The organism is Catellatospora sp. NPDC049133, from assembly GCF_040648455.1.
Classification (GTDB): domain Bacteria; phylum Actinomycetota; class Actinomycetes; order Mycobacteriales; family Micromonosporaceae; genus Catellatospora; species Catellatospora aurea.
Genome location: NZ_JBEZDT010000050.1, coordinates 1 through 57,671 on the forward strand (window position 1 = coordinate 1; position 57,671 = coordinate 57,671).

38 protein-coding genes and 1 pseudogene (1 of these 39 running past the window's edge) are annotated in these 57,671 nt (G+C 71.2%); 24 read left to right on the forward strand and 15 right to left on the reverse strand.

All coding sequences use genetic code 11. The features are described from left to right. Window positions 1–90: 90 nt before the first annotated feature. From AB0B35_RS37775 to AB0B35_RS37790, 4 genes are all read left to right on the forward strand, one after another. Window positions 91–2,199, forward strand: coding sequence for a ThuA domain-containing protein (locus AB0B35_RS37775; protein WP_360527129.1), 2,109 nt, complete (start codon window positions 91–93; stop codon window positions 2,197–2,199). A 40-nt stretch (window positions 2,200–2,239) separates the two neighbouring features. After that, window positions 2,240–3,760, forward strand: a complete 1,521-nt coding sequence (locus AB0B35_RS37780) for an arabinofuranosidase catalytic domain-containing protein (protein WP_361055418.1) — start codon at window positions 2,240–2,242, stop codon at window positions 3,758–3,760. Between the two features lie 340 nt (window positions 3,761–4,100). Then, window positions 4,101–6,047, forward strand: a complete 1,947-nt coding sequence (locus AB0B35_RS37785) for a glycosyl hydrolase 53 family protein (RefSeq protein WP_361055421.1) — start codon at window positions 4,101–4,103, stop codon at window positions 6,045–6,047. Between the two features lie 312 nt (window positions 6,048–6,359). Next, window positions 6,360–10,238 (forward strand): ThuA domain-containing protein, encoded by a 3,879-nt coding sequence (locus AB0B35_RS37790; RefSeq protein ID WP_361055424.1) that lies wholly within the window; start codon window positions 6,360–6,362, stop codon window positions 10,236–10,238. A 65-nt stretch (window positions 10,239–10,303) separates the two neighbouring features. On the opposite strand, the gene AB0B35_RS37795 is transcribed toward AB0B35_RS37790, so the two are convergent. After that, complete coding sequence (locus AB0B35_RS37795; protein ID WP_361055427.1) at window positions 10,304–10,966, reverse strand: hypothetical protein; 663 nt, start codon at window positions 10,964–10,966, stop codon at window positions 10,304–10,306. 121 nt (window positions 10,967–11,087) lie between these two features. Beyond that, window positions 11,088–12,752: a copper resistance protein CopC gene (locus AB0B35_RS37800; protein WP_361055430.1), complete on the reverse strand. Its 1,665-nt coding sequence runs from the start codon at window positions 12,750–12,752 to the stop codon at window positions 11,088–11,090. Between the two features lie 155 nt (window positions 12,753–12,907). On the opposite strand from AB0B35_RS37800, the gene AB0B35_RS37805 reads away from it, so the two are divergent. Beyond that, window positions 12,908–13,183 carry a transposase gene (locus AB0B35_RS37805; protein ID WP_361055433.1) on the forward strand — a complete coding sequence of 92 codons (276 nt, stop codon included), beginning with the start codon at window positions 12,908–12,910 and terminating at the stop codon, window positions 13,181–13,183. Window positions 13,184–13,198: 15 nt separating this feature from the next. Further along, window positions 13,199–14,113 (forward strand): annotated as a pseudogene (locus AB0B35_RS37810) (RNA-guided endonuclease TnpB family protein); the annotation flags it as partial. Window positions 14,114–14,126: 13 nt separating this feature from the next. Here AB0B35_RS37810 and AB0B35_RS37815 read toward each other — a convergent pair. Continuing rightward, window positions 14,127–14,894, reverse strand: coding sequence for a YcnI family protein (locus tag AB0B35_RS37815; protein ID WP_361055436.1), 768 nt, complete (start codon window positions 14,892–14,894; stop codon window positions 14,127–14,129). 210 nt (window positions 14,895–15,104) lie between these two features. On the opposite strand from AB0B35_RS37815, the gene AB0B35_RS37820 reads away from it, so the two are divergent. Continuing rightward, window positions 15,105–15,329 carry a tautomerase family protein gene (locus tag AB0B35_RS37820; protein WP_360527108.1) on the forward strand — a complete coding sequence of 75 codons (225 nt, stop codon included), beginning with the start codon at window positions 15,105–15,107 and terminating at the stop codon, window positions 15,327–15,329. A 147-nt stretch (window positions 15,330–15,476) separates the two neighbouring features. Here AB0B35_RS37820 and AB0B35_RS37825 read toward each other — a convergent pair whose 3' ends face one another. After that, window positions 15,477–16,268 (reverse strand): IclR family transcriptional regulator, encoded by a 792-nt coding sequence (locus AB0B35_RS37825; RefSeq protein ID WP_360527101.1) that lies wholly within the window; start codon window positions 16,266–16,268, stop codon window positions 15,477–15,479. Window positions 16,269–16,470: 202 nt separating this feature from the next. Between AB0B35_RS37825 and kduI the strand changes: the two genes are divergently transcribed. The 8 genes from kduI (at window position 16,471) to AB0B35_RS37865 (ending at window position 29,199) form a co-directional block, all read left to right on the forward strand. Then, on the forward strand, window positions 16,471–17,250 hold the full coding sequence (gene kduI / locus AB0B35_RS37830; protein ID WP_361055439.1) for a 5-dehydro-4-deoxy-D-glucuronate isomerase: 780 nt from the start codon (window positions 16,471–16,473) through the stop codon (window positions 17,248–17,250). After that, complete coding sequence (kduD, locus tag AB0B35_RS37835) at window positions 17,247–18,035, forward strand: 2-dehydro-3-deoxy-D-gluconate 5-dehydrogenase KduD (RefSeq protein WP_361055442.1); 789 nt, start codon at window positions 17,247–17,249, stop codon at window positions 18,033–18,035. The genes kduI and kduD overlap by 4 nt, the downstream gene beginning before the upstream one ends. A gap of 169 nt (window positions 18,036–18,204) precedes the next feature. Then, the gene (locus AB0B35_RS37840; protein ID WP_361055444.1) at window positions 18,205–19,257 is read left to right on the forward strand and encodes a sugar ABC transporter substrate-binding protein; all 1,053 of its coding nucleotides are present in this window, start codon (window positions 18,205–18,207) and stop codon (window positions 19,255–19,257) included. Continuing rightward, window positions 19,254–20,252 carry an ABC transporter permease gene (locus AB0B35_RS37845; RefSeq protein ID WP_361055447.1) on the forward strand — a complete coding sequence of 333 codons (999 nt, stop codon included), beginning with the start codon at window positions 19,254–19,256 and terminating at the stop codon, window positions 20,250–20,252. The genes AB0B35_RS37840 and AB0B35_RS37845 overlap by 4 nt, the downstream gene beginning before the upstream one ends. Further along, window positions 20,249–21,802 (forward strand): sugar ABC transporter ATP-binding protein, encoded by a 1,554-nt coding sequence (locus AB0B35_RS37850; protein ID WP_361055450.1) that lies wholly within the window; start codon window positions 20,249–20,251, stop codon window positions 21,800–21,802. Before AB0B35_RS37845 ends, AB0B35_RS37850 begins: the two co-directional genes overlap by 4 nt. Further along, a complete protein-coding gene (locus tag AB0B35_RS37855; RefSeq protein WP_361055454.1) occupies window positions 21,799–22,794 on the forward strand; it encodes an ABC transporter permease in 996 nt (331 codons plus the stop codon). The genes AB0B35_RS37850 and AB0B35_RS37855 overlap by 4 nt, the downstream gene beginning before the upstream one ends. Window positions 22,795–22,847: 53 nt before the next feature. Then, on the forward strand, window positions 22,848–24,341 hold the full coding sequence (locus tag AB0B35_RS37860) for an aldehyde dehydrogenase family protein (RefSeq protein ID WP_361055456.1): 1,494 nt from the start codon (window positions 22,848–22,850) through the stop codon (window positions 24,339–24,341). Window positions 24,342–24,984: 643 nt separating this feature from the next. Next, a complete protein-coding gene (locus AB0B35_RS37865) occupies window positions 24,985–29,199 on the forward strand; it encodes a LamG-like jellyroll fold domain-containing protein (protein ID WP_361055459.1) in 4,215 nt (1,404 codons plus the stop codon). A gap of 115 nt (window positions 29,200–29,314) precedes the next feature. Here AB0B35_RS37865 and AB0B35_RS37870 read toward each other — a convergent pair whose 3' ends face one another. Then, window positions 29,315–31,645, reverse strand: coding sequence for an MMPL family transporter (locus tag AB0B35_RS37870; protein ID WP_361055462.1), 2,331 nt, complete (start codon window positions 31,643–31,645; stop codon window positions 29,315–29,317). Window positions 31,646–31,859: 214 nt separating this feature from the next. Between AB0B35_RS37870 and AB0B35_RS37875 the strand changes: the two genes are divergently transcribed. The 3 genes from AB0B35_RS37875 to sigJ all read left to right on the forward strand — a co-directional run bounded on the left by AB0B35_RS37875 (window position 31,860) and on the right by sigJ (window position 34,343). After that, complete coding sequence (locus AB0B35_RS37875) at window positions 31,860–32,420, forward strand: helix-turn-helix domain-containing protein (RefSeq protein WP_361055465.1); 561 nt, start codon at window positions 31,860–31,862, stop codon at window positions 32,418–32,420. 74 nt (window positions 32,421–32,494) lie between these two features. Further along, window positions 32,495–33,400 carry an NAD(P)-dependent oxidoreductase gene (locus tag AB0B35_RS37880; protein ID WP_361055468.1) on the forward strand — a complete coding sequence of 302 codons (906 nt, stop codon included), beginning with the start codon at window positions 32,495–32,497 and terminating at the stop codon, window positions 33,398–33,400. A 64-nt stretch (window positions 33,401–33,464) separates the two neighbouring features. After that, window positions 33,465–34,343 carry an RNA polymerase sigma factor SigJ gene (sigJ, locus tag AB0B35_RS37885; RefSeq protein ID WP_361055471.1) on the forward strand — a complete coding sequence of 293 codons (879 nt, stop codon included), beginning with the start codon at window positions 33,465–33,467 and terminating at the stop codon, window positions 34,341–34,343. A 76-nt stretch (window positions 34,344–34,419) separates the two neighbouring features. Here sigJ and AB0B35_RS37890 read toward each other — a convergent pair whose 3' ends face one another. Then, window positions 34,420–35,076, reverse strand: a complete 657-nt coding sequence (locus AB0B35_RS37890) for a dihydrofolate reductase family protein (RefSeq protein ID WP_361055474.1) — start codon at window positions 35,074–35,076, stop codon at window positions 34,420–34,422. A 185-nt stretch (window positions 35,077–35,261) separates the two neighbouring features. Then, window positions 35,262–35,921, reverse strand: coding sequence for an MSMEG_1061 family FMN-dependent PPOX-type flavoprotein (locus AB0B35_RS37895; protein WP_361055477.1), 660 nt, complete (start codon window positions 35,919–35,921; stop codon window positions 35,262–35,264). A 135-nt stretch (window positions 35,922–36,056) separates the two neighbouring features. Here AB0B35_RS37895 and AB0B35_RS37900 point away from each other — a divergent pair, with 135 nt between their 5' ends. Next, on the forward strand, window positions 36,057–36,926 hold the full coding sequence (locus AB0B35_RS37900; RefSeq protein ID WP_361055481.1) for a Calx-beta domain-containing protein: 870 nt from the start codon (window positions 36,057–36,059) through the stop codon (window positions 36,924–36,926). Here the strand turns inward: AB0B35_RS37900 and AB0B35_RS37905 are convergent. Continuing rightward, a complete protein-coding gene (locus AB0B35_RS37905) occupies window positions 36,923–39,937 on the reverse strand; it encodes a BTAD domain-containing putative transcriptional regulator (RefSeq protein ID WP_361055484.1) in 3,015 nt (1,004 codons plus the stop codon). The genes AB0B35_RS37900 and AB0B35_RS37905 overlap by 4 nt on opposite strands. 113 nt (window positions 39,938–40,050) lie before the next feature. Between AB0B35_RS37905 and AB0B35_RS37910 the strand changes: the two genes are divergently transcribed. Then, entirely contained in the window at window positions 40,051–41,319 is a 1,269-nt protein-coding gene (locus tag AB0B35_RS37910; RefSeq protein ID WP_361055487.1) for a S1 family peptidase, read from the forward strand. 309 nt (window positions 41,320–41,628) lie between these two features. Then, window positions 41,629–42,237 carry a hypothetical protein gene (locus AB0B35_RS37915; RefSeq protein WP_361055490.1) on the forward strand — a complete coding sequence of 203 codons (609 nt, stop codon included), beginning with the start codon at window positions 41,629–41,631 and terminating at the stop codon, window positions 42,235–42,237. 121 nt (window positions 42,238–42,358) lie between these two features. Here the strand turns inward: AB0B35_RS37915 and ahcY are convergent, their stop codons facing one another. From ahcY to AB0B35_RS37945, 6 genes are all read right to left on the reverse strand, one after another. Next, the gene (ahcY, locus tag AB0B35_RS37920; protein ID WP_361055493.1) at window positions 42,359–43,819 is read right to left on the reverse strand and encodes an adenosylhomocysteinase; all 1,461 of its coding nucleotides are present in this window, start codon (window positions 43,817–43,819) and stop codon (window positions 42,359–42,361) included. A 256-nt stretch (window positions 43,820–44,075) separates the two neighbouring features. Further along, window positions 44,076–45,743 (reverse strand): allophanate hydrolase, encoded by a 1,668-nt coding sequence (gene atzF, locus AB0B35_RS37925; RefSeq protein ID WP_361055496.1) that lies wholly within the window; start codon window positions 45,741–45,743, stop codon window positions 44,076–44,078. Beyond that, window positions 45,740–49,306, reverse strand: a complete 3,567-nt coding sequence (gene uca / locus AB0B35_RS37930) for an urea carboxylase (protein ID WP_361055499.1) — start codon at window positions 49,304–49,306, stop codon at window positions 45,740–45,742. Before uca ends, atzF begins: the two co-directional genes overlap by 4 nt. 27 nt (window positions 49,307–49,333) lie before the next feature. Further along, window positions 49,334–49,975: an urea amidolyase associated protein UAAP2 gene (locus AB0B35_RS37935; protein ID WP_360527036.1), complete on the reverse strand. Its 642-nt coding sequence runs from the start codon at window positions 49,973–49,975 to the stop codon at window positions 49,334–49,336. Next, on the reverse strand, window positions 49,972–50,808 hold the full coding sequence (locus AB0B35_RS37940; protein ID WP_361055502.1) for an urea amidolyase associated protein UAAP1: 837 nt from the start codon (window positions 50,806–50,808) through the stop codon (window positions 49,972–49,974). The genes AB0B35_RS37935 and AB0B35_RS37940 overlap by 4 nt, the downstream gene beginning before the upstream one ends. Next, complete coding sequence (locus AB0B35_RS37945) at window positions 50,805–52,391, reverse strand: amino acid permease (protein ID WP_361055505.1); 1,587 nt, start codon at window positions 52,389–52,391, stop codon at window positions 50,805–50,807. Before AB0B35_RS37945 ends, AB0B35_RS37940 begins: the two co-directional genes overlap by 4 nt. A gap of 187 nt (window positions 52,392–52,578) precedes the next feature. On the opposite strand from AB0B35_RS37945, the gene AB0B35_RS37950 reads away from it, so the two are divergent. Then, window positions 52,579–53,190, forward strand: a complete 612-nt coding sequence (locus tag AB0B35_RS37950) for a helix-turn-helix domain-containing protein (protein WP_361055508.1) — start codon at window positions 52,579–52,581, stop codon at window positions 53,188–53,190. 16 nt (window positions 53,191–53,206) lie between these two features. On the opposite strand, the gene AB0B35_RS37955 is transcribed toward AB0B35_RS37950, so the two are convergent. Next, a complete protein-coding gene (locus tag AB0B35_RS37955) occupies window positions 53,207–53,794 on the reverse strand; it encodes an ATP-binding protein (RefSeq protein ID WP_361055520.1) in 588 nt (195 codons plus the stop codon). 165 nt (window positions 53,795–53,959) lie between these two features. Here AB0B35_RS37955 and AB0B35_RS37960 point away from each other — a divergent pair, with 165 nt between their 5' ends. Both AB0B35_RS37960 and AB0B35_RS37965 read left to right on the forward strand, forming a co-directional pair. Beyond that, window positions 53,960–54,403, forward strand: a complete 444-nt coding sequence (locus AB0B35_RS37960; RefSeq protein WP_361055511.1) for a CBS domain-containing protein — start codon at window positions 53,960–53,962, stop codon at window positions 54,401–54,403. A 49-nt stretch (window positions 54,404–54,452) separates the two neighbouring features. Beyond that, a protein-coding gene (locus tag AB0B35_RS37965) for an FHA domain-containing protein (protein WP_361055514.1) crosses the window boundary here: on the forward strand, window positions 54,453–57,671 show its 5' portion. 504 nt of this gene lie beyond the right edge of the window; the window shows 3,219 of its 3,723 coding nt (coding positions 1–3,219); it begins with the start codon at window positions 54,453–54,455; the stop codon falls past the right edge of the window.

Below are 57,671 nucleotides of genomic sequence, written 5' to 3' on the forward strand. Positions count from 1 at the left end.
GGTTTTCGGCGGTGCGAACGGCGGGCAAGCGGACGAAAAGGGGCGGCCACCGGTGTGTCGCCGGCACCTTCCCTCCCAAGGAGAGCCACCATGCGCAGACTCCTGCGACCCGCCCTCGGCGCGGCCACCGCCGTCCTCGCCGTCCTCGCCACCACTGCCTCGGCCACCCCGGCCGTCGCCGCGGACGCCGCCTATGACGTGCTCGTCTTCTCGAAGACCGCCGGCTTCCGGCACGACTCGATCGCCGCCGGCATCTCGGCGATCCAGTCGCTCGGCTCGGCCAACAACTTCACCGTCACCGCCACCGAGGACGCCTCCGCCTTCACCACCGGCAACCTCGCCCAGTACGAGGCGGTCGTCTTCCTCAACACCACCGGCGACGTGCTCAACGCCAGCCAGCAGACCGCGTTCGAGTCCTACATCGGCTCCGGCGGCGGCTTCGTCGGCGTGCACTCCGCCGCCGACACCGAGTACGGCTGGTCGTTCTACGGCAACCTCGTCGGGGCGTACTTCGCCTCCCACCCGTCGATCCAGCAGGCCAACATCAAGGTCGAGAACCGGGCGCACCCGGCCACCGCGCACCTGTCACCGACGTGGACCCGCACCGAGGAGTGGTACAACTACCAGACCAATGCCCGCTCCACCGCCCGGGTGCTGGCCACCGTCGACGAGTCCTCCTACTCCGGCGGCTCGATGGGCTCGGACCATCCGCACTCCTGGTGCAAGACCTACAGCGGCGGCCGGTCCTTCTACACCGGCGGCGGGCACTCGCAGTCGGCGTACTCCGAGACGGCGTTCCGCAGCCACCTGCTCGGCGGCATCCGCTACGCCGCCGGCCGCGCCAAGGCCGACTGCCGCCCGGAGACCGGCTACACCGCCCTCTACAACGGCTCGACCACCGGCTGGGCGCAGACCGGGCCGGGCAGCTTCAGCAACTCCGACGCCACGCTCACCTCTTCGGGTGGCATGGGCATGTACTCCTACACCACCCGCGAGTACGTCAACTACTCGCTCAAGCTCGACTGGCGGGTGCCGGGCGACGACAACTCCGGTGTCGTCATCGGGTTCCCGGCCGGCAGCACCGCGCAGGGCGCGCTGGACAACGGCTACGAGGTCCAGATCGACGCCACCGACTCCGCCGACCGGACCACCGGCGCGATCTACGCCCTGCAGTCCGCCGACATCACCGCCCGCGACGCGGCGCTCAACCCGCCGGGGGAGTGGAACACCTTCGAGCTGCTCGTCGAAGGGGAGCGGTTGCAGGTCTTCCTGAACGGCTCGAAGATCAACGACTACACGAACACCAACTCGGCCCGCTCGATGGCCGGCTACATCGGCATCCAGAACCACGGCTCGGGCGACGACGTCTCGTTCCGCAACATCCGGATCAAGGACCTGGGCGGTACGACGCCGACCGGCGACATCACCCGCCAGGCCGAGTCGTTCTCCTCCGCGAGCGGTGTCTCGGCGCTGTCCAAGTCGGGCGCCAACGGCGGCCAGGTCCTGGGCAACATCGAGTCCGGCGACTGGGCGGCGTACAACAGCCTCGACCTGACCGGCACCACCTCGTTCCGGGCCCGGGTGGCGTCTGCGGGCTCCGGCGGCACGATCCAGGTCCGGACCGGCTCGACCACCGGGACGGTGCTCGGCTCGGTCACCGTGCCCAACACCGGCAGCTGGACGAACTTCCAGAACGTCACCACGACCCTGTCGGGCGTCCCGTCGAGCACCCAGAACGTGTACCTGACCTTCACCGGATCGAGCGGCTTCCTCTTCGACGTGGACGAGTTCGTCCTGGTCAAGGGCACCGCCTCCACGGGCACCGGTCCCGTCAAGGGCCTGGCGGGCAAGTGCCTGGACGTGCGCGGCGGTTCGTCGGCCGACGGCACGCAGATCCAGTTGTACACGTGCAACGGCGGTGCGCCGCAGACGTGGACGGTGTCGGGTTCGACGCTGCGGGCGCTCGGCAAGTGCCTGGACGTCAGCGGGGGCGGGACCGCCAACGGCACGAAGATCCAGTTGTGGACGTGCACGGGTGGCGCGGCGCAGAACTGGACCTACCAGAGTTCGGACCAGTCGCTGCGCAACCCGCAGTCGGGCAAGTGCCTGGACGTGTCCGGCAACAACTCCGCCGACGGCACCGTCGTGGCCCTGTGGACCTGCAACGGCGGCAACAACCAGAAGTGGACCCTGCCCTGATGCGGCCCCGATCCGTACCCGAGCTGTGTGAGGTGACCCGATGGTTCATGTGAGCAAAGGCCGCTCCCGGTGGGCGGCGGCCGCCACCCTGGCCCTGGCCCTGGTGTCGGCGGGCGTGGTCGTCGCCGTGCAGGCCGAAGTCGCGCAGGCGGCGACGGTCGGCACGCCCACCCGGATCGTCGGCGGCCCGTCCGGCCGGTGTCTGGAGGTGCCCAACTCCAGCACCGGCAACGGCCTGCAGACCCAGCTGTGGGATTGCAACAACTCCGCCGGCCAGGCCTGGACCCTCACCACGTCGGGCCAGCTGACGGTCTACGGCAACAAGTGCCTCGACGCCTCCGGGCGGGGCACGGCCAACGGCACGCAGGTCATCATCTGGGACTGCAACGGCCAGAACAACCAGCAGTGGAACGTCAACACCAACGGCACCATCACCGGCGTGCAGTCGGGCCTGTGCCTGGACGCCAACGCCGCGGCGACCGCCAACGGCACGAAGATCCTGCTCTGGGCCTGCCACGGCGGGGCCAACCAGCAGTGGGCGCAGTCGGTGCTGGGCACCCCGAGCCCGACCCCGACGACCTCGGCACCTCCCCCGGGCGGCGGCCCGTGCGACATCTACGGTGCGGGCGGCACGCCCTGCATCGCGGCGCACAGCACCACCCGGGCCCTGTACCAGGCCTACAGCGGCAACCTGTACCAGGTCAGGCGCGCCTCGGACAGCACCACCCGCAACATCGGCGTGCTGAGCACCGGCGGTGTCGCCAACGCGGCGGCGCAGGACTCGTTCTGCGCCAACACCACCTGCGTCATCACGGTGCTGTTCGACCAGTCCGGGCGCGGTAACGACCTGTGGTATCAGGGCTCCAGCGTGGTCCCCGGGTCACCGCAGAGCCGTCCGGCCGTGGCGACGACCGAGTCGCTGACGGTCGGCGGCAGCAAGGCCTACTCGCTGTACATCAACCCCGGCAACAGCTACTGGCGCGACGGCCACCTGACCGGTGTCCCGACCGGCAGCGCGCCCGAGGGCATGTACATGGTCACCAGCGGCACCCATGTCAACAGCGGCTGCTGCTTCGACTACGGCAACAGCGAGACCACCCGCAAGGCCGACGCGGCCGGCGCCATGGACGCGATCTACTTCGGCACCAGTTGCTGGTTCGGCGGCTGCTCCGGCTCCGGACCCTGGGTGCAGGCCGATCTCGAATGGGGCCTGTTCCCGGGCGGCAGCAGCACCTGGAACCCGAACCAGCGGGCGTTCACCAGCAAGTTCGTCACGGCGACGCTGAAGAACAACGGCGTCTCGCGATTCGCGATCAAGGGCAGCAACGCCCAGTCGGGCAGCCTGTACACGCTGTGGGACGGCGCGCTTCCCAGCGGGTACAGCCCGATGAAGAAGCAGGGCGCCATCGTGCTGGGCAGCGGCGGTGACTGCTGCAAGCCCGACGGCGGAGCCAACGCCAGCGCGGGCACGTTCTACGAGGGCGCGATGGTCGCGGGCTACCCGTCCGACGCCGTCGAGAACGCCGTCCAGGCGAACATCGTCGCGGCGGGCTACCGGTGACCTGACCGGCCGTCAGCCCTGACCGCACCGGTGGTGCCGCCGCGATCCAGCGGCGGCACCACCGGCATGTCCGGCCCCCGATATCGGCAGCCAATGGCTCATCAAGACTGTGAACGTGCACAGGAGTTTCCGAGACGCACGCGTATCACCCGGCGAGAGGTCTGACCGCATCCTGCTGTGCCACAACCGCTCCTCACCTGCACTTATCGTCAAAGTGGACGATGCGGCGACGGCACGGTTGCCCCTTGACAGTCCCAAAGTCGCCGCTACCTTGAACTGGGAGCGTGCACAGAAGTCTTGTCGCGCCCGTGTTTCGAGCAGGTTGACCAGGAGGATTCCTATGCGCGGTAAGCGCACGGTCCGTGCCCTTTTGGCGATCGTCGTGGCCACGGCCGTCACGCTCGCCGGTTCCGTCGTGGGCACCGCGGTGCCGGCGACGGCGGCGGCAGCGGACGTCGCCATCACACCGGTCGAGAGCGACCTCGCCGGCAAGCCCTGGGTGTCAGCTGCGGCCAGCAGCGGATCGGCCAAGGCCGCCCGCGCGATCGACGGGGACCTCACCACCGCATGGGTGGCCGCCCGACAGCGGGCGGGGGAGTGGCTGACCCTCGACCTCGGCGGCGCCTACGACAACGTGCGCAAGGTCGAGGTCGTCTTCCCGGACAAGGGCGCCGTCTACCAGTACGTCATCGACGCGTCCTCCGACGGGGCCACCTGGACGAGGGTCGTCGACCGCACCCGCACCTGGGTGCCGGGCCGTGGCGCGGTGGAGCTGTTCACCCGCCCCGGCACCGCCTACCTGCGCGTCACCATCACCCGTGCCTCGCCGGGCGCGAAGATCGGCATCAGCGAGCTCTCGGCCTTCAACTACCTGCGCGACGACCTGGTCCTCGGCGCCGATCTGTCCTACGCCGACCAGAACACGGCCAGGGACGGCCTGACCTACCACGCCGGCGATCCCGCCCAGGCCGTCGATCTGCTGTCCTTCGCCAAGAACGCCGGCATGGAGTACGTCCGCCTGCGGGTCTTCAACGACCCGCGCGACGAGCGCACCCACGAATACCTCGACCCCGCCTACCAGGGCCCCGAGCGAACCGCGGCGGTCGCGACGTCGGTCAAGGACAAGGGCATGGGGCTCGGCATCGACCTGCACTACTCCGACCACTGGGCCGACCCGAGCAAGCAGGCCAAACCGACCACATGGACCGGCCTGTCCTTCGCGGACCTCACCGCCGAGGTCTACGAATACACGCACGACTACCTCCAGACGCTGGTCGACCAGGGTGCGATCCCCGACAAGGTCGCCGTCGGCAACGAGCTCATCAACGGTTTCCTGTGGGGCAGCGAGAAGCCCCAGCCATGGTTCGCGAACCCGGCCGATTGGTGCTACAGCTGCTATTTCAACAACGATCCCGCGTTCGTCGCCCAGCCGGGCGGCGGCCTGCTGTGGGACTACTTCGGCTCGTCGGATCCCGCCGAGCGGGCCGCGTACGACGCGGCGTGGGACCGGTTCACGACCCTGCAGGCAGCGGGCATAAAAGCCGTCCGGGACGTCTCGGCGGCCAACGGCCTCGACATCAAGGTCGAGACCCACGTGATCATCGACAACGGCAGGCTCGACCGGACGCTGGAATTCTGGAACCAGTTCCTCGCCCGGGTGAAGGCCAAGGGCCAGGACATCGATGTGATCGCGCACTCCTACTACCCGGAGTGGCACGGCACGGCGGAGTCCTACGAGAGCAATCTGCACGCGGTCGCCGCGGCACATCCGGGTTACCAGCTGGAGATCGCCGAGACCTCCCACCCGGCCAACGACTGGGACGGGGCACCGGTGCCGAACTCGCCGTACCCGAAGACGGCGCAGGGGCAGGCCGACGCGTACCAGCGGGTCTTCCAGATCGCCAACGACCTGCCGGACAACCGCGGCGTCGGAGCGCTCGTCTGGGAGCCGGTCAACTGGCAGGAGATGGTCGACTGGGGCAACTCCAGCTGGCCGGTCCTGAAGGTCTTCCCGTCGGTCGACGTCTACCGCGAGAGCGACGCCGAGCACGTGCTCCAGGACACGGTCTACGTCGCGACGCCGGTCCGGCGCGCACCTCGTCTGCCGGCGACGGTCAAGGTGCTGACGACGGCTGACGGCTCGATCGCGCCCGTCGCCGTCGCCTGGGACGCAGTCCCGAACCGTGCCACCAGCGCACCAGGGGAGTTCGTCGTGAACGGCATGACCGCGTTCGGACCGGTGACCGCCGTCGTGGACGTGGTGGGACACCTGGCCCCGCCGCGCTGACCTGTACCGGTGAGGACCACCTCGGCTTCTGCGGCAGGCCGTGGAGCCGAGGTGGTCCCCGAGGCCCTGCCTCGGCCGGAACTCCACGGTGGACGGTCGGCACGGGATGAGCCTTCACAACGGCGAGGGAGTCTGCTTAACTGTCTCCACCTCGGCTGGAGAGCGCTCTCCCGTGCGGCCGGGGTAGAAGGAGGTGAATGGTCGCACGCTCCACTGAGGCCCACCGTGTCACGGTGCGGCTGACAGCTCACCGACAGACGTGATCGGCGCACGTCTTCATTGTTCTCTCTACCGGAGAGGTGCACACCGATCATGTTCCTTCGCAGAGTGCTGCTCTGTGCCGCCGTCGTGCTGGCCGGGGTCGGCTTCAACGTCCCCCCTGCGCAGGCCGCTCCCGACTTCTCAGTGCTGATCTTCAGTAAGACGGCAGGGTTCCGGCACGACTCGATCCCGGTGGGCATCACCGCGATCCAGCAGCTCGGCACCGCCAACAACTTCGCCGTCGAGGCGACCGAGGACGCCACCCAGATCAACGACACCAACCTGGCCAGGTTCAAAGCAGTGATCTGGCTGTCCACCACCGGCGACGTGCTCGACGCCACCCAGCAGGCCGCGTTCGAGCGCTACGTGCGCGCGGGCGGCGGGTACGTCGGCGTGCACGCCGCGTCCGACACCGAGTACGACTGGGCCTGGTACGGCAACCTCGTCGGCGCGTACTTCGCCAGCCACCCGGCGATCCAGCCGGTCACGGTGCGCATCGAGGACACGGCCCACCCGTCCACCGCCGGCCTGCCGGCGAACTGGAACCGCACCGACGAGCTCTACAACTACCGCACCAACCCGCGCGCCTCGGTGCACGTGCTGGCCAACCTGGACGAGTCCACCTACACCGGTGGCAGCATGGGGGCCGACCACCCGATCTCCTGGTGCCGCGCCTACGACGGCGGCCGCTCCTGGTACACCGGCCTCGGCCACACCCAGGAGAGCTTCAACGAGGCCAACTTCCGCACCCACCTGCTCGGCGGCATCCGGTACGCGGCCCAGGGCACCGGCAGCTGCACCGTCGGGACCCCGCCCGTGGGCACGTTCAGCCAGGTGACGCTGGCCAAGGGCGTGGCCGAGACCGGCGAGCCGATGGGCCTCACGGTGCTGCCGAACCGGGGCGTGCTGCACACCTCCCGCGACGGCGTCGTCCGGTTCACCGACGTCAACGGCAACACCAAGATCGCGCTGACCCTGCAGGTGTACACCCACGACGAGGAGGGCCTGCAGAGCATCAAGGCCGACCCGAACTTCGCTGCCAACCGGTGGGTGTACCTCTACTACGCGCCCCCGCTGAGCACCCCCGGCGGCGACGCCCCGGCGACCGGCACGGCGGCGCAGTTCGCCCCGTTCAACGGCTCGAACAAGCTGGCCCGGTTCACCGTCCGCGACGACAACACCATCGACCCGGCGTCGCAGGTCACGATCCTCGACGTGCCGACCAGCCGCGGGCAGTGCTGCCACGTCGGCGGTGACATCGACTTCGACGCGGCCGGCAACCTTTACCTGTCCACCGGCGACGACACCAACCCGTTCGACTCGGGCGGCTCCGCGCCGATCGACGAGCGCGCCGACCGCAACCCGGCCTTCGACGCGCAGCGCACCGCGAGCAACAGCAACGACCTGCGCGGCAAGGTGCTGAGGATCAAGCCGGGAGCGACCGGCGGCTACACGATCCCGGCCGGCAACATGTTCGCGCCGGGCACGCCCAACACCCGGCCCGAGGTGTACGCCATGGGCTTCCGCAACCCGTTCCGGATGAGCGTGGACAAGGCCACCGGGGTCGTCTACCTCGGTGACTACGGCCCCGACGGCGGCGCCGACCCGAACCGCGGCCCGGCGGGCACCGTGTCGTTCGAGCGGATCACCCAGCCCGGCAACTTCGGCTGGCCGTACTGCTCGAACTACAACACCCCCTACCACGAGTACACGTTCCCCAGCGGACCGTCGACCGGCCTGTTCAACTGCGCCGGTGGTCCGACGAACAACTCGCGCAACAACACGGGCATCACCACCCTGCCCCCGTCGCAGGCGGCGTGGCTGCCGTACGGCGGGGCGGGACCCTGGCGGCCCGAGCTGGGCGGCGGCGGCCCGATGGGCGGCCCGGTCTACCAGTTCAACTCGGCGCTGGTCTCGGACGTGAAGTGGCCGGCTTCGTACAACGGCAAGGTCATGCTCGGCGAGTTCACCAGCCGCTGGATTAAGGCGGCGACGATCAACGCCAACGGCACGGCCGGCGCGATCGACTCCGTGCCGTGGTCCGGTACCGCGATCATGGACATGGAGTTCGGGCCGGACGGCGCGTTGTACGTGCTCGACTACGGCACGACCTGGTTCGGCGGCGACGCCAACTCGGCCGTCTACCGCATCGAGTACAACAGCGGCGGCAACCGGGCACCGATCGCCCAGGCGTCGGCGAACCCGTCCACCGGGGCCGCGCCGCTCACCGTGCAGTTCAGCTCGGCGGGCAGCAACGACCCCGACGGCGACGCCATCACCTACGCCTGGGACTTCACCAGCAACGGCAGCACCGACTCGACCGCGGCCAACCCGACGTTCACCTACTCGGCCAACGGCGAGTACACCGCGACGCTGACGGTGCGCGACACCGGCGGCAGGATCTCGACGGCGAGCATCGTCGTCGGCGTCGGCCGGCCCGGAATCCAGATCATCGTGCCCGGCAACGGCACGGTGTTCCAGTTCGGCGACCTGGTGCCGTACGAGATCCGGGTGACCGACCCGAACGTCGGCACCGTGGACTGCAACCGGGTCGTGCTCAACTACGTCCTCGGCCACGACAGCCACGGGCACCCCATCACCAGCAAGACCGGCTGCACCGGCTCGATCCAGACCACGGTCGACGGTGAGCACGACGCGGCCGCGAACATCTTCGGGGTGCTCGCCGCGGTGTACACCCCGCCGACCGGCGTCGCCGTCCAGGCCCAGCACCAGCTGCAGCCCAGGACCCGGCAGGCCGAGCACTACAGCACCATGAACGGTGTCACGATCGCCGCCAAGGCGAGCGCCCACGGCGGCAACGCCGTCGGCTACATCGAGAACGGCGACTGGATCTCGTTCACGCCGTACAACCTGACCGGCGTCACCGGATTCAAGGCGCGGGTCGCCTCGGCCGGCGTCGGCGGCACGCTGACCGTGCGGGCCGGCTCGCCGACCGGCACGGTCGTGTCGACGGTGGCCGTCGCCCCGACCGGCGGCTGGGAGACCTGGGTCGACGTCACCGGCACGGTGACCGTGCCGAGCGGAACCCAGCAGCTGTATCTGGTGTTCACCGGCGCTGCCACCGGGTCGCTGTTCGACATCGACGACTTCACGTTCACCGCCGGCGGCACCCAGCCGCCGACGGGCACGAACCTGGCGTTGAACCGTCCGGCGACGGCGTCGAGTGTCGAGGGCGCCTACACGGCGGCGGCGGCGGTGGACGGTTCGCTGACCACCCGGTGGGGCAGCGCGTTCGCCGATCCGCAGTGGATCCAGGTGGACCTGGGTCAGTCGTACGCGATCAACCGGGTGAAGCTGACCTGGGAGGCGGCGTACGGTTCGGCGTACCAGATCCAGACGTCGACCGACGGCACGACCTGGACGACGGCGCGTTCGGTCACCGGCGGTGACGGTGGCGTCGACGACAACACCGGGCTCACCGCCACCGGCCGGTACGTGCGGATCAACGGCACGGCCCGGGGCACCGCGTGGGGCTACTCGCTGTTCGAGTTCGAGGTCTACGGCGACAGCGGCCCGCCGCCGACGACGACCAACCTCGCCCTGAACAAGCCCGCCACCGCATCCAGCGTGGAAGGCGCGTTCGTGGCCACGGCGGCGGTGGACGGTTCGCTGACCACCCGGTGGGGCAGCGCGTTCGCCGATCCGCAGTGGATCCAGGTGGACCTGGGTCAGTCGTACGCGATCAGCCGGGTGAAGCTGACCTGGGAGGCGGCGTACGGTTCGGCGTACCAGATCCAGACCTCGGCCAACGGCACGACCTGGACCACGGTGCGCTCGGTGACCGGCGGCAACGGCGGCGTCGACGACAACACGGCGCTCGGGGCCACCGGCCGGTACGTGCGGATCAACGGCACGGCCCGCGGCACCGCGTGGGGCTACTCGCTGTTCGAGTTCGAGGTCTACAGCTGACCGCCTAGCCGGTTGGACGTGGAGGCCCGCTCAGGTCCTCCACGTCCAACCGGCAGTACCACGTTTCACTTGCCGGTGCCCTCCGGCAGCCCGTCGCCGGCCATCAGCCCGTCGACGCCGGTGGTGTTCAGGTAGACGTGCTGGTGGCCGTTTCCCGCATCGACGTTGATCTGGTCGAGCTGCGTCGCCGCCACCGACCAGGTCGCCACCGCCAGCTCACGCTGCCGCCCCGCCGCCGCCACCACCGGCGCGCGCGACGACTCGGGCAGGGACTGCGCCGCGGCCAGCGTGTCCACCGCGGCGGCCAGCTGCTCGACCGCGTTGCGCAGCGAACCCCGGGCGACGTTGGTGGCCGTCGTACCCGACACGGTCGTGGCATACCAGGCGAGCTCCGGCCCCATCGCCTGCTTCCACTGCGCGAGCTGCTTGCCGTCGACCTCGCCGGGATCGGCGAGCCCTTCGACGATCGGCGTGATCACGCCGGCGGTGGCCCGCGCGCGGGTGGTCAGCTCGCCGATCTGGGTCTTGTCTCGGCTGGCCTCCTGCTCCCGCAGTTGCTGCACCGCGCTGTCCGCGGCCCCTGGCGCGGCGGTCTGCATCCCGATCAATACCCCGACCAGCACCGCTACGGCCAACCCGGCCAGGATCCGCAGCGCCTGTGCGACCGTGCGGGCCGGCGGCGACCCAGCGGGCCTGGTGTAGGACGGCTTACCGGTCTTACGTGACATCGGACGCTCCTTGGCGAAGGCAGGACAGGTCACCGATCGTCGCCGCACGATCATCCGCGACGACAGTAGCGACGGTGATCGGCCGGCGTCCATACCCGGTCGCCGTCCCGGTGGGCCGGGGTCATCCTCGGACAACGAACTCCAGCTCACCCACCGGGTTGGCGAACTGGCTGACCCGCAGCGACACCTGCATCCGCCACGTCCCGGCCACCGGGAGCATGACCTGCGCCGTGTAGAAGCCCGCCGACACCTGGGTCAGCGGGATGTCGCCGAGTGCCGCCCCGTCCGAGGTCAGCCGGACCACCGGTGGTGCGACACCCTCGGTGGGTTCACCGGCCGCCGTGCTCAGCCGCAGGGTGATGGTGTTGGAACCGCGGGTCAGCGGGGTGAGCGAGGCCCGCACCGTGATGTCGCCCAGGGTCGTCGTATGGCTGTCCGGATTGGCCTGCGACGCGCTCGCCGGCCGGGTGTCGCGCTCGGGGCTGGTGTCCACGAGGAAGCCGGTGACGATCAGGGCGACGGCGAGGATCGCGCCCTCGATCGCGGTGGCGCGCACGACCGGCCGGGAGTGTTCCTGCCGGCCGGTCCTGTTCGCTGCCCGCTGCAGGCGCGGCAGCAGCTTCCACCTGTTCCACGCCGCGATGGCGACAGCCGCCAGCACGATGGCGATCTTCGCCAGCATCAGCCGGCCGTAGCCGGTGTCGACCAGACCGGTCCAGGATCCGAGGATCCGCCAGGCGAGCAGCGAGCCGGTGGCGACCAGGGCCGCCAGGACGCCGGCGGCGGCGGTGGAGAACCGGGCGAGCACCTTGGCCGCGGTGGTGCCGTGACCGGACAGGGCCGGCAGGGTAAGGGCCAGACCGGCGAGCCCACCGAGCCAGACGCCGCCCGCGAGCAGGTGCAGCGCGTCCGCGCCGATGACGAGGAGTTCGGGGCTCGCGGCGCGGGTGTGGCCGACCAGCGCGGGGGCCGTGACCGCGAGCGCCGCGGCCGCTGCCGCGGCGAGCCGTCGCGATGCCGATGCGGGACCGAGCAGGGCCGCGGCCAGTGCCAGTCCACCGACGACGGTCGCGGCGACCGCGTACTCGGTCGGCGGCAGGGAGGACCACGTCGCGCCCTCGCTGAGCAGCTCCGGCCCGCCGCCGAGCAGGTAGACCGCGGTGATCGGCAACGTGGCGAGCCAGGCCGCGGCGGCGACGGCCGCGGCGGCGCGTGCGAGGGCCGCCAGGCGGCGTCGCGGGCGATCGACGCCGTCGGCGGGCAGGAGCATGGCGGCGAACACGACGAGCCCGGTGGCGAGCAGCAGGCCGGCGTAGCCCACGACACGGACCAGGGTCAGCGTCCAGGGGACCTCCGGGACGCCGCTCTGGTCGCTCGGCGGGGGAGTGGTGACAGGGCTGGGCGCGCCGACGGAGAAGGTGAGCGCGCCGCTGATGGGATGCCCGTCGTCGGAGACGACCCGCCAGGTGATCACCGTTGTGCCGTTGCCCAGGGGTGCCGCCAGCGCGACTGCGAGCTCGCTGCCCTCGACGGTCGGCGTCGCGGCCACCGGCTCGCCCTGCGGGCCGAAGACCTGGACACCGCCCGGGACGCCGCGTACGGCCTCGTCGAACGTGAACAGGATCCGGTCGGGCGAGGTCTGCAGCACCGCACCCTCGGCCGGGTCGGTGCTGGTGAGGTTCGCGTGGGCGTACGCCGGCCGGGGCAGGCCGAGCAGGATCGCGGGTACGAAGACCAGGATCAGCAGTGCCGTCGCCTGGCCGCGTTGCGTCCGCCGGTCGGTCATCAGATTCCTTCCGTGGATACTCCGGCCTTCAGGCCGGGGAGGAAACGGAACTCCTGCGGAGTAGGACAGGCACAGCCGATCCGCCGCCAAGGCGGACCGGCGTCCACCCGTACGCCCGTACGAAACCGTGCATCGATCCTGTTAGGATTCTGGTTGTGGCCAGGGCGGTGAAGCGCGCGTTCAAATACCGCTTCTACCCGACCTACGTGCAGGCCGCGCAGCTGTCGCGGACGTTCGGGTGCGTACGGCTGGTCTACAACCTGGCCCTGCAGGCCCGCACCGAAGCCTGGACCCGGCGGCAGGAGCGGATCAACTACAACGCCACCTCGGCCCTGCTCACCGCATGGAAGAAAACCGCTTACCTCGCGTTCTTGAACGAGGTGTCCTGTGTTCCGCTGCAGCAGGCGCTGCGCCACCTGCAGAACGCCTAGACCAACTTCTGGGCAAAACGTGCCAAGCACCCCAAGTTCAAGTCCAGGAAGCGCTCGCGCCGGTCGGCGGAGTACACGGCCAGCGCGTTCCGGTGGCGTGACGGCGCGCTGACCCTGGCCAAGATGGCCGAGCCCCTGGACATCGTGTGGTCGCGGCCGCTGCCGGTGGGCTGTACGCCGTCGACGGTGACCGTGTCGCAGGATGCCGCCGGGCGCTGGTTCGTGTCCCTGCTCTGCGACGACGTCATCACCCAGACCCCGGCCACGGGCGCGGTCGGGATCGACGCCGGGCTGGACAGCCTGCTCACCCTGTCCACCGGCGAGAAGATCGCCAACCCGCGGCATGAACGCGCCGACCGGCAGCGGCTGGCCCGCGCCCAACGCGACCTCGCCCGCAAACAGAAGGGCTCGGCCAACCGCGCGAACGCCCGGGTCAAGGTCGCTCGCATCCATGCCCGGATCGCCGACCGGCGGCGCGACCACCTGCACCAACTGACGACTCGGCTCGTTCGCGAGACCCAAGCGATCGTGATCGAGGACCTGACCGTGGCGAACATGGTCAAGAACCATCGGCTGGCCCACGCGATCAGCGACGCGGCGTGGCGGCAGTTTCGCACCATGCTGGAGTACAAGGCTGCCTGGCACGGCCGGGACCTGATCGTCGTGGACCGCTGGTTCCCCTCGACCCGGCTCTGCTCGTCCTGCGGCGCACTCGCGCAGAAGATGCCGCTGGACGTGCGGGAGTGGACGTGCCCGTGCGGCAGCGTCCACGACCGCGATGTCAATGCAGCACGTGACATCCTGGCCGCCGGACTGGCGGTGACAGCCTGCGGAGACGATGTAAGACCTCAACGAGGAACCTCTCGGACGGGGCAGTCGTCGGCGAAACAGGAAAACCCGAGGGCGACCAAGGGAGTCCCCGTCCTTTAGGGCGGGGAGGATGTCAAGCCTGGCGGCGCTGTCGGACGAGCGCGAGGCCGCCGAGTGCCGAGCCGAGGAGGCCGGCCGCCAGGGCGGCGATTGTCAGCGCCCGGTCGCTTCCCGGCGCGGCCGTGGCGGCGGCGTGGGTGGCGTGCGCGTCGCCGGTGCTCGTGTGATGACCCGTGCCTGAAGTGGGCTCGGAGGTGATGAAGCTCGGGGCCGGCAGTTGCAGTGCCTCGGCGTTCTGCCCGTCCTGTGCGACCTCTATCCAGGCCGATTCGCCCTGTTCGCAGGTCTGGATGGTCGGGAAGACGAGTTCGGCGCCCTTGGCTTCGGGCAGCTGGACCGCGAGTTCGAAGACCTCGCGGTAGCCGTCCGGGAGCGGGGTCTGCGCGCTGAAGGTGACCGAGGCGACCCGTTGCACGATCTTGTTGCCGTGGGCGTCCACTGCGGGCGGGTCGACCGTCACCGTCTGCTTGGCGATCGTCCACAGTGGCGTCCGGGTGGGGGTCACCGAGGTGATCTCCGCTGGGATCTGGATAGTGATCTTGGTGGTGGGCGAGTCCCCGCAGCCGTGCCCGACGCTGAACTGCAGCACGGCGTGGGCGCCGGCCGCCGTCGTGGACGGGGTGACGGTGACGTGCGCACTCGCCGGGGATGCGAAGCCGAACGCGCCGACGATCAGCGCGGCGGCACCGGTCTGCACGATGCGCCGTGCCCGCGTCCGGGCCGGACGGCGGTCGTGCCGGTCGGCCCGGCACCGTGCGGATCCGATGTCATTGCGCCGCATGTCGCATCCTCGAGCCTGTGGGACGAGTCGGCTCGCCGGTGAGCGGTCCGCCGAGGGGGTCGCATGATTCGATCAACAGGCCGAACCGATGTCAAGTATGTGAACTCAGCGCCGAGGGCTCCGTTGCGCTGTCCAGGACAGCCCGGTAGCGTTCGTTCACGTCAGTGAACTGAAGTCCGTATGATGGACAGCCGGCAAAGGAGGGGCACCATGCCCAACATCACCGTCGAACTGCTCGCGGGCCGGTCCCTGGAGCAGCGCAGGGCCTTCGCCCGGGCCGTGACCGACAGCGCCGTCGAGATCCTCGGAGCCCGTGAGCAGGACGTCCGCATGGTGTTCACCGAGATCACCGCGGATGTCGTGGCCAATGGAGGCGTGCTGGCCAGTGAGGACGCCAGCCGCGCCGGGGTGGTGGCCGCGCTCGCCAAGGACTGAGGTCGCTGTTCAGGCGCGCAAGTCGATGGGCCGCACCGGCTCAGCCGGGCTGGTTGAGGGTCCATGCGGGTGTGCAAAAGGGGCCGACCTGTGGTCGGCCCCTTTTGTCGTTCGGGGTGCGGCCTCGGCGGCCGGCACCATGGCGGGTCAGCGCGCCAGCCGGTTGTCGCGCATCGCGGACAGTCGCGCCTTCACGCTCAGCAGGGTCTCGATGATGAGGTCCTCCCGGCCCTGCTTGAGTCGGCTGATCGGGACGGCGACGCTCAGCGCGTCGACCGACCGGCGGGAGAACGGCAGCGCGACGCCGAAGCAGCGCACGCCCAGGCAGGACTCCTCGCTCTCCTCGGCGTAGCCGACCTGGGCGGCCTTGTCGATGATGGCCAGCAGGGCGTCCCGGTCCGTGATCGTCTGGGCGGTGATGGCCTTGATCTGGTGGGGCACGAGCGTGGCGCGGACGTCCTCGGGCATCTCGGCGAGCATCGCCCGGCCCAGTGCCGTGCTGTAGACGGGCAGGCGGCGGCCGACGGCCGAGTACATCCGCAGCGGGTACTTGGACTCGCGCTTGGCGGTGTAGATGATCTCCGCGCCTTCCAGGCGGCCCAGGTGCACCGTCTCCTCGGTGGCCGCCGCGATCTCGTCCATGACGGCGCTGGCGCGCGACAGCACCGGGTCGCCGTCGATGTAGGCGGAGCTGACCGTCAGCGTGTGCACGCCGAGTCGGTAGATGCTGCCGGTCTGGTCGGTGTCCAGCCAGCCGCGGGCGCACATGGTGCGCAGCAGCGCGTGCAGGCTGCTCTTCGGGATGCCGAGGCGCGTGGCCAGCTGCAGTTGGGTGCCGGGGCCGTTGGCGGCTATGTCGTCCAGGACGTCGAGGACACGCGCGGCGGACTTCACCTGCGAGTTAGCGGAGCTGCTGTTGGCCGTTCTGTCCGCGTCCACCGACGCCTCCTCATCAATCAACCGTGGTGCATGCACTACGCGTACCACACTAAACCACAGTTCACATAGAGGGACTGACTTCGGCCCCTTGACCCGTGATCGGAACCACAGGTATCGTCGCGCTCAGTTCACATAGCGGAACCGGGTTCACAAACGAGGAGAAGTTTTGATCGAGGTAAGGCACTCTGCATCGCCGTCCAGCGTGGAGACGGCAACGAATGCGGACCTGCGAAAGAACTTTCTCGTCGAGAGCCTGTTCCGCACCGGCGAGGTGCGCGGGGTCTACACCCACGACGACCGGCTGGTCGTCGGGGGAGCGGTTCCCGGCGCCGGGCAGCTCGAGCTGCCGGCCTGGGACGTGCTCGGCGCGACCACGCACCTGGCCCGCCGCGAGCTGGGCATCGTCAACGTCGGCCAGGCCGGGCACGTGCTCGTCAACGACGAGAAGTTCGAGCTGCGCCACCTGGACGGGCTGTTCGTCGGCCGCGGCAACGAGGTCGTGTTCGCCGGCGAGGACGCCGCGTTCTACTTCGTCTCCGCCCCGGCGCACGCGACCTACCCCACCGCCCTGCTGAGCCACGCGGCGATCGAGCCGGTCAAGCTCGGCACGCCGCAGGGCGCGAGCGAGCGCAGCCTCTACCGCTACGCCTGGGGCCAGGAGCTGCGGACCTCGGTGCTCCAGTTCGGCGTGACCGTCATCGCCGACGGCTCGGTCTGGAACACCTTCCCGCCGCACCTGCACGACCGGCGCACCGAGGTCTACATGTACGTCGACCTCGACGAGAAGGACCGGATCTTCCACCTGATGGGCCAGCCCGGCGCGGCACGCCACCTGGTCGTGCGCGACCGCGAGGCCGTCATCTCCCCGCCGTGGTCGATCCACTCGGGCGTCGGCACCGGCTCCTACGCCTTCATCTGGGCCATGGGCGGCGAGAACAACGACTACACCGACCTGCAGCCGGTAGCGCTGGAGGACCTGTGACCGCCCAGCCCGCCCAGCCCGCCGCGCGACCCCGCTCGCCGTTCGACCTGACCGGCCGCTGCGCCGTGGTGACCGGCGCGGGCCGCGGCCTGGGACAGGCCATCGCCCTCGGGCTCGCCCAGGCGGGCGCCGACCTGGTCCTGCTGGGCAGGCCGGGCAGCCAGTCGGCCACCCGGGACCGGCTGTCCGTCTTCGGCGCCAAGGTGGAGACCGTCGACCTCGACGTCAGCGACCACGACGCCGTCGAGCGGGTCGCCGCGCGGGTGAACAGCGACCACCAGGTCGACATCCTGGTCAACAACGCCGGGATCATCGACCGGGCGGACTCGGTGGACGTGAGCCGGCAGTCGTGGAACCGCGTGGTGGACGTGAACCTCAACGCCCTGTTCCTGCTCTGCCAGCAGTTCGGAGGCCCGATGACCGAACGCGGCCACGGCAAGATCGTCAACGTGGCCAGCCTGCTGTCCTTCCAGGGCGGGCTGCGCGTGGCGGCGTACGCCGCCAGCAAGCACGGCGTCGCCGGCGTCACCAAGGCCCTGGCCAACGAGTGGGCCCCGCTCGGCGTCCAGGTCAACGCCATCGCACCCGGCTACATGAACACCGACAACACGACCGCGCTGCGGGCGGACCCGGACCGCTCCCGGGCCATCCTCGAGCGCATCCCGGCGGGCCGCTGGGGAGACGCCTCCGACATCGCCGGAGCCGCCGTCTTCCTGAGTTCCGCCGCCGCCGACTACGTCAACGGCCATGTCCTGGTCGTCGACGGAGGCTGGATGGCCCGCTGACCCTGGCCTCCAGCGCACCAAAACCGCACCATACAACGACACTGTCGCCACCAAGCCCACCCGGCGGCAGCTTTCGCTCTCTGTTTGTGCCACCCACCGCCGGATCCTCCGGCACTGAAGAGATCGAGGACCAACCGTGAAGATCGCGTTCCGTCCCACCGCAGTCTTATTGACCTTGTCACTGGCGGCCGCCGGCCTGGCCGCCTGCAGCGAGGCCCCGGCCGGGGAGAACGGCCCCGCCGGCGCGGGCGCCTGCAAGCCGGCCGACGTCAAGCTGGTCGGCCAGGTCCGCAACGAGTCCAACCCCTACGAAGCCTCGTGGCTGGCCGGCGGTGACGCCTTCGCCAAGACCGTCGGCCTCACCCAGCAGCGTCTCACCTACGGCGGTGACTCCACCAAGCAGCAGGAGCAGATCAGCCAGCTGCTCGCCGGCGACACCAAGTGCCTGGTCATGAACGTGCTTCCCAACGGCGACTCGGACACCGCGCCGATCGTCAAGGGCGCCGACAAGGCCGGCGCGTTCCTCGTCACCCAGTGGAACAAGCCGGCCGACCTGAAGCCGGCCGACTACCAGACGTGGATCAGCCACATCACCTACAACGGCGTGGAGTCCGGCAAGCAGATCGGTGACGCGCTGGCCAAGTCGATCGGCGGCTCGGGCGGCATCATCGCGCTGCAGGGCGTCCTGGACACCGCGGCGGCCAAGGACCGGTTCGCCGGCCTGCAGGCGTCGCTGAAGGAGAACTCCGGTGTCCAACTGCTCGACCAGCAGACCGCCAACTTCTCGCGTGCCGAGGCGCTGACGGTCACCAAGACGCTGCTGACCAAGCACGGCGACAAGGTCAAGGGCATCTGGGCCGCCAACGACGACATGGCGCTCGGCGCCCTGGAGGCACTGCAGCAGGCGGGCAAGGCCGGCAAGGTGGCCGTCGTCGGCATCGACGCCGTGCCCGACGCCGTCACGGCGGTCCAGAACGGCTCCATGACCGCCACGGTGTCCAGCGACGGCACCTGGCAGGGCGGCATCGGCCTGGCGATCGGCTTCTGCGTCGCCACCGGCAAGCTGCAGGTCAAGGACATCGCGGCCGACAACCGGGCGTTCTTCGCCGAGCAGTTCCTCATCACCAAGGACAACGCCGCCGACTTCGCCCAGCCGAAGACGAACCCGTCGGACTTCGACTGCGCCAACGTCTTCAAGCGTGTGGCCGGGCCCCTGAAGTGACGGTCACATCCGGGACCGCCGCGTCTCGCCGGATCTTCCGGCGGGGCGCGGCGTTTCGAGACGCCGGGCCTCCGGTCGCGCTGGTCGTCCTCTTCCTGATCTTCGCGGCCCTGAGCCCGCAGTTCCGCAGCATCGAGAACGTCCAGAACATCGTGGACGCCGCCGCGGTGCTCGCCGTGGTCACCTGCGGCATCACGTTCGTGCTGATGATGGGGTCCATCGACCTGTCGGCCGCCGGCGTGATGGGCGCTTCCGCCCTGACCGTGTCGCTGCTGGTGGCCAACAACCGCAACGACAACGACCTCGGGCTGCTCGGGATCGCGGTCGCGGTCGTACTGGGCTGCGCGTTCGGCTGCCTGAGCGGGCTCGCGCTGGTGCTGCTGAAGGTGCCCTCGTTCATGGCGACGCTCGGGGTGTCGGCCATCGGGCTCGGCGTCGCGACCCTCATGTTCGCCGGCGTCCAGCCCAACATCACCGACGCCATGCTCAAGAGCTGGGCGATCGAACGCTTCCTGGGATTGTCGTACCTCACCTGGATCGCCGCCGCGTGCATCCTGGTCGGCTGGCTCATCCAGCGCTACACCAGGCTCGGCCGGTACGCCTTCGCGATCGGCGGCGCCGAGGAGGTGCTCACGCTGTCGGGCGTGAAGGTGAAGCCGTACAAGGTCGCGGTGTTCGCCCTGGCCGGGGCCTTCTACGGGCTGGGCGGGGTCATGGTGACCAGCCAGCTCGGCGCGGGCCTCGTCCAGGCCGGCAACGGATACGACTTCTCGGCGATCACCGCCGCCGTCGTCGGCGGCACCCTGCTCACCGGGGGCCGGGGCGGCGTCCTGCACTCGGCGGTGGGCGTCGTGCTGGTCATGGTGCTCACGAACGGTCTCGTGCAGATCGGCGTCAGCCCGTACTGGCAGGGTGGGGTCGAGGGCCTCATCGTCGTGGCCGCGGTCGCCGCCGCGGTCATCCCCCAGCGTCGCAGAAACCAGGTGGTCAAGTGAGCGTCCCAGCCGAACGGGAGCCCACCACGTCCGCGCCGGTGCCGGCGCTGGAGGTCCGCGGTCTCGTCAAGCACTACCCGGGCGTGAAGGCGCTCGACGGCGTCGACCTGGTCGTCCATCAGCACGAGGTCCTGGGCCTGGCCGGCGAGAACGGCGCGGGCAAGTCCACGCTGCTCAAAGCGCTGGTCGGCCTGGTCACCCCCGATGCCGGCGAGATCTACGTCCGCGGCGAGGCCGTCAAGCTGCGCAGCGTCGTCGACGCCGCGGACCACGGCATCGGGATGGTGTTCCAGGAGCAGTCGCTGGTGCCGAACCTGACCGCCGCGGAGAACATCCTGCTCGGCGGTGAAGGGGGCGCGGTCCGTCGCGGTGTCTACCGCTGGGACGTCATGCGCCGCCTGGCCCAGGAGCAGCTCGACAAGATCGGCTCGAAGATCGACCCGCTGGCCCGCACCGACTCGCTGTCCTTCGCCGACCGGCAGATGGTCGAGATCGCGAAGGTGCTGCGCATCGAGCAGCGCAGCCAGCACCCGCCGGTCATCATCCTGGACGAACCGACCTCGGTCCTGGAGTCCAAGGAGATCGAAACCCTGTTCGCGCAGATCCGCCGGCTGCGCGAGTTCGCCTCGGTCGTGTTCGTCTCGCACCGTCTCGACGAGGTGCTCGACGTGTGCGACCGGGTGGCGGTGCTGCGCAACGGCCAGTCGGTCGGCGAGGTCGCCACGGCCGGGGCCGTCCCGCGCGAGCTGCACCGGATGATGATCGGATCCACCGGGTCCGACGACCACTACCACGAGAACGCCGCCACGGCGGTCGAGGCCGAGCAGCCGCGGCTGTCCGTGCGCGGCCTGTCGGGCCAGACCTTCCACGACATCGACCTCGACGTCGCGGCAGGCGAGATCGTCGCGATCGTGGGCGTGCACGGATCCGGCCGGGAGGACGTCTGCCGCGCCCTGTTCGGCGCGGAGCCGACGACCGGGGGCGAGATCCGGATGGACGGCAAGAAGATCAGCCTGCCCAACACCCGTGCCGCGTGCGCCGCCGGCATCGGCTACGTGCCGGCCGAACGCAAGACAGAAGGCATGGTCGGCCCGATGTCGGTGGCCGACAACATGACCCTGACCAAGCAGAAGGCGCGCTGCTCGGGCCCGTTCGTGGCACCCGGGAAACAAGCCGGACTGGTGGACCGCTGGATCGAGCGCCTGTCCATCCGCACGCCGGGCCGCGACACCCCCATCCAGCGGCTGTCCGGCGGCAACCAGCAGAAGGTGGTCCTGGCCCGCTGGCTGGTCGGCGGCGACATCCGGCTGCTGCTGCTGGACCACCCGACGCGCGGCCTGGACATCGGCGCCCGCTCGGAGGTCTACCGCCTGATGCGCGAGCTCGCGGCGAACGGGGTCGCCACCGTGCTGCTGGCCGACAGCCTCGAGGAGGCCATCGGCATGGCCGACCGCATCCTGGTCATGAACGACGGCCGGGTGGTGGCCGAGGTCGCCTGCCCCAACGGCGGCAAGCCGAGCCCTCTGGACCTCGTGAAAGAGATGGTATGAGCACTCCCGTCGCCGTGCAGCCGGTCGCCGAACCCGCGACCGGCCGGAACGGCCCCCGCCCAGCCCAGCGACTCACCGGGTTCATGCCGCTCATCGCCCTGGTGGCGCTGGTGGCCGCACTCGCCGTCGCCGACCCGGACTTCCTCACCGCGCGGAGCCTGACCGCGGTGGCGCGGACCGCCGCGCCGCTCATCGTGCTCGCCGCGGGGGCGACGCTCATCGTCCTGTGCGGTGGCATCGATCTGTCCATCGCGGCACTGGCCTCGCTGACCACAGTCCTGCTGGCACTCTGGCTGCCGGCCCTAGGCGGCCTGGCCACCCCGGTCGTCATCGCCGTCGCGGCGGCGATCGGCGCGGTGCAGGGACTGGCGCACGTGCTGCTGCGGATCCCGTCGTTCATCGTCACGCTGGGCGGGATGAGCATCCTGTCCGCGGTCGCCCTCGTCGTCTCCGGCGCCGGCACCGTGCGGGTGGTCGACGACACCCCGGTCGCGTGGCTCGAGCTCTACCTCGGCGGCTACGTGCCGATGTCAGCCGCGATGGCGCTGCTCGTCGTGGCCCTGATCGCCGCCGTCCTGAAGGCGACCCCGCTGCAGAGCTGGATCTCGGCCACCGGCTACTCCGAGTCGGCCGCGCGGCTCGCCGGAACGCCCGTCGACCTGGTCAAGATCGGCGCGTTCTGCGTCTCCGGCGCGTGCGCCGGGTTCGCCGCGGTCATGCTGGTCTCCCGCCAGTACAGCGGGGGCCCGACCATGGCCGACAACCTGCTGCTGCCGGCGGTCGCGGCGATCGTCGTCGGCGGCACCGCCATCACCGGCGGCCACGGCAGCCTCTGGCGGAGCCTCGCCGGAGCGCTCGTCGTGACGCTGCTGCGGGTCGGCCTGCCGATCGTCGGCGTGCCGTCCGCCTACGAGCAGATCCTGTACGGCGTCATCATCGTCGTCGCCGTCGCACTCACCCTCGACTGGTCGAAAGTGTCGATCATCAAGTAACCGATGCCGCTCCGGTGTCACGACCACGGTATTCGCACATAGGGAAGGCCACCATGTCCAACGAGAACTCCGCACTCCTGCCCGCCGTCCGATCGTTCCTGTCCTCGCCCAAGCAGCTGCTCATCGGCGGCGAGTGGGTGGACGCGAAGGACGGCAGGACGTTCGACACCGTCAACCCGTCGACCGAGGAGGTGCTGGTCCAGGTCGCGTACGCGTCCGCTGTCGACGTGGACCGTGCGGTCGTGGCGGCCCGTACGGCGTTCGAGTCGGGCCCGTGGTCGAGGATGACCCCGCGCGACCGCTCCCACCTGCTGTGGCGCATCGGCGACCTCATCGACGCCCACGCCGATGAGTTCGCGCAGCTGGAAGCCCTCGACAACGGCAAGCGGGTCGAAGCGGCCCGGGACGGTGACGTCGCGACCTCCGCCGAGCTCTTCCGCTACTTCGCCGGCTGGGCGACCAAGATGGAGGGCACGACCATCCCGATGTCCGTGCCGGGGCGCGAGTTCCACGCCTACACCCGCCGCGAGCCGATCGGCGTCGTCGCGGGCATCGTGCCGTGGAACTTCCCCCTGCTGATGGCCTGTTTCAAGATCATCCCGGCGATCACCGCGGGCAACACCGTCATCCTCAAGCCGGCCGAGCAGACCCCGCTGACCGCGCTGCGCCTCGGCGAGCTCCTGCTGGAGGCCGGCCTGCCGGCCGGTGTCGTGAACATCCTGCCCGGCTTCGGTGACACCGGGGCGGCGCTGGTCGACCACCACGGCGTCGACAAGGTCGCGTTCACCGGCAGCACCGAGGTCGGCAAGAAGATCGCCGCCGCGGCCTCGGGCAACCTGAAGAAGGTCTCCCTGGAGCTCGGCGGCAAGGCGCCCAACATCATCTTCAACGACGCCGACATCGAGGCCGCGATCGCCGGGGCGGTGCTGGGGGGTTACTTCAACGAGGGGCAGTGCTGCGTCAACGGCTCGCGCCTCTACGTCCAGCGCGACGTCTTCGACCAGGTCGTCGAGGGGGTCGCGGCGGCCGCGCGCGCGATCAAGGTGGGCGACGGCTTCGACCCTGCCTCGCACATGGGCCCGCTGGTCTCCAAGGAGCAGCACGAGAAGGTCCTGGGCTACATCCGGGGCGCGGTCGCCGAGGGCGCGGTCCTCAACGCGGGCAGCGCCGACGCGGTCGGCGATCGCGGCTTCTTCGTGCAGCCGACGCTCATCACGTCGGTGAACGAGCGGATGGCCGTGCAGACCGACGAGATCTTCGGCCCGGTCGTGACGGCGATCCCCTTCGACACCGAGGACGAGGTCGTCGCGGCCGCGAACAACACGGTCTACGGCCTCGCCGCGGGTGTCTGGTCGCGCGACATCGGCACCGCGCACCGCGTCGGCGCCCGCCTGCGGGCCGGCACGGTGTGGCTCAACACGTGGCACGCCGACGACGTCACCCTGCCGCGCGGTGGCTTCAAGCAGTCGGGCTGGGGGCGCGAGCTCGGCTCGTTCGGCCTGGACGACTACACCGAGCTCAAGACCGTCATCGCCGAGCTGCGATGAGCTCAGCTCGCCGCGGCGGTGAGCGATGTGTGTGACCTGACGAGGCAGGCCCGCCGGATCTTCCGGCGGGCCTGCCTCGGTGTCGGCCGCCGTTCGGGCGGCGTCGGCGCACCACGTGTACGCGCCGCGGACGCGCACTCGGAGAGTGACGCCATCTGCACTTGGGGTGAGGTCTTGAGCGACAGTGCCGCGATCTGCGGCTACATCTTTTTTGATGTGAGCACATCAAAAAAGATGTGGCCGCTCGACGAGTGGTCCGCCGGAGGCAAGGCGACGCCCGGTGACCACACCGCCCCGCAGCGTGCCACCCACCCGTGCCGCCCCCGAGCCTTGCGGTGCCGCATCGTGCGCTGCCACGCCGCCGCATGTGTCCGTCGGGTTGCGACGGACGGCCGCGATGGAACGAGTTGTGGTTCGCATATGAGAACGCTGTTAAAACTCGGTTCACGTACGTGGACACGATTCTTGACAGGCTATTCACGGGTGTCTTACGTTCAGGCTCCCGTGGCGGCGGCCGTCCTCGCCGCCACGCCCGCCGAACCTCAAGGGATCTCTTATGAAAGTGCCCCGCAGGTCTGCCCGCTCCCTCCTATTTGCGCAACTCGACCGACGGTTCCGGGGACTGTCCGGTCGGGCCGCCGCGATGTTCGTCGCCCTGGCCACGATCGCCGGGTTGCTGACCGGACCCACCGCGGCCCACGCAGCCCCCGACAACGACGGCCGGCTCAGCATCCTGCTCTTCTACAAGGCCAACTTCCACGCCTCCAACGTGCAGGCCCGCCAGGCCGTGCGCGACCTGGCCGCCCAGCTCGGCACGCAGTACGGCCAGCCGGTGGACATCCAGGAGACCGACGACCCGGCGGCGTTCAACACCGCCAACCTCGCCATCCGGGACACGGTCGTGTTCGCCCAGACCGGTGGCGTGCTGTTCAACGCTTCGCAGCGCTCCGCACTGGAGGCCTACATCCGCGGTGGCGGCGGCTTCATGGGCCTGCACTACACCGGCTGGTCGGTGGGCGAGAGCGAGCACGACGTCAACCCGTTCTACGCCCGCCTCGTCGGCGCCGTCTCCGAAGGACACCCGGAGAACCCGGGCGTACGGCCGGGCCGCGTGTTCGTGACGAACACCAGCCACCCGCTCACCCAGGGCGTGACGGCCAGCCTCACCCGCAGCGACGAGTGGTACGACTGGGTCGTCAACCCGGCCCCGTGGGTGCGCACCCTCATCCAGGCCGACGAGTCCTCCTACGGCATGGGCCGCCAGGGCTCGATGCACCCGGTCACCTGGTGTCAGACGATCGACTCCGGCCGGTCCTGGTACACCTCCATGGGTCACGAGGGCACCGCGTACAGCGAGTCCTACATGCTCGCCCAGATGAGGAACGGCCTCGCCTACGCCGCGAAGCTGCTGGCCGGCGACTGCTCGCCGCCGGTCAAGGACCAGGCCGGCTCCTGGAGCGGCGTCACCCCGTGGCCGCTGGTCCCGATCAACATGGCGCTGACCTCCGACGGACGCGTGCAGTCCTTCGGCAGCGTCGGCGGCTGGGCCAACGACACCACGCCGTACGACTGGACCGGCAACGACGGGGTCACGCAGGGCGGCCAGATGGAGGTCGACGTCTGGGATCCGGCCACGCCGCGGACCCTGGCGAACGTGCGTAACGGCATCCTGCCGAACACGACGTACACCGACCTGTTCTGCGCCATGCAGGTGCAGTCCCCGCACGACCACTCCACCATGACGGTCGGCGGCGACGACGGCATGGGCGGCAACTCGCCCAACGACGGTGCGATCGGTGTCACCAGCTACTCCACCAACAACGGGCTGCAGAACGAAGCGCCCATGAACTACCCCCGCTGGTACCCGACGGGAACCACCATGCCCAACGGCGACGTCGTCGTGCAGGGTGGCAGCCTCACCGGCGGACCGGGCGGGCGCGGTGTGCTCACCCCGGAGATCTACACCCCGGAGCAGGGCTCAGGCTGGAAGAAGCTCACCGGGGCCACCAACTCCGCCGCGTACGGTGACGGCGGGTCCGACCACGCCGGCAACGATGAGAACCGCTGGTGGTACCCGCGCGCGTTCGTCTCCCCGACCACCGGAACGCTGTTCAACGTCACCGGCACGCAGATGTACGAGCTCAACCCGTACGGCAACAGCGGCACCGGCCAGCTGACGCTGCGCGGCACCCTGCCCACCAACATCTCCAACCAGGGCGCCAACGGCAACCCGGTCGGCGCGACGTCCACCGCCACGATGTTCCGCCCCGGCAAGATCCTGCAGGTCGGCGGCGGCTGGTGGGGCAACGGCGGCGGCCCCGACGGCGCTCGGGCCGGCTTCGTCATCGACATCACCGGCGGCACCGCCAACCCGGTCGTCACGGCGACCCAGCCGATGAAGCACCAGCGCCACTGGGCGACCTCGACGCTGCTGCCCGACGGCCGCGTGCTGGTCACCGGCGGCGGCCGGGAGAACAACGGCAACGGCGGCTACGTCACCAACCCCGAGATCTGGAACCCGGACACCGGCGCCTGGACCGAGGTCGTCATTCCCGCCGAGCACGCCCGGCTCTACCACTCCACCGCCCTGCTCCTGCCCGACGGCCGGGTCATGATCGGCGGCGGCGGCGCGCCCGGTCCGCGCAACTACACCGACGTGGAGTACTACTCCCCGTCGTACCTGTTCGACGGCAACAACGCCGCTCCGCGCCCGATCATCAACACCGCGCCGGCGAAGATCGGCTACAACGGCTCGTTCCAGATCACCGCGACGGGCACCGTCTCCAAGGTCGCGCTGGTCCGCAACGGTTCGGTGACGCACGGGTTCAACAACGACCAGAACTTCCAGAACCTGGCGTTCAGCCAGTCCGGCAGCACGGTCACCATCACGTCGCCGCTCAACGGCAACTACGCGCCGCCCGGCGCCTACATGCTGTTCGTCTTCGACGCCGCCGGCACCCCGTCGGTCGCGAAGATCATCAAGATCGACCCGGCGGTCATCATGACGCAGCTCAACCCCCGGGTCGTCGATCAGTTCGAGTACCCGCGCCTGCCCGCCGAGTGGCGCACCAACAACCCGCCCGCGACGGTCGACGTCGCCGCCGGCAACAGCCGGATGGTGCCGTGGACGGTCCAGAGCCAGGTCCAGCTGGTGCGCGGCAACGCCACCGGCCAGGGTGGCCTCGGCTTCACCGGCTACCAGTTGTCCCTGGGCACCTCGGGCAACATCAGGCGCACCGTCAGCGACCTCACCCCCGGAGCCACCTACCGGATATCGCTGCGCTACGCCCGCGACGCCCGGTCCTCCGGGACCGCCGCCGCGACGGCCAGCCTGTCGATCGGCAGCCTGAGCACCACGCTCACCGCAACGACAGCCCTGCCGTCGACAGCCGCCTACGGCACCTACTCCGGCACCTTCACGGCCGCGACCGCCTCGCAGGTTCTCACGCTGGCGGGGACCGGTGGCGCCAGCCTGATGATCGACGACCTGGTGATCGTCGGCGACAACGCCCCGCCGCCCGCCACGGGCATCCCGGTGCGCTACGAGTTCGAGGAGGGAACCGGCACCACCGCCGCCAACACCGGCTCCGTCGGTTCGATCGGGTCCGCCGTGCTGACCGGCACCACCAGCTGGTCCGTCAACGGCGTCCTCGGCAAGGCGGTCAACCTGCCCGGCGGCAGCACCGCGAACGCGGTCGACCTGCCGGACAACCTCCTGCAGGGCGCGGCGAACTTCTCCACCAGCCTGTGGGTCCGCCCCGACACGAAGTCGAACTGGACCGGCCTGTTCCACATCGGTGACGGACTCGGCTCCGCCGGGAGCTACTACCAGATCCAGATGCAGACCCAGGCCGGCGGCAGCACCGGACTCGCCGTCACCTTCAAGGGCAAGACCGGCCCCGAGGAGCGGGTCTTCGCCACCCCGGCGCAGGACGTGGCCGTCAACCAGTGGAACCACGTTGCCTTCACCCGGCAGGGCTCGATCGGCACGCTGTACCTCAACGGCGTGGTGATCGCGACCCGTACCGACCTCACCGTCGGCATGACCGAGGTCGGCCCGACGGCCAACAACTGGCTGGGCCGCAACGGCTACGGGGACGCGGCGTTCGACGGTCTGATCGACGACGTGCGCCTGTACACGTCCACCCTGACCGCGGCGGACGTGGCGAACGTGTACAACGAAGGGGTCGCGGTCCGGTACACCTTCGACGAGAACACGGGCACTTCCGCCGCGAACACCGGTGCGAAGTCGTCGATCGGCGCAGCCTCCTTCCTGGGTACGACCGGCTGGAGCGCAGCCGGAAAGTACGGCAGCGCGGTGTCGCTGCCGGGCGGTGCCGCGAGCACGAACAACCACGTCAAGATGGCCGACAACATCGCGGCCGGACTGGACGAGCAGTTCACCGTGTCCTTCTGGGCGCGTCCGGACACGCTGCCGAGCTGGGTCCCACTGGTCCAGATCGGCAGCAGCACGGACACGTTCTTCCTGCTCCAGTCGTCCACGAACGGCACGACCACCGGATTCGGGGCGACGTTCAAGGCGGCCGGGGTGGCCACGCAGGAACGGCTGCTGCTAGGTGCGGGCAACGACCTGCCGCTCAACGCGTGGACGCACGTGGTGTTCACGATGAACGGCTCGACCGGGAAGATCTACTTCGACGGCGTCCTGCGGGCCACCCGGACCGATTTCACCATCGGCATCGGTGACGTCGGCGTGGGCGGCACCACCACTGCCAACTTCATCGGTGGTACGAGCTGGGGGGATTCCCGGTTCGACGGGTTGATCGACGACTTCCGGCTCTACGGTTACGAGCTCACCGCCGACCAGGTGACGCAGTTGTATCAGGGTCGCCGATGAGGTGACGCTCCGCTAGCGCATCCACATTGGCCGCGGACCGAGCCGACACCTGGTGGATGACATGACGTGGGCCCCGGAGAATCCTCCGGGGCCCACGCTCGTCCAGGGACCTGATTCACATCGCGGCGACCAGTCGCCGCGGCTCGGCGAGCCCGGCGCAGGCACCGCATCCGCAGTCGCACTCGCAGCTCGCAGCGGGCTCGTCGACGGCTGCGAGGGGCGAGGGGCGAGGTGACCCCGCTTCGGCAGGCACTTGTCCGACGGCCGCCTGCTCGGCGGGTGCCTGCTCGGCGGCCAGCCGGTGGGCGAGCTGCTCGCCTTCGACGTCGATGTTCGGCAGGAGCCGGTCGAGCCAGGCGGGCAGCCACCAGGCGGCCTTGCCCAGCAGCGACATGACGGCGGGCACGATCGTCATGCGGACCAGGAACGCGTCGACCGCGACACCGACGGCCAGGGCGAATCCGAGGGACTTGACGATGGTGTCGTCGGTGAGGATGAACCCGGCGAACACCGAGATCATGATGAGGGCGGCGGCGGTGACGACACGGGCACCGTGACGGGTGCCCGTGATGATCGCCTCGTCAGGGGTGGCGCCGTGGACGTACTCCTCGCGGGCACGGGTGACGAGGAAGACCTCGTAGTCCATGGCGAGGCCGAACAGCACGCCGATGAGGAAGATCGGCATGACGCTGACGATCGGGCCGGTGGACTCGACCCCGAACAGGTCGGCGAGCCAGCCCCACTGGAAGACCGCGACCAGGGCGCCGAACGCGGCCGCGACGCTGATCAGGAAGCCGAGGGTGGCCTTCAGCGGCACCAGCACGCTGCGGAACACGACCATGAGCAGTACGAACGCCAACCCGACGACGATCGCCAGGTACGGCCCGAGGGCCGCGGTCAGCTTGTCGGACACGTCGATGTTGAGCGCGGCGGTGCCGGTGACGGCCAGGTCCGCTCCGGTCGACGCGGTCACCTCGCCGGCGTGGTCGCGGATCGCGGCCACCAGGTCCTTGGTCTGCTGGGTGCCGGGTCCGCCGCGCGGGATCACGGTCAGCATGGCCGTGTCGCGAGCGGCGTTGATCGTCGGTGGGGTGACCATGACCACGTCTTGCAGCCGGGAGACGATCTGCTGGGACTGCTCGGCGGCGGTGCCGACGTCGCCGAGGTTGTCCTCGACGACCAGCAGCAGGGGGCCGTTGAAGCCGGCGCCAAAGCCTTCGCTGAGCTGGTCGTAGGCGCGGCGCTGGGTGGAGTCGGCGGCGGCGGTGCTGTCGTCGGGCAGGGCGAGGTTCAGGTCGAGGGCCGGAATGGCCATGACACCGGCCACGCCCAGGGACAGCAGCAGCGCCGGGATGCGGCGGCGCAGCACACCGCGCGCCCAGTGCCCGCCCATCGGCATCGTGCCGGGGGAGCGGTGCCGGCCGATGCCCCGGCGGTTGTCCCTGGTGAGGATCCTGGTTCCGGCGAAGCCGAGCAGCGCGGGCACCAGGCTGAGGGTGATCGCGACCGCGACCGCCACGGTGCCGGCGGCGGCCACGCCCATCGCGGTGAGGAACGGGATGCCGGTGACCGACAGTGCGACCAGCGCGATGATGACGGTGAGGCCGGCGAACACGACCGCCGACCCGGCGGTGCCCACGGCCCGCCCGGCGGCCTGTTCGGGTTCGTGGCCGTCGGCCAGCTCGTTGCGGAACCGCGAGACGACGAACAGCGCGTAGTCGATGGCCACGGCCAGGCCCAGCATGGTCGCCAGGGCAGAGGTCGACGACGACAGGTCGAAGTAGCCGGTGGCGACCTGGATGCCGGCCATGCCGAAGCCGACGCCCAGCAGCGCGGTCAGCAGCGGCAGGCCGGCCGCGACCAGCGAACCGAAGGTGATGAGCAGGATGAACGCGGCCACGGCGATGCCGATCGCCTCGGCTGCGCCGCCCGCGGACTGCTGCTGGGTGGCCGTGCCGCCGAACTCGACCCCGATGTCGGCCTGCTCGGCCGTGCGTCCGGCGGCGTACAGGGCCTGCCGGTCGGCGTCGGTCAGATCGCCGGCGGGCACCGAGTAGGAGACCGAGGCGAACGCGGTGCGCTGGTCGGGCGACACCGTCCGGCTCTGGAACGGGTCGCTGACCTGCGCCACATGCGGCGCGGCACGCAGCGCCGACACCGTGTCGGCGATCGCGGCCTGCTGGGCCGGGCCGGTCAGCGTCGCCTGGTCCGGGGCGGTGAACACCACCTGGGCGGCCGCGTCGTCCGCGCCGACCCCCATCTTCTCGCGCAGCACGGTGAGAGCCTCGGAGGACTCGGTGCCGGGGATGGAGAACGCGTTGCTGGTCTGCCCGGACAGGGTCGCCGCCCCGGTGCCCAGGGCGGCCAGCAGCACCAGCCACAGGGCGGTGACCAGCCCGCGGCGGCGGAAGGAGAACCGTCCCAGTCGGTGGAGCAGCGTCGCCATGATCAGTTCCTTGCCGTGTCCGGGGGGCGGCAGCGGGGGTGTGCCGACCGGTTGACCAGGAACGATAGAAGTCGACTAAGCCGAGCGGCTAACATTTGGTTACCCGAGAGGCATACCCCACATTCTGGTGGCCGTCCCGGCCTCGGCGGCGCATACTCGCAGCTCACGGCCCTGGGTGGCGGCCTTTCGACGACTGGCGAGGAGGCCGACCGCGATGAGTGCCGTGCCGCAGCGCCGCCGCGGCGGGCGCGACCAGCTCCTGGCCGTCGCGCTTCGCCTGTTCGCCCGCGACGGCATCCAGGCGACCTCGCTGCAGGGCATCGCCGACGAGGCCGGGGTGACCAAGGCGGGGCTCTACTACCACTACAAGACCAAGGACGAGATCGTCCTCGACGTGCTCAAGCCCCTGCTGGACGCCCTGCCCGCCGTCACACGCCGAGCCGAGGCGCACCGCACCCGGGCTGCGCGCGCCGACGAGATCCTCGGCGGATTGATCGAGATCGCGCTGCACGAGCACTCCGGCTTCGTGGTGCTGATGCAGGACCCGTACCTCACCCGGCTGCTCGGCCAGCAGGAATCCATGCGCCGGTGGTGGGAGGAGACCAGCGCCCTGATGCTCGGGCCGGACCCGGACCCGCAGACCCGGATCGGCCTGGCCATGTTCATCAGCGGACTGGTCGGCGCGAGCCGCGACCCGGCGATGACAGACCTGGACGACCGCACCCGGCGCCAGACCCTGCTCGAATGCGGCCGCCGCCTCCTCCAGCGCGACTGACGTCCCGCGACGGCCCGTGTCCCAGGTCACTCGGGAAGCTGTCACCTTCCGGGGAGCCGACCTGTCACCTGGTCATGACTGACACCAAGAACGTTCTGCTGGCAGGCGCGAGCGGAGTCTTCGGCCGGCACATCGCGCAGGAGCTGACCGCCGCGGGGTTCCACGTGCTGGGCCTGGGCCGGGGGCCGGGCAACAGCGTCGTGGCGGACCTGATGGACCGCTCGGAGCTGCTGCGCGCCGTGGACGGCCTGAGGATCGACACGGTCGTGCACGCCGCGACCGCGCTGCGGCACGCGCCGATGAAGCACGCGGACATGGCCGCGACCGACGCCCTGCGGACCACTGGAACCGCCAACCTGGTCGAGGCGGCGCGGATCACCGGCGCACGGCGGATGATCGCCGAGTCGATGGTGTTCGGATACGGATACCGGGACATGGGCGAGCGGATCGTCACCGAGGACGACGCGTTCGGGCCGGCCGGCCAGGACCGGCACTCGCAGCGGCACGTCGACGCGATGCGCACCAAGGAGGAACTGATCACCGGCGCGGACGGCGTCGAGGGCATCGCGCTGCGGTTCGGCCTGTTCTACGGACCCGGCGGCACCGAGGCGCTGGTGGAACTGTTGAACAAGCGCAAGCTGCCGGCCGTGGCCGACCGCGGCCGGGTGCTGCCGTGGGTCGAGCTGACCGACGCCGCACGGGCGGTGGCGCTGGCCGTCGAGGGCGGGCGGCCCGGCCAGGCGTACAACATCGTCGACGACACCCCGATGGGCTTCGGCGCGCACGTGCACGCGGTCGCCGCCGCGTTCGGGACCCCCACGCCCATGACCGTCCCGGCCTGGCTCACCCGCCCGATGCCGTACGCCCACAAGATGTTCACCACCAGCATGCGGGTGTCCAACGCCAAGGCGCGGGCCGAGCTGGGCTGGATCCCGCGCCACCGCGACTGCGCCGCGGGCCTGGCCACCATGCGCGCCTGACATGCGGCACCCTCTCGGCGCACCGGAAGTTGGTGCGGCCCGGCACGGCTGGCACGATGACCCGATGACGATCATGGACGGGACGGAGCAGGACCCCTTCACCGAGCACCGGCGGCTGCTGTTCGCCACGGCCTACCGGATGCTCGGGTCGGTCGCCGACGCCGAGGACATCGTCCAGGACGCCTGGCTGGCCTGGCACAAGGAAGACCGGACCGAGGTGCGCCACCCCAAGGCGTACCTGGTCCGGACCGTGACCAACCTGGCCCTGAACAGACTCACCTCGGCCCAGGCCACCCGCGTGTCGTACGTCGGCCCGTGGCTGCCCGAGCCGCTGCTCACCACACCCGACGTCGCCGACGCCGGCGAGACGGCCGAGGACGTCTCCTTCGCCCTGCTCGTCGTGCTGGAGACCCTCACCCCCGTGGAGCGGGCGGTGTTCGTGCTGCGTGAGGCGTTCGGCTTCTCCCATGGCGAGATCGCCGGATTCCTGGAGCGCCCCGAACCGACGGTCCGGCAGATCGCCCGCCGGGCCCGCGAGCACGTCCAGGCCCGGCACACCCGGTTCGACACGGACAAGGCCCGGCGCGAGCAGGTCACCGCCCGTTTCATGAGCGCCTGCGCCGGGGGCGACCTGAACGCGGTCATGGAGCTGCTCGCGCCCGAGGTCACCGCGTGGTCCGACGGCGGCGGCAAGGTCACCGCCGCGATCCGCCCGCTGCACGGTGCCGGCAGCGTCGCCCGCTGGCTGCTGGGCGTCATGGCCAAGCCCGAGATGGCGACGGCGACCGTCGCCACGGCCGTGGTCAACGGGGAACTCGCCATCCTGTGTCTGATGGGCGGAGCCCCGATCGGCGCGCTCACCTTCGACATCGACGACAGCGGCCTGCTGTGCAATCTGCGGTTTCAGGTCAACCCGGACAAGCTCGGCGGTCTGACGAACTGACGCACCGTGTCCCCGCGAACGGCGGGGCGGGACCTCATCCGGGGCCCGCCCCGCCGTCCGTCAGCAGGTCGAGCCGTTACCGGGTGCTCTCCCGGCCGTCGCGGACCACGAACTCGCCGGTCCCGGTCGTCGCGAACGCGGTCTGCTCCAACGTCAACGCGACCGCCCCGGCGCCGCCGTTCACGACCTGGGACTCGGTGATCCGGTAGGTGGCCGGGACGGCACCGTCGGCGAACAGGCGCTTGCCGTCGCCGACGACGACCGGGAACTGGATGAGCCGGTAGACGTCGACCAGGCCGGCGTCGTGCAGGGTGCGCACGAGCTGCCAGCTGCCGTGCACCTGCAGCTCGCCGCCCGGCTGCTCCTTGAGCCGGCGGACCTGCTCGACGACGTCGTCGCCGCGCAGCACGGTGGTCTTGCCCCAGGCCGCGTCGTCATCGGTGAGCGAGTTGCTGACGACGTACTTCTGCCAGTGGTTGAGGGCCGTGGCCACGATGTTGTCCGGGTCGGTCACCTGCGACCAGTAGGCGCGCATCATCTGGAAGGTGGTCCGTCCCAGCAGGATCGCCTCGGCCTTGCCGAACCACCCGGCGACGGGTTCGAGCTGGCCTTCGCCGCTGTGCGGGACCAGCCAGCCGCCGCGGTCGAAGCCGTGCGACGGATCCTCCTGGACTCCGCCCGGGCCCTGCATCACTCCGTCGAGGCTGACGAAGGTGTGGACGCTGAGTTTCATGCGCGGTCTCTCCTGGGGTCGTGCGGCATGGTGCCGCTGCTCGCGACAGACGGGATGTCTGTCGCGTGTGACCCTGTAGACAGGCGTGCCCGGTCCGACGTGACATCCGTCGCCGTGAGCCACGCCACTGCCGCGAGGCTCGGGACGGTCGGTTGTCGCCGGGCGCACCATCGCGGTGCGGCCCGTCATTCGTACCGGTACTTCAGCGCGTCCCTCTCCACCTGCTCGATGTCGGCGATCGTCAGCTCCGGCATCCGCAGCTGGGCGAGCGTCACCTCGGCCGAGGTCGGCTGGGCGTCCGCGGGCAGCCACTGCTCGGGATTCCAGACGCCGCCGCGCAGCAGCGACTTGGGGCAGTGCGGGTAGACCTCCTCGATGCCCAGCACGAGCGCGCTGGCTGGCGGCTTGCCCACCGCGGTCAGCTGTGACAGCAGTTCGGGGCGGGTGGACACGCAGGCCCGGCCGTTCATCCGGAGGGTCGTGGTGCGCCCCGGGATGACGAACAGCAGTCCTGCTCGCCCGGTGGTGATGACGTTCTGCAGCGTGTCCAGGCGCTTGTTGCCGGTGGCGTCCGGTATCGCCACCGTGCGCTCGTCCAGGACGGCCACGAACCCGGCGGGGCCGCCGCGTGGGGAGACGTCGCAGTTGCCGTCGGCGTCGACGCTGGCGACCAGGACCAGCGATGAGCACGCGATCAACTGTCGGGTCTGCTCGGTGAGTTCGGTCATCTGCTTGCGTACCGCCGCGGCGCTGGGGAGTTCGTAGACCCGACGCAATGCCTCCTGGTCGGGCACGGCGTCGAGGCGCAGCGAGTCGAAGACACTTGCGGCATCGGCTGAGGTCATGTCGCCGACCCTAATCGGACCGGCCCGCGTCTGCTGCCCATGGCGGGCAACCGATCACATCGACCAAATGGAATGTATGAATGTTGGCACGTGTCCCACAAGCTCGCCACAAGCTCGGTGCCCGATGATGCGGCGATGACGATGAAATCGAAGATCCTGCCCGCGCTCGCCGCGACCGTGACGGCCCTGGCCGCCGCGGTCGCCACGGCCGCCGTCGGCGCTCACCCGGGTGCGGCCGCCGACTGCCGGCGCTCGGTCGCCATCGACCCGCAGGTCACCGTGGCCGAGGCCGGCGGCACGCTGACCTTCACCGTGTACACGGACTCCTGCGCCGCGGCGGGCTCGGTGTCCTATACGGTCACCGACGGAACGGCCCGCCGACCCGGCGACTACCAGCTCGCCAGCGGCGTGCTGCAGTGGCCGGCAGGGGACACCGGCAGCAGGCAGGTGCGGGCGGTGATCGCCGGTGACGGCCAGGCCGAGGCGCTGCTGGAGGACTTCGCCGTCACCCTGGGCAGCCCCAGCCAGAACGTCCGGGTGGTGAGCCCGGTCGGCCGGGGCCGGATCTTCGACGACGACGCCCAGCTCCAGGCGGCCACCATCGACCACCGGCTGTGCCTGCTGGAGCCGCGCGGCACCGGGCCGGCGCCCACGGTGCTGCCGTCGCCGTCGGCCAAACCGGACCCGGACCCCGGACCGACCGCGTCGCCGTGCACCGTCGAATCCGGCAACATCATCCAGATCGCGTTCAGCATCAACACCGCCGCCGCCGTCGAGCAGACGGTGCACATCCGGACCTCCGACGGCGACCTGCACGCCGGGCTGGACTACGTCGCCGTGGACCGCACCGTCACCATCCCGGCCGGGGCGACCGGCGGCACGGTTCCCGTCGAGCTGCTGCCGCACGCGTTCACCCAGAACGGCAAGCACTTCGACGCCATTCTCTCGTCGTACTCCGCCGGCCTGGTCGTCTCGGGCACGGCACGGGTGACCGTCTGGCATTAGCCGAGCAGTGCCATGTTCGCCAGCGTCGCCGACTGCAGCCGCTGGTCGTCGACCTCGCGGGACAGTGCGAGCGCCCGGCCGAAAAGGCCCAGGGCGCTCGCGTGGTCGCCGCGGGACAGCTGCAGCAGGCCGATGGCGTTGGCGGTCTCGGCTTCGCGGCGTTTCTCGCCGATGCGCCGCCGCAGGGCCAGGGCCAGTCCGAAGTGGTGCAGTGCCCCGTCCTCGTCGCCGGATGCGAGCAGCGTCTCGCCGAGGTTCTGCAGCGCGGCGCCTTCCAGGTGGGCGTTGCCGATGTCGCGCGCGAGGCGCAGTGCGCGGTGCAGCGCGTCGAAGGCCGCCGGGAAGTCGCCGAGCCGGGTGTGGGCGTCGGCGAGGTTGTTCAGGGCCAGGGCGACGCCGGGCAGGTGGTTGTCGGCAGTGTGCAGGTCCAGTGCCCGCTCGAAAGCGGCCCGGGCGGCGGGCAGCGCGCCCAGCTGGGAGTGGGCGTGGGCGATGTTGTTCAGGGCCATGCCCTGTCCGCGCTGGTCGCCGCCCTCGCGCATCAGTTCCAGGGCGTAGGTGAGCTGCTCCAGGGCCTCCTCGTGGCGGTGGGTGACGTTGAGGGCGACGCCCAGGCCGCTGCGCATCAGCCGCTCGCCGACCGGGTCCTCCAGGTGCAGCGCGGCGGACAGGCCCTCGCGGCATATCTCGGTGTAGTCCCCCCAGTGGCCCCGGTGGGTGTAGTAGCTGGCCAGCAGGTAGGTCAGCTGCCAGGTGACCCGGGCGTCGCCGTGGGCCGCGGCCAGCCGTGCGATCGGCAGCAGGCTGGGGCGCTCGTCGTCGAGCAGGTCCAGCACGTGGGCGGTGTCGGGCAGCGGCGGCAGGTGGGGCGGCGGGTCCTGCCAGGACAGTTTCACCCGGTCGCGAGCCGGTTCCAGCATCTGGTTGGCGGTCTCGGCCAGGGCCAGATACCAGGTGAACAGGGCGGCACGGGTGTCGGCGGCCTCGTCCGGGCCGGCGTTTTCGAGCGCGTACAGGCCGATCAGGTCATGGAAGCGGTACCGCCCGTCGGCGACCTCGGTGACCAGGTGAGCGGCGGCGAGCTCGTCGAGGGCCGCGGTGGCGGGCCGCCCGGCCACGGCGGTGGCCAGGTGCGTGGTGAACGTCGGGCCGGGGTGGTTGCCCAGCCGCCGGAACAGCGTCGCGGCGGGCGGGCTCAGCGTCCGGTAGGTCGCGGCGAACACGGCCCGTACGCCGCCGGGGTGGCCGGGCACCGACAGCACGTCGAGGCGGTCCCCGTCGGTCAGCTCGGCGACCAGTTCGGCGAGCCTGCGCAGGGGGCGGGCGGTGAGTTTCGCGGCGGCGATGCGCAGCGCCAGCGGATGCCCGCCGCAGAGGTCCACCAGCCGGGCGGCGTGCGCGGGCTCCCGGTCGACCCGGTCGTGGCCCAGCACCCGGCGCAGCAGCAGCGCGGCGTCGGCGTGAGGCAGGGCGTCGAGGCTGACGGCGGCGACCTCGTGCTCGACGGCGAGCGCCGGGAGCTGGTGGCGGCTGGTGACGATCAGCAGGCTGCCGGAGTCCGGCGGCACCAGCGGCACGATCTGCTCGGCGGAACCGGCGTTGTCGAGCAGGATCAGCACCCGGCGCTGGTGCAGGGCCGAACGGTACGGGCCGGGATCCAGGGGCGTCGTGCCGGTGCCCAGCGCCCGTAGCAGGTGGCCCAGGGCCTCCTGGGCAGGCATCGCGGCAGCCGGATCGTGGCCGCGCAGGTCGAGGAAGAGCTGGCCGTCGGGGTAGCGGTCGGCGACCCGGCGCGCCCAGTGCACCGCCAGCGCGGTCTTGCCCATGCCGCCGGGGCCGGAGATCACCGCGAGCGGGCCGGGCTGCGACAGCAGGGCGTCGAGCACGGCCTCCTCCGGCTCGCGGCCGGTGAAGTGGCCGACCATGGCGGGCAGCTGGGCCGGCCGGCGGGCCTCCGACGGGCCGTCCAAACCGGCGGCGGGGTCGCGGCGCTGCACCGCCACGTACAGCCGCCGCAGTTCCGGGCCGGGTTCGACGTCGAGCTGCTCGGCCAGGTGGTCGCGCAGCCGGTGGTAGGCCTTGACCGCGTCGGTGTGCCGGCCCGACCGGCACAGGGCCAGCATGAGCAGCCCGACCAGGCGCTCGCGGCCGGGGTCGGCGGCCAGCAGCCGCTCGATCTCGTCGACCGCGGCGACGTGTTCTCCCAGCCGCAGGCGGGCGTCCCAGAGGTCGTCCAGGCAGCGCATCCGCGCCTCGGCCAGCCGCCGCACCTGCTCGGCGGCCCAGCCGGCGGGTTCGGCGTCCTCGAAGGCCTCGCCGCGCCAGAGCCCGAGCCCGTCGAGCAGGTGGGTGACCGCCTCGGCGGCCGCGCCGCGGGCCAGGGCCCGGCTGCCCCGGGCGGCGTCGTCGTGGAACCGGGCGACGTCGACGTCGGCGGGCCGCAGGTCCAGCAGGTATCCGGAGTCGCGGGTGACCAGGATGCCGGGCAGGCCGCAGTCGTCGAGGGCCTGGCGCACGCGGGCGATGTGGGAGTACAGCGACGGGGTCGCGGTGCGGGGCGGCTGCTCGCCCCACAGCGCTTCGGTGAGCCGGGCGTGCGAGACCAGGTTGCCCGCCTGCAGGCCGAGCAGGCCGAGCAGGGTGCGCTGGCGCGCGCCGACCAGGGCGGCGCGCCCGCGCGGGCCGGTCACCTCGACGGGGCCGAGCAGGCGGACCGTCTGCGTGCTCGGGCCGGCCGGCTGCCGCCGGTCCTCGTCGACGCGGTCGCGCATGGTCGCCAGCCTGCCCTGCTCGGCCGGGGACGCGCCCAGCAGCCGCACCAGGGTGTCGAAGCGGTCCGTCGGCGGCAGGGTCTTGCCGGTGAAGTAGTGCGCGATGATCCCGGTGGACCAGCCGGTCCGGGCGGCCAGTGCGCGGTAGGTCAGCTCGGTGCCGCCGCGCCGCCGGGCGTCGCGCCGTTTGAGCTGGCGCAGCAGCTGGGCAAGGTCCTGCAGGGTGCCCCCGTCGGCCATCAGTCTCCTTGATAGACGAAGCTGAGTATGTCCATCGTACGTGCGATACAACGATGTTCAACGATGTTCAGGATCGCCTGGGCGGCCGCGTGCCCGCTCCCACGATGGCTGCCATGACTGACACACCGTCCCGCCGTGCCAGGATCGGATGGAGCGTCACGGCGCTCCTGGTCATGGCCGTGCTCCTGCCCGCCACGGGCGCTTCGGCCGCCGAGGAGCCCAAGACCGACACTCCCGGCGTCGCCCCCGCCGAAGCCGTGCCCGGCGGCTTCCGGACCTGGGAAGACCTGAGCGAGGCGCAGACCCGCCTCAACACCGCCGCCGACGACATCCTGTCGGTGGACTCACCCGGCTACGCCGGCACGATCGCCGCCCCCGAGAACGGCGAGCTGCACGTGTACTGGAAGGGTGAGGTCCCCGCCGACGCCCGCGAACGCGCCGCCCGCACCGGCGTCCCGGTCCGGTTCCTGCCGGCCCGCTACAGCGAGGCCGAGCTCGCCGCCGAGGTCGACCGGCTCGGCGTCGACAGCCGCGTCGCCACCGCCGCACCGCAGGTCGACGGCTCCGGCCTGACCGTCACCGTGAGCACCGAAGCCGACCGCGAGGCGGTCCTGGCCGAGGCGCGCCTGCCGCTGACGGTCACCGTCGAACGCCGGCCCGACCTGCTGTTCAACCGACAGGCCGACATCTCCCCGTACTGGGGCGGGGCCCGCTGGAACAACCTCAGCACGGGCGGTTCCTGCTCCACCGGATTCAGCGTCAACTGGGCCGGGTCACCCCGCATGCTGACCGCGGGGCACTGCGGCAACAACGGCAACGTCGCCCGGATCGGCACCGCGACCCAGCCCAACACCACCATCGTCGCCGACGTCAACGCCCGCGACACGCAAATGCTCAACCGGCCCGCCAACCGCACCTTCGCCGGCCGTATCTACACCGGAGCCTGGAACAGCTCGTCGAGCATCCGGGTCGGCGGCTCCACCGCCGACTACGTCGGCAACTGGATCTGCACCGGCGGCTCGTTCAGCGGCGAGCACTGCAACGCCAAGGTGTACGCCGTCAACACCAGCGTGCTCGGCATGGCCCCGATGACGTACGCGGCGAAGGTGCCGGGCACCCCGGTCGCGGGCAACTGCATCGCCGCCCCCGGCGACAGCGGCGGCCCGGTCTACTCGCATGGCATCTTCATCACGTGGCCCCTGAAGATCGAGATCGCGGCGGTGGCCCGCGGCACGATCACCGCGGGCTACCTGGACACGCCCTGCGTGTCGCTCGGGGTGTGGAAGACCGGCTCCTACCGGGTCTTCTACGCACCGGTCAAACGGCCGCTGTTCAGCCCGTACGTCGGCTCGCTGACCTATTACGGGGCCAGCCTGCTGTGACCCGAGCCCGCCGCGGCCGGGAGGGTGCGAGTCCCTTCCGGCCGCGGCGTCGCGCGCACCCGCGCCGGACACATCGACGCGGGTGGACATCCGTGCCGGTCCGGGCGAGGCTGGGGCGATGGTGGAGCCCGATGTCGCGCGGGCACTACGGACCGGGCCGTTCGCGGTCGCGCTGGACGTCGCGATCGAGGCCGGCGGGATGACGCTTGAGCGGCTCTCGAACCGCCTGCAGGACAGGGGAGTGCGGCTGTCCCGGGCCTCGCGGTTTTCCGCTTTACGTCGAGTCATGCGGTCGAGGAGAGTCACGGGATGCACTTCTGCCAGCGTTGCGAACCTGCGGTCGTTCTCGAACCGGTCGCGGACGCCGCGGTCTGCGCCTGCTGCGGCTGGACCGAACCCGCACGCCGCGAGCCGCTGTACGTCATCACCGGAGCGTCCGGTGCCGGAAAGTCGGCGATCTTCGCCCCGCTGGCCGCTGCGCTGCCCGAGTGCGTCGTATTCGATGTGGATTGGCTGATCGACCCGATGAAGACCGACGGAACGGTCGACTGGGACGCGTTCCGCGATGCCTGGCTGAGCGTCGCGCACGGGATCGCGCAGGGACACCGCAGTACGGTCCTGCTGGGGCCGCTGATGCCTGAGCAGCTGGCGTACCTGCCGTCGCGGCGCTGGATCGGACCGATTCACTTCGCCGTCCTGGACTGCACGGACGAGCAGCGCCGCGGCCGACTTCAGGCCAGGCCGTCCTGGCGAGAGCACGCGGTCGGCGAGCACCTGGCCTTTGCCGCGCACCTGCGCCGCACCATCCCGACCGTCCTGCACACCGGAACGGATACGCCGGCTCAGACTGCTCGACAGGTCGCCGCCTGGGTGAGAGGAACCGCGTCGGGCCGCGACCATCACGCGACGAGTGATTGAGGCTTCCGGCCGGCCCAGCCGCACCAACGGCGGCATCATGTGCGGCGCGACGCGCCCACCACCAGAAACGGCCTGGAGCCGGATCCCGCTGTGTCGCGAGGTCCGGCTCCAGTGCGTGCGCTCAGTACCGGTAGTGGTCCGGCTTGTACGGACCCTCGGCGTCGATGCCCAGGTAGTCGGCCTGTTTCGTGGTCAGGGTGGTCAGCTGCGCCCCGAGTGCGTCGAGGTGCAGCCGGGCGACCTTCTCGTCGAGGTGCTTGGGCAGCATGTGAACGCGCCGCTCGTACATCTCGGGCCGGGTGAACAGCTCGATCTGCGCGATGACCTGGTTGGTGAAGGAATTCGACATCACGAAGCTCGGGTGGCCCGTGGCGTTGCCGAGGTTGAACAGGCGGCCCTCGGACAGCACGATGATCGAATGGCCGTCGGGAAATCGCCACTCGTGCACCTGCGGCTTGATCTCGACCTTGACGATGCCGGGCACCCGGCCCAGCCCGGCCATGTCGATCTCGTCGTCGAAGTGCCCGACGTTGCCGACGATCGCGTTGTGCTTCATCCTGGCCAGCTGCTCGACCGTGATGATGTCCGTGCCCCCGGTCGTGGTGATGAAGATGTCGCCCGTGGCGACGACGTCGTCGAGCCTGACCACCTGCAGGCCCTCCATCGCGGCCTGCAGCGCGCAGATCGGGTCGATCTCCGTGACGACCACGCGGGCGCCCTGACCGCGCAGCGCCTCGACCGCGCCCTTGCCGACGTCTCCGTAGCCGCAGACCACGGCGAGCTTGCCGCCGATCATGACGTCGGTGGCGCGGTTGAGGCCGTCGGCCAGGGAGTGCCTGATGCCGTACTTGTTGTCGAACTTGGACTTGGTGACCGAGTCGTTGACGTTGATCGCGGGAAACAGCAGGCGATCTTCCCGGGCGAGCCTGGACAGGCGGGTGACGCCGATGGTGGTCTCCTCGCTGACGCCGCGCAGCTGCGCCGCGATCCGGGTGAAGCGCTTGCCGTCGGCGTCCATGCTCGCCCGTAGCGTCTGCAGCATCAGCCGATACTCGGGGTGGTCGTCGTCGGCGGGCGCCGGGACCCCGCCCGCGGCTTCGAACTCGACGCCGAGGTGCACCAGCATGGTGACGTCCCCGCCGTCGTCGACGATCATGTTCGGTCCCTGGCCGTCGCCGAAGTCGAACAGCCGCATGGTGCACCACCAGTAGTCCTCCAGCGACTCGCCCTTCCAGGCGAAGACCGGGATGCCGGACGGCTGTGCGACGGTGCCGGTCGGGCCGACGACCACCGCGGCCGCTGCCTCGTCCTGGGTGGAGAAGATGTTGCAGGACACCCAGCGCACGTCCGCGCCGAGCGCGACCAGCGTCTCGATGAGGACCGCGGTCTGGATCGTCATGTGCAGCGAGCCCGCGACGCGGGCCCCGCGCAGCGGCTGGGCGGCCGCGAACTCGCGGCGGACGGCCATCAGGCCGGGCATCTCGTGCTCGGCCAGCCGGATCTGGTGGCGGCCCGCCTCGGCCAGCGACAGGTCCGCGACGGCGAAGTCGATGCCGTTGCGGTGCTGCGGTTTCGCGTTCATGGTTCCTCCCTCAGGAAAGGATCGACGGTCGGTCCCGAGCGGAGGTGAGGCGCGTGAGCCCGTGGCGAGAGCCGGTCGAGCACAGCAAGAAGGGCACCTCCGCGTTCGGAGGCGCCCTTGGGGAGAAGCCGGGGCCGAGCGTGGCGGGCCGCGGCCCGAAGACCGCCGGTCCGTCGCAGCGCCTCTCGACCTCGACCGCGCAGGTACGCGCGGTCCGACTATACGACACGACCGGGCCACGAGGCTTCGCCATGGGTCAGGACGCCAGATAGGACCTCCAGCCGCCGTGCTCGGTGATGTCGGGGGCGTCCTCGGTAGCCGCAGATTCGCAGAGAAAACCGGTCACGAGGCTGCCGTCGGCCAGCCGGACCTTGCCGAGCGTCATCGGCTCGGGCAGCGCGGCCAGCAACCGGCCGAGCGCGGCAGGCGGCAGCAGCCATATCTCACCGTCGATGCTGTCCCCGCCGGAGCCCACGCGCACCAGGCCCGGCTTCGGCGGCTGCGTCGGCAGGGCGTACAGGCGGTACTCCGGCGCCGTGCGGACCTGGGCGGCGCACCGGCCGCCGGCCGAGGTGAGCTGCTCGTTGAGCGGCTGGCCGGTCAGGTGCGCGCCGATGACCAGCAGCGGCAGCCCACCGGTCGGCGGGACGGGCGCGGGCTCCTCCAGGATCAGTGCCGCGACGTCGGCGGCGACGGCGTCGGCGAAACCGCGGGCGATCACCTGTACGCCGAAGTGCCCGCCCTCGACCTGCCCGGCCGGCACGGCGACGGCCGCGAGGTCGAACAGGTTGCAGAAGTTGGTGTACGTGCCCACCAGCGCGTTGACGCCCACCGGGTCGGCGGCGACCTGCGCGATCGTGGGGTGGACCGGGGCGGTCGGCAGCAGCAGCGCGTCAGCGTCGCCCCATTCGGCCATCGCCTGCTCGCGCAGCCGCTCCAGGCGCTCGGTGTCGGCGACCAGCACATGCGCGGGCACGTCCCGAGCGGCGGTGATGATCCCGGCGACGGTCGGATCGGCGGTGGCGGGACGCCCGTCGAGGAAGGCGCCGACCGCCGCGTACCGCTCAGCGACGAAGCCGCCGCCGTAGAGCAGCTTCGCGGCGGCCAGGAACGGCGCCAGCCGGATCGGGCGCAGCCGCGCCCCGGCCTTGACCAGTGTCTGGGCAGCCTGCTCGAAGGCGTCGAGCCACGGCGCGGACATGCCGACCAGCTCGTCGCGGTCGGGCACCGCGACGACGGGCGCGGGCGGCGCGGCCAGTGGAGCGTCCGCGGGCCAGGGCCGCCCCGCAGGCTCCGACATGATCGACATCGCCTGCCGGGCGGCGGTGAGCGTGCGGGCGAAGACGGTGACGCAGTCGAAGCTGCGGCAGGCCGGCACCACGCCGTCGGTCGGGACCAGGCCCCGGGTCGGTTTCACCCCGACGACGCCCTGGTACGCGGCTGGCACCCGCCCCGACCCGGCGGTGTCGGTGCCCAGCGCCAGGTCCGCGATGCCCAGCGCCACCACCACGGCCGAGCCGGAACTCGACCCGCCCGACACGCGCGCCGGATCGCGGACGTCGCGGACCGCGCCGTACGGGCTGCGGGTGCCGACCAGGCCCGTGGCGAACTGGTCCAGATTGGTCTTGCCGAGCACGAGCGCGCCCGCGTCGACCAGCCGCTGCACGGCCGGGGCGCTGCGCTCGGGCAGGTACGCGTACTCCGGGCAGGCCGCGGTGGTGGCCAGGCCGGCGACGTCGATGTTGTCCTTGACCGCCAGCAGCGAACCGGCCAGCGGCAGCCGCTCACCCGCCGCCAGCCGCTGCTCCAACGCGGCCGCGTCGGCCAGGACGTCCTCCTCGGCGCGCAGCGTGATCCACGCTTCGGGGCGCTCGCCGCGGGCGAGCCGGGCGTACGCGTCGCGTACGCGGTCCTGCGGGGTCATCGGGTCCTCCCGGTGAGTACGACCAGCGGGCTGCCCGGGGCCACCTGGGACCCGGGGGTGACGAGGATGTCGGTGACCTGGCCGTCCTGCGGGGCGACGATCACCGTTTCGAGCTTCATGGCCTCCAGCGCCAGCAACGGCTGCCCGGCGCGGACGCGGTCGCCGGGGCGCACGTCGACCCGCCATACGCTGGACAGCATCGGCGCCTCGACCAGCGCGCCGCCGTCGGGCACCGCGACAGTCGCCGCGGCGGCCGGGGCCTCGGGCTCGGGCCGGGGGTCGAACTCGCCGGCCGCGGCCCAGGCATCGCGTTCGGCGGTGAACGCCGTGGCCTGCCGGGCGCGGAAGTCCGCGATGGACGGCGCGTTGTCGGCCAGGAACGTCTCGTGGTCGGCCAGCCGGAACACGCCGTCGTCGATACGCAGGTCGTGGCGTCCGGCGGCGACGTCGGCACGCAGGTCGAGCAGTTCGTCGGCACCGACCGGATACCAGGAGATCCGGTCGAAGTGGCGCAGCAGCCACGGCGAGCCGGGTTCGAAGCCGCCGGACTGCCGCCACCGCGACCACACCTGCACGGTGCGGCCGACGAACTGGTAGCCGCCGGGCCCTTCCATGCCGTAGATGCACAGGTAGGCCCCGCCGATGCCGACGGCGTTCTCCGGGGTCCAGGTGCGGGCCGGGTTGTACTTCGTGGTGACCAGCCGGTGCCGGGGGTCCAGCGGTGTGGCGACCGGCGCGCCGAGGTACACGTCGCCGAGGCCGAGCACCAGGTAGCTGGCGTCGTAGACGGTGCGGTACACGTCGTCGGCGCTGTCGAGCCCGTTGACGCGGCGGATGAACTCGATGTTCCACGGGCACCAGGGGGCGTTGTCGCGCACCCCGGCCATGTAGCGGGCGATCGCCTCCCGGGTGGCCGGGTCGTCCCAGGACAACGGCAGGTGCACGACCCGGCTGGGCACCTGCAGCGCGGAGGTCGCGGGCAGCTCGTCCTCCACGCCGCGGGCCAGGTCGAGCAGCCGCCGTACGGGCAGCACGTCCGGGTCGACGTGGATCTGCAGCGAGCGGATGCCGGGGGTCAGGTCGACGACGCCGGGCAGCCGCTCGGCGCGCAGCCGCTCCATGAGCGCGTGGGCGCGCAGCCGCAGGCCCAGGTCGAGGGTCATCGGGCCGTACTCGACGAGCAGGTTGTCGTCGCCGCTGCGCCGGTAGGTGACGGCGGGTCCGGCGTCGCTCGGGTCCCGGCGGGCCAGCACGCCGTCGTCACCGGTGCCCGGCGGCAGTAGCAGCACCGGCCCCGACCGGCCGGCCCGCAGCGCGGCGGCGGTGTCGTCGCCGACCGGTGTGAACCGGACGGTGTCGCCGGGGCTGAGCTGGCCCAGCTTCCAGCGTTCGGCGGTGACCACGGTGGCCGGGCAGACGAATCCGCCCAGGCTCGGGCCGTCCGGGCCGAGCAGGATCGGCACGTCGCCGGTGAAGTCCACCGCGCCGACGGAGTACGGGGTGTCGTGGATGTTCGACGGGTGCAGCCCCGCCTCGCCGCCGTCGGCGCGGGCCCAGCGCGGTTTCGGCCCGACCAGGCGCACCCCGGTGCGGGCGGAGTTGAAGTGCACCTGCCAGCTCGCGGCGTAGAACGCCTCGATGTCCTCGCGCAGGAAGAACTCCGGCGCGGCGTGCGGGCCCTCGGTGACGGCGAGCCGCCACTCGGTGCCGATCACGGGCCGGTCCTGGAGCGGGACCGGTCCCGTGATCGGCGCGGTCGGCATGGCGGCCCGCAGCACGTCGCCGACCCGCAGCGCCCGCCCGCCGTGTCCGCCGAACTGGCCGAGGGTGAACGTCGCCGCGCTGCCCAGATACCGGGGCACCTCGAACCCGCCCGCGACCAGGACGTACGCCCGCAGCCCGGCGGTCGCGCGGCCCACGTCCAGGACCGCACCCGCGGGCACCTCGACCGGCTCCCAGCAAGGCACCGGCGTGCCGTCGACGGTCACCGGCACCGTCGCGCCGGTGACGCAGACGGTGGTGGCGGCGGTGAAGCGCAGCGCCGGTCCGTCCACCGTGCACTCCAGTCCCGGCGCGCCCTCGGCGTTGCCCAGCGCCCGGTTGCCCAGCCGGAACGACAGGTCGTCCATGGGCCCGGACGGCGGCACCCCGACCTCCCACAGCCCGGTCCGGCCGGGCCAGTCCTGCACGGCGGTGAGCGTGCCAGGTCGTTCGACGACGATCCTGGGCTCGCCGTCGGCCACGTCGGCCAGCGTGGCGGTGCTGTGCGCGGCGGCGAGGACGTCGGCGTCGGCCGCGGCGGCCCGCAGCAGCCCCAGGTTCGTCTCGACGCCGTCGATGCGGGTGCCTGCCAGCGCCGCCCGCAGCGCCGCGAACGCCTCGTCGCGATCCGTGCCGGTGACGATGACCTTGGCCAGCATCGGGTCGTAGAAGGTGCTGACCTCGGTGCCGGCCTCGACCCACCCGTCGATGCGGGCCGACGCGGGGAACTCGGCCCGGGTGACCAGCCCGGCACTGGGCCGGTGGTCCTGCGTCGGGTCCTCGGCGTACACACGCGCCTCGACGGCCGCCCCGGCCGGGCGGAGCGGGGTTTCCACGACGCTGTGGTCGCCCTGCGCCAGCCGCAGCATCCACTCGACCAGATCCACGCCGAAGACCTGCTCGGTCACCGGGTGCTCGACCTGCAACCGGGCGTTGACCTCCAGGAACGACGCCTGCTCGCGTTCGGCGTCGTACACGAACTCCACCGTGCCCGCTGAGCGGTAGTCCACCGACGCGCACAGCGCAGAAGCGGAGGCGTGCAGCCGCTGCCTGACCGCGTCCGGCAGCCCCGGCGCGGGTGCCTCCTCGATCACCTTCTGGTTGCGGCGCTGCAGGCTGCAGTCGCGGTCGCCGAGCACGACCACGCTGCCCCGGCCGTCGCCGAACACCTGCACCTCGACGTGCCGGGCGCGCGGCACATACCGCTCCAGGAACACCCCGCCGCTGCCGAAGCTGGCCACGGCCAGGCGCTCCACCTGGTCGTACGCCGCGGCCAGCTCCTGCGGGGTGTGGCAGGCCCGCATGCCGATGCCGCCGCCGCCACCGGTCGCCTTGACCATCACCGGGTAGCCGATGCCGTCGGCGGCTGCCAGCGCCTCGTCCAGGCCGGACAGCAGCCCGGTGCCCTCGATCATCGGCACCCCGGCGGCGCGGGCCAGGTCACGGGCGGTGTGCTTGGCCCCGAACGCGGTGATCTGCTGCGGCGTGGGGCCGACGAACACCAGCCCGGCCGCTTCGACGGCGGCGGCGAACCCGGCGTCCTCGGACAAGAACCCGTACCCGGGATGCACGGCGCCCGCGCCGGTGGCCAGCGCCGCCGCCAGGACCCGGTCCACCCGCAGGTAGCTGTCGCGGGCGGGGGCCGGGCCCAGGTGCACGGCGGCGTCGGCCATCCGCACGTGCGGGGCGGACCGGTCGGGATCGGAGAAGACGGCGACGGTCTTGAGCCCGAGCCGCGCGGCGGTGCGGATGACTCGGCAGGCGATCTCGCCGCGGTTGGCGACGAGCAGGGTGTCGAACATGGCGGGCCTCTCAGCGGGGACGGCGGCTCAGGGCGCGGTGACGACCAAACGCACCGGGGTCGGGTCGAAGCCGTTGCACGGGTTGTTGACCTGGGGGCAGTTCGACACCAGCACCAGCACGTCGAGTTCGGCGCGCAGGGCGACGCGCAGGCCGGGGGCGGAGATGCCGTCGACGATGCCGAGGCTGCCGTCCGGGTCGACGGGCACGTTCATGTACCAGTTGATGTTGCTGACCAGGTCGCGTTTGCCCAGGCCCCACCGCGCTCCCTCGGCGAGGAAGTTCTCGACGCAGGCGTGCTGGTGCGCGGTGTGGTGGCCGTAGCGCAGGGTGTTGGACTCGCGGCTGCACGCCCCGCCGACGGTGTCGTGCCGGCCGACCTCGTCGGCCACGACGGTCATCAGCGCGCGGCCCTCCGACGAGCGCAGCACGCTTCCCGCGGTCAGGAAGATGCCGCCCTGGGCGGCCAGCGTGTCGGGTGCGGAGTACCGCTCGGCGGTGTCGTCGGCGCGGTAGATCAGGCAGTCGACGGCCTGGTTGCCGTGCAGGTCGACAATGGTCAGCACCTGCCCGCGGCGGACGACCGCCGACCACGGGGCCCTGGCGGGGACCGTCTCGTCGAGCACGACGGTGCCCGGCACCAGGGCGGGCACGGTAGTGGACGCGGTCACGAGAGCCCCCGGGCGGTGAGGTGGTCGGCGGTGTTGGCGAACGCGCGCTCGCCCTCGGGCGTACGCGTCCACAGCGGATCACCGGGCGCGGTCCGCCGGTCCCGCCAGGCCCGCACCTGCACCGGGGTGCACGTGTACGCCGGACGGGGGTCGATCGGGTGCGGCACGTTGGCCAGCAGCGCGACGACCGGCATCTCGGTGCGCAGTTCGACGCTCGCGCCGGGCCCGGCCGAACCGAGCCAGCGGAACGTGCCGTCGGCGTCGACGCGTACGCCCTGGAAGAACGAGATGCTCGGCGGCAGGTCCCGGCGGCTGAGCCCGTGCTTGGCCGCGGCCAGCGTGAACAGCTCCCGCCCGGCGGGGGAGGGGCCGTGGGCGGCGCCGTCGCCGTAGCGCTCGGTGTTGCGCAGCAGGGTGGACGTGCCGCAGAAGGTGTCGGAGCGGTCGCGGGCCCCGGCGGTGACCGAGGCGAGCACCCGCCCCTGGTCGGACAGCAGCAGGTGGCCTTCGCCGACGTAGGCCTGCCACAGCACCTTGACGGTGTCGGCGACGTTGAGCCGCTCCCAGGGCTCGTCAGCGCTGAACAGCAGCACCGACACGCAGGCGTCGCCGTCGAGGTCGGTCAGCCGCAGCGCCGTCCCGGCGGCCAGCCGCCGGTGCGCGTAGCCCCCGCCGGGCACGGTCTCGGCCCAGACCAGGTCGGCGGCGTCGACGCCCGCGGGCGGCTCGGCCAGCCCGCGGGCGGGCACGGTCGGCATGCAGGCCGTGACGGTGCCGCCCTGGGCGCGGGCGTGTGCCCGCGCCCCGGCGGTGGTGGCGGTCGAGCCCGTCACGCGGCCTCTCCCTCGGCCACGACGGCCAGCGGGAGCAGCAGTTGCGGCGAACTGGTCCGGGCGCGGAAGCGCCGGTACACCAGCGCGCCGACCAGCAGCGAGCCGCCGACGAACAGCAGTGAGAAGTAGTGCAGGTACCAGTGCTCGCCGGTCGGGTCGTAGACCTCCTGGCGGGGCCAGCCCAGGTTGAGGATCATGCCGATGCCGTAGACGACGGCCAGCACGTTGACCGCCAGACCCCACCTGCCCAGCGAGAACAGCCGCCCGCCACGCTCGGTGGCGGCGGCGTCCTCGCCACGCGGCCAGCCCTTGAGCCGGCGCACCAGCAGCGGCACCGTCACCAGCGCGTACGCCATGTAGAGCATGACGATGCAGACGCTGGTGAGGGCGGTGAACAGCGCCGCCTGTCCGATGTTGACGAACAGCACCGCGGCGGCGCCGACGCCGACGACGATCGCGGGCAGGGCGGGCGCGCCGGTGCGCGGCGACACCTTGCGCAGCGCCGCGGAGAACGGCAGCACACCGTCGCGGGCCATGGAGAACACCATGCGGCTGCCCGCGGTCTGGATCGCCAGGGTGCAGACCACGACCGCGATCGCGACGTCGATCAGCAGGATGCGCCCGCCGGTCTCGCCCAGCCTGCTCATCAGCACGTACGGCAGGCCCTCGGTGGCCAGCCGCCCGTCGGTCAGGCTAGGCGCCGCCATCAGCGCCACCAGCAGCATCAAGCCGCCGCCGATGCCGGAGGCGGCCAGCGCCCGCAGGATGGTGCGCGGCGCGGTGTGGCGCGGGTCGCGGGTCTCCTCGCTGAGCTCGCCGGCGCTGTCGAAGCCGACCACGACGTAGGCGGCCATCAGCGCCGACACCAGGAACGCCCCGACGTAGCCGAAGCCCGAACCGGTGCCGCCGGTGTCGAGGACGACGCCCGGCCCGCGCTCGGCGTTGACCAGCAGCAGCACCACCACCGCGACCACGCCGATGATCTCCAGCGTCACGCCGGTGCTGTTGATGATCGCCATGAGGCGTACGCCGATGACGTTCACCAGCGTGGTCAGGCCGATCAGGATCGAGCCGAGGATGACGGCGTTGGTCGCCCCGGTGGGCGAGGTCAGCGACGGGTCGTCGCCGACGAGCTGGAACCCCGACCAGATCGACGGGAGCACCACCTGCAGGGCGATGGCTGCCGCCGCGACGGTGACGGTCTGCGCGATGATCATCACCCAGCCGGCGAACCAGCCGACCGCCGAGTTCGACAGGCGGCGCGACCACTGGTAGATGCAGCCGGAGATCGGATACCGGGCGGCCAGCTCGGCGAAGGTCAGCGCGACCATGAACTGCCCGGCGAACACCAGCGGCCAGGTCCAGAAGAAGGCCGGCCCGCCGAACGAGAAGCCGAAGGCGAACAGTTGGAACACCGTGGTGAGGATCGAGACGAAGGAGAATCCGGCGGCGAACGACGCGTAGCTGCCGATGCTGCGGCGCAGCTCCGGCTCGTAGCCGAAGCCGCGCAGGTCCGCGGCGTCGGCGCCGGGACCGGTCACGGCGACCGGGGGCGGCGCGGGCGGAGCGGGGGTGGGGGACATGACCGCCTCCTCGTTTTCGGCGGCGGATCCTGAACCCGCCGACCGCCAATACCTGTCGGCCGACAGATTTATGCGGAGGCGTATCGGGCTGAGTGCTCCGCGGTAAAACCTGCGTTGCCGCAAACTCACCGCGGACATGGCGGAGCAGTGAACAGCCCCGCGCGGGCGGGATGCGACGATGCAGGGCGTGAAACCGCAGCCCGCCGCCGTCGGCCGCCCCAGGTCCGGAGCGCGCCGCCTGCCCGCGGCCACCGCCCGCGAGGAGATCCTCGACGCCGCCGCGGAACTGTTCGCCCAGCGCGGCTACGCGGCCACGTCCACCAGGCTCATCGCCGAGGCGGTCGGCATCCGGCAGGCCTCGCTCTACTACCATTTCGACAACAAGGAGCAGATCCTCGCCGAACTGCTCGAAGCGACCGTCCGTCCCTCGCTGGACTACGCCGCCGACCTCGACCGGCAGGGCCCCGCCCCGGCTGCCGCCCTGCACGCGCTGGTGACCTACGACGTGGGAGTCCTGCTCACCGCCCGCTGGAACGTCGGCATCCTCTACGCCCTGCCCGAGGTCGCGACCGAACCCTTCAACCGCTTCCGCACCGAGCGGGAGCGCCTTCGCGAGACGTATCGCGTGCTCACGGCCGCCGCCGCGCCGGCAGGCGCGGACGCGTTCCTCGGCGATCTCGTGTTCGGGCTCGTGGAGAGCGTCATCGGGATACGCCGCGACCTGCCCGTCGCACCGCCGGAGGAGCTGCAGCGGGCGGTGGCCGCCGCGGTGCTGCGCCTCGTCGGGGTGGACGCCTGACTCGCCTGACGTGCGGTCAGGAGACCGATGGCGGCCAGCGGTGTTCGCGCCACTCGTCCCACGTCGCGAATCCGGCCGGCGGGTTGTCGACGGGTTCGCTGCCGTCGAGTTCGCCTGGGGTCGGGATCTGCATGAAGGCAGCCCACTCGGTCAGTTCCTCGTCGGACATGGGCCAGGTCGTGTGCGGCTCTTCGGCTTGGCGCTGATCGACTCGTTTCCGCTGCTCCGACGGGGTCAGTTCGCAGTAGAGCAACTCGACCGCCGCGCCCCGGTCCGCTGCTGCCCGGCGCAGCGCGGAGCGCTCGTCCCGACTCCAGAGGCTGAAGTCGATCACGACGTTGTTGCCCAGTTCCAGGGCGCGCAGCCCGATCCGGATGAGCCGCCCCTCGATCACATCCCCGGCCGAAGTCGGATTGTCGTCACCGTAGAGGGCCTTCACCCATTCGTCCTTCGTCAGACGAAGCGCGTCCAGCTCGATCTCGATGCGCCGGGCCGCGGTGGTCTTCCCTGTGCAGGGCAGACCCACCGTCAGGAACAGTGTCGGTCGCCTCATGCTCGCCCGCTTTCGATGGAACGTCGCGACACCGACGTCGGCCCAACGGATCGCGGCGTCCGCCGATCATCGGATCATCGCCGGTGACAGGTCTGGCTAAACTCGGCCGGAGACGGCCCTCCAAACCGTACGCCGGATCGGCTCCATTCGCGTTCAGCACCAGCTCGTGACGGATTCGCGTGGCGAGACGACCGTAGTTCGGACCTGGGAGGTGGCGTGCGGGTCAGCGACGTGATGACGGCGTTCCCGGCATACATAAGGCTCGGCGCCACCATCCGGCGCGCGGCCGAGGTGGTCAGCGTGTCCGAGGTCGGGCAGCTGATGGTGCTGGACCACGAAGGCCGGTTCGTCGGCTCATTGTCGGAAGAGGACCTGGTGCGCGCCATGCTGCCGGGCTTCGACGACGTCACCGCCGACGGCGGCACGCTCGCGGACGCGTTCCGGATCTTCCTGGAGCGGGGCCGCACTCTCGCCGACCGCCCCGTCGACCCCCTCGTCGTCCGCGACGCGGCGACCGTCAGCCCCGGCGACGAACTCGCCCGCGCGGCGATAGTCATGATCGACCGCGGGATCCGGCGGCTTCCCGTCGTCGACGGCGGCAAACTCGTCGGCACTCTGTCACGCGCCGACCTGTGCCGAGCGGTGATCTACCATTCCTGAGCTGCGGCTGGTCCTGACCGATCGGCACACCCAGACGACCAGTGAGCGGGTGTGCGCGCTGCCGGTCACGTTCGGCCGTGACGCCGGCGTGGCCGCGGTGAAGCTCGACGACAGCAGCGTGTCCCGGCGCCATGCGCAACTGGAGTTGATCGGCGACTACCTGGTGCTCACCGATCTCGGCAGCACCAACGGCACCTACGTCAACGACCAGCGGCTGACCCGCCGCCAGGCGCTTGTTCCGGGGGACCGGATCCGGATCGGCCGGTTCGACGTGGCCTGGATGTTCGTCGATCCGAACGCGACGGTGTCGGTCGACGAGTCGCACCTGACCGTCTTCCGGCCCGACACCCCGCCCGACGTCGCCGCGCGGCGGGTGGTGCGGGCCGCTGAGGCGCACAACCGCCAGGTAGGCCACGAACTCGACGGGTTCCTGTCGCTCGCGCACGGGTTCCTGCCCGCGTTACCGCCGCTGCTGGCCTTCCCGGACTCGCACCGCGCCTGGGACGAGATGACCGACCGGCTGCCCGACCTGTTCCGCCGGCTCACGCTGCGCCGGGCGTTCGACGCGATGCCGGTCCTCGACGCCAGACCCGAGGCACTGCCCGACCGCTACCTGCTGCGCGCCTCGACCCTGCTCGGCGTGTTCGCCCACGCCTATCAGTACATGGCGATCGACCCGCCCGCCGCGCTGCCCGACTCGCTGCTGCGGCCGTGGACCACCGTCTCGCGACGGCTGGGCAAGCAGACCCCGGCCGTGTCGTACATCGACCTGTTCTTCTACAACTGGCGGCTGCGCGACCCGTCCGGTCCCCGGGCGCTGGACAACATGGACCTGCTCGTGCCGACCTGGAACAACGCCGCCGAGCGGGTGTTCTACCTGGTCACCACCGAGTTCGCGATGGGGCTCACACCCGTGCTGGGCGCGATGCTCGACGCCCAGGAGGCCGTGGTCGCCGACGACCCGGCCGCGCTGGAAGGGGCGCTGCTGGTGATCCTCGACCAGTTGCAGCACGTCACCCAGGCCATCTACCCCCAGATCGACCCCAACCCCCGCGGCCGGCACCCCCTCGACCAGGTGCTCTGGGCCAAGACGGTCGGCACCGCCGGCGTGCCGATCTTCGAAGGCGCGCCCAGCCCGAGCGGCACCGCCCAACCGCAGATCCACGCGCTCGACGCGTTCCTCGAACGCCGGGACTACGGTTCCCTCGTCGGGCAGCAGAGCACCTACCTTGCCGGATACTTCCCCCGGCACTGGCAGGAACTCGTGGCGGCACTGCGTGAGGTGTCGGTGCGCCAGTACGTGGAGGACACCCGCAGCAGCGCCCTGCGCGGCGTCTACAACGCGATGCTCGACGCCTACGTCGGCGACCGCGGCTGGATGGGACTGCACCGCATCAAGGCGTACGGCTTCCTGGAGGTGGCGTTCAAAGTCGGCCGGCAGGTGACCACCGGCGCCCGGTTCACCGGGCTGTTCAAGGACCGGACCTGGGACAAGGTCGACGGGGAGCTGGCCGTCGTCCGCGAGGAACGCCGTCCGCCGGTGGGCGCGCCCGTGGTGTTCGGGACCGCCCGCCGTGGCCGGGTCGTCACCGGCGAGTCCGGTGGCTGGACCTGCTACCTGGACATCGACGTGACCGGCCAGGGCGTGCACCACCTGCCCGGGGACCGGGTCGGCGTGCTGGCCGAGCACGACGACGACCTCGTGCGCCGCACGGTCGCCGCGCTGCAGGCCACCGGCGACGAGCTGGTGCCGCTCACCCCGCGCTGGCGGGCGGCGGTGGCCTGCCGGGAGGGCTACGGCGACGTCGACGTCCTGCCGCTGCGGACGCTGCTGCGCTTCGCCCAGCTCCGGCCGATCGGCCGGGAGGTCGCCAAACGGCTCACGAGACTCACGGCCGTCGGCGCGTGGCAGCGGGTCGTCGACGCCCGCATGGAGGACCAGTGGGAGCTGTGGGACGTCCTGAACCTGCTGTACGCCGGCGGATACGACGTCACCCGGCTCTGGAAGGCCGACGCCGGCGACAGCGACGCCTTCTGCGCGGTCATCGCGCCCGAACCGTTCCGGCTCTACTCGATCGCTTCGGCTCCGCCGCCCGGTCAACCGGCGACCACCCTGAAACTGGTCGTCGCGGGACTCGACTACACCTCGGCCCGCACGCCGTGGTCGTACCCGCGCGAACGCCAAGGCGCGGCATCGCACTTCCTGCGCCGGGCAAGTCTCGACGGCCGGCAACGGCTCTCCCTGCAGATCGTGGCCACCCCCAGGTTCCGGCTGCCGGCCGACCCGGCGGCCCCCGTCGTCATGTTCGCCGCGGGCTCCGGGATCGCCCCGTTCCTGGGGTTCGTCGCCGCGCGCACCGGACCCGGTGAGAACCGGCTCTACCTGGGCGTCCGGACGCCGGATGAGTTCGTCGAGCACATCGAGCTGGACACGGCGGCCGCGGCCGGCCGGCTGAACCTGGCCGTGGCGTTCTCCCGCGCCGACGCCGGGATCCGGTTCGACGGCCGGCGCCATGTCGTCGGAGCCGGGCAGCGGCGGCGGGTCGACGACGTGATCCGGGCCGAAGCCGACGGTCTCTGGGACCTGCTGCGGCCCGTCGAGGACGGCGGCCGCGGCGCATCCGTCTACGTCTGCGGCAGCTCGCGCTTCTCCGTCGCGGTGCTCCAGGCGCTGACCGCCATCGTGCCCGGCGACGGCCGGGAGTTCCTCCGCCGGCTGGTCGCCGACGGACGCCTCGCCCAGGACGTCTTCACCACCTACCTCGGCCACGCCCAGCAGACGCCGCGTGTCGAGGTGTCAGACCTGGCGCGGCACGACACGCCCGACACGGGCTACTGGATGGCCGTCGGCGGGGCCGTGATCGACGTCAGCGAGTTCATCCACCTGCACATCGGCGGGCCGCACATCGTCCGCAACTACGTCGGCATGGACGCGACCGCGGCATACCGCAAAGTGCTGCACCACGCGCACGCCGAGATCGACTCGCAGCTCTCCATGTACCAGATCGGCCACCTGCGCCGACTGCAGTTCGGCGCGCGCTGGGGCGTGGTGCTCACCGAGGGCGGCCTGCGCTCGCTGCCGCTGGAGGAACTTTTCCGGGGCTGGGTGCGGTTCCTGTACATGCTGGTCGCCATGCGCAACGCGCTCACCGCCGACTACGGGTTCACCGCCGCGGTCACCACCCTGGGCGAAGACCCCCGGGACCTGACGGCCTTCAAGGCGCAGTACGTCATCGAAGGACACCGCCGGTTCCTGGTCAGCTACCTG

What these genes read in the sequence shown, in the direction of transcription:
- AB0B35_RS37775 (WP_360527129.1), top strand. Translation starts at nt 91, where the DNA reads ATGCGCAGACTCCTGCGACCCGCCCTCGGCGCGGCCACCGCCGTCCTC.
- AB0B35_RS37780 (WP_361055418.1), top strand. Translation starts at nt 2,240, where the DNA reads ATGGTTCATGTGAGCAAAGGCCGCTCCCGGTGGGCGGCGGCCGCCACC.
- AB0B35_RS37785 (WP_361055421.1), top strand. Translation starts at nt 4,101, where the DNA reads ATGCGCGGTAAGCGCACGGTCCGTGCCCTTTTGGCGATCGTCGTGGCC.
- AB0B35_RS37790 (WP_361055424.1), top strand. Translation starts at nt 6,360, where the DNA reads ATGTTCCTTCGCAGAGTGCTGCTCTGTGCCGCCGTCGTGCTGGCCGGG.
- AB0B35_RS37795 (WP_361055427.1), bottom strand. Translation starts at nt 10,966, where the DNA reads ATGTCACGTAAGACCGGTAAGCCGTCCTACACCAGGCCCGCTGGGTCG.
- AB0B35_RS37800 (WP_361055430.1), bottom strand. Translation starts at nt 12,752, where the DNA reads ATGACCGACCGGCGGACGCAACGCGGCCAGGCGACGGCACTGCTGATC.
- AB0B35_RS37815 (WP_361055436.1), bottom strand. Translation starts at nt 14,894, where the DNA reads ATGCGGCGCAATGACATCGGATCCGCACGGTGCCGGGCCGACCGGCAC.
- AB0B35_RS37820 (WP_360527108.1), top strand. Translation starts at nt 15,105, where the DNA reads ATGCCCAACATCACCGTCGAACTGCTCGCGGGCCGGTCCCTGGAGCAG.
- AB0B35_RS37855 (WP_361055454.1), top strand. Translation starts at nt 21,799, where the DNA reads ATGAGCACTCCCGTCGCCGTGCAGCCGGTCGCCGAACCCGCGACCGGC.
- AB0B35_RS37860 (WP_361055456.1), top strand. Translation starts at nt 22,848, where the DNA reads ATGTCCAACGAGAACTCCGCACTCCTGCCCGCCGTCCGATCGTTCCTG.
- AB0B35_RS37865 (WP_361055459.1), top strand. Translation starts at nt 24,985, where the DNA reads ATGTTCGTCGCCCTGGCCACGATCGCCGGGTTGCTGACCGGACCCACC.
- AB0B35_RS37870 (WP_361055462.1), bottom strand. Translation starts at nt 31,645, where the DNA reads ATGGCGACGCTGCTCCACCGACTGGGACGGTTCTCCTTCCGCCGCCGC.
- AB0B35_RS37875 (WP_361055465.1), top strand. Translation starts at nt 31,860, where the DNA reads ATGAGTGCCGTGCCGCAGCGCCGCCGCGGCGGGCGCGACCAGCTCCTG.
- AB0B35_RS37880 (WP_361055468.1), top strand. Translation starts at nt 32,495, where the DNA reads ATGACTGACACCAAGAACGTTCTGCTGGCAGGCGCGAGCGGAGTCTTC.
- sigJ (WP_361055471.1), top strand. Translation starts at nt 33,465, where the DNA reads ATGACGATCATGGACGGGACGGAGCAGGACCCCTTCACCGAGCACCGG.
- AB0B35_RS37890 (WP_361055474.1), bottom strand. Translation starts at nt 35,076, where the DNA reads ATGAAACTCAGCGTCCACACCTTCGTCAGCCTCGACGGAGTGATGCAG.
- AB0B35_RS37895 (WP_361055477.1), bottom strand. Translation starts at nt 35,921, where the DNA reads ATGACCTCAGCCGATGCCGCAAGTGTCTTCGACTCGCTGCGCCTCGAC.
- AB0B35_RS37900 (WP_361055481.1), top strand. Translation starts at nt 36,057, where the DNA reads ATGACGATGAAATCGAAGATCCTGCCCGCGCTCGCCGCGACCGTGACG.
- AB0B35_RS37905 (WP_361055484.1), bottom strand. Translation starts at nt 39,937, where the DNA reads ATGGCCGACGGGGGCACCCTGCAGGACCTTGCCCAGCTGCTGCGCCAG.
- AB0B35_RS37910 (WP_361055487.1), top strand. Translation starts at nt 40,051, where the DNA reads ATGACTGACACACCGTCCCGCCGTGCCAGGATCGGATGGAGCGTCACG.
- AB0B35_RS37915 (WP_361055490.1), top strand. Translation starts at nt 41,629, where the DNA reads ATGCACTTCTGCCAGCGTTGCGAACCTGCGGTCGTTCTCGAACCGGTC.
- ahcY (WP_361055493.1), bottom strand. Translation starts at nt 43,819, where the DNA reads ATGAACGCGAAACCGCAGCACCGCAACGGCATCGACTTCGCCGTCGCG.
- atzF (WP_361055496.1), bottom strand. Translation starts at nt 45,743, where the DNA reads ATGACCCCGCAGGACCGCGTACGCGACGCGTACGCCCGGCTCGCCCGC.
- uca (WP_361055499.1), bottom strand. Translation starts at nt 49,306, where the DNA reads ATGTTCGACACCCTGCTCGTCGCCAACCGCGGCGAGATCGCCTGCCGA.
- AB0B35_RS37945 (WP_361055505.1), bottom strand. Translation starts at nt 52,391, where the DNA reads ATGTCCCCCACCCCCGCTCCGCCCGCGCCGCCCCCGGTCGCCGTGACC.